This window comes from Candidatus Symbiopectobacterium sp. NZEC135, from assembly GCF_025962695.1.
The window spans coordinates 1-41,195 of record NZ_JAGFPF010000036.1 but is presented as its reverse complement, the minus strand read 5'-3'; the positions used below and the strand labels follow the sequence as shown (position 1 = coordinate 41,195).

Genomic DNA, 41,195 nt, shown 5'->3' with positions numbered 1-41,195 from the left:
AATTAGACGTTAAACAAGAAGTTCATCACATCGCCATCTTTAACGATGTACTCTTTCCCTTCTGAACGCATTTTCCCTGCTTCTTTCGCGCCTTGCTCACCTTTATAGGTGATGAAATCTTCATACGCGATGGTTTGCGCGCGGATAAAGCCTTTTTCGAAGTCGGTGTGGATTTTACCGGCGGCCTGTGGGGCCGTCGCGCCGACAGGGATGGTCCAGGCGCGCACTTCTTTTACGCCTGCGGTAAAGTAGGTTTGCAGGTTCAGTAGTTCATAACCAGCGCGGATCACGCGGTTCAGGCCCGGCTCTTCCAGTCCCAGTTCTGCCATAAATTCGTCGCGATCGGCGTCATCCAGTTCAGCAATGTCCGATTCCACTGCGGCACACACCGGAACAACGACAGAACCTTCGCTGGCAGCGATTTCACGCACCCGATCCAGGTAAGGGTTGTTTTCAAAGCCATCTTCATTGACGTTAGCGATGTACATGGTGGGCTTGAGCGTCAGGAAGCTCAGGTAACGAATGGCGGCTTTCTCTTCCGCATTCAGATCAAGCGCGCGCAGCATGCCGGCTTTTTCCAACTGTGGCAGACATTTTTCCAACGCAGCCTGTTCAATTTTTGCGTCTTTGTCGCCGCCTTTGGCTTTCTTCTGCACACGGTGCAGGGCGCGTTCGCAGGTATCGAGATCCGCCAGCGCCAGTTCGGTGTTGATGGTATCGATGTCGTCAGCCGGATCAACTTTGCCCGCAACGTGGATAATGTTGTCGTTTTCGAAGCAACGTACTACGTGGCCGATCGCTTCCGTTTCACGGATGTTAGTCAGGAATTGGTTGCCCAGGCCTTCACCTTTGGACGCTCCTTTTACCAGACCAGCGATATCAACAAATTCCATCGTGGTGGGGAGAATACGCTGCGGTTTAACGATCTCGGCCAGTTTATCCAAACGCGGATCGGGCATCGGCACCACCCCAGTGTTGGGCTCTATGGTGCAAAACGGAAAGTTGGCCGCTTCGATACCGGCTTTGGTCAATGCATTGAACAGCGTAGATTTACCCACGTTAGGCAGCCCAACGATACCGCATTTGAATCCCATACTTTTATCACCTTAAATAGCTTATCAATCAGATGGTTGTGGTTTGTCATCTGAACAAATAAATACGTTGGCACCAATTATACACGGAATGGCGTATTAACTCGAACCACCTGTGCAGGAATCTTACTTCACGCAGGTTTATAGGCGTGCAGCCGATTCATTGCTTTCACCATATCGTCTTTTAGCAGAATCTCGGTGCAGCGAATGGCTTCGTCGATCGCGCCGTCAATCAGTGTCTGTTCACTGGTGGGCGGTTTACCCAGTACAAAACCGGTAACCTTACTTTTATCGCCGGGATGGCCGATGCCAATACGCAAACGGTGAAAATTAGGGTTGTTCCCTAATTTGCTCATGATGTCTTTCAAGCCGTTGTGCCCACCGTGTCCGCCGCCCAGTTTCAGTTTGGCAACCCCCGGCAAAAGATCCAGTTCATCGTGTGCCACCAGAATTTCATCCGGTTGGATGCGGTAGAAGGTTGCCATTGCCGCCACCGCTTTACCACTGAGGTTCATAAAGGTGGTCGGCACCAGCAGGCGAACATCGTGACCAGCCAGCGAGAGACGTGCGGTATAGCCAAAGAATTTGGCCTCTTCCTTCAGCGATTGACGATGAGCCTCAGCTAACTGGTCCACGTACCAGGCACCGGCATTGTGGCGCGTGGCGGCGTATTCGGCGCCCGGATTCGCCAATCCGACGATTAATTTGATACTGCTCACGTTTAGTCCCAGATGTTGCGTCTCATGACGCTCGATAACAGAAATTCAAACGCGTAGTTTACACAGGAGTAGGGCCGTGAAAAAGCCTTCAGCAGGATGTTTGTCGCGCGTTTGACGGGAGTACGTCTGAAAATGGATGAAAGCAATTTACTTTGGTAATAATTCAAATTTGTTATTAATTATATTTACACGTGTTCAGCACTAAATGTAAAAAAACGTTTCTACACTTGCTTATCTGTGATCACCTACGCAATACCTTATTGCCTACAGCGTCTATAATTACATCAGAACAAGGACGGTTACGTAGCATTTTCATTTTTCCGATCGGTCACGTATTTTACCTGACCATTACAGGAGGTGACAGATGAAACGCAAAAATGCTGTCATGCTGGGCAACGTATTTATGGGCATTGGTATGGTGTTAATGGTTGGGGGGATCGCCTTCACCATTATCAGCCAATTACCGGAGCTGAACTTGCCAGCCTACTTTACTTATTTCGACCTGATGGCCATTTTCGCCGGTGCCATGACCTGGCTGGTTGGGGCGCGTATTGGCGGGCGTGAGGCTGTCGCCGATCGCTATTGGTGGGTGAAGCATTTCGACAAACGCTGCCGCCGTCAGCAACCCCATTCCTGATAATATCAGACGCCTGCTGTTTCGGCAGGCGTAGGGATATTTTTTCTGCTTGCAGAAAATACCTGTTTTGCGCGCTAATTATTATTCCTCTTGCGATTTAGTTGGTCTGGTAATAATTATCGTCATTGTTTGCAAACCCTATTATTGCCACGCTAAACGATATTATGTGCGGAACGTAACCGTATCCACGAGAAAATAAAAAACGCCACCCTTGGGTGGCGTTTTGTCGACAACAGAAATGGACGCTGTTGATTAATGTTCAAACATGGCAGAAATAGACTCTTCGTTGCTGATGCGACGAATAGCTTCTGCCAGCATGCCCGAAAGTGTCAATGTGCGCACGTTAGGCAGTGCTTTGATATTTTCCGATAGCGGAATGGTATCGCAGACGATCACTTCATCAATTACCGAATTCTTGATGTTGTCATACGCATTGCCGGAGAAAATCGGGTGAGTGGCATACGCAAAGACGCGTTTGGCACCGCGTTCTTTTAATGCTTCTGCCGCTTTGCACAGTGTGCCACCGGTATCGATCATGTCGTCGACCAGAATACAGTCGCGCCCAGCGACATCACCGATGATGTGCATCACTTGAGAGACGTTGGCGCGCGGACGACGTTTGTCGATGATCGCCATGTCAGTGTCGTTCAGCAGTTTAGCAATCGCACGTGCACGCACAACGCCACCGATATCTGGAGAAACCACAATCGGGTTTTCCAGATTCTGCTGCAACATGTCTTCCAGCAGAATCGGGCTGCCGAACACGTTATCGACCGGAACGTCGAAGAAGCCTTGAATCTGTTCTGCGTGCAGGTCCACGGTCAGGACACGGTCAACCCCAACGCTTGACAGAAAGTCAGCGACCACTTTGGCGGTGATCGGTACACGCGCAGAACGCACACGGCGGTCCTGACGAGCATAGCCGAAATAGGGGATAACGGCGGTAATACGTCCCGCTGACGCGCGGCGTAGAGCATCGACCATCACAACCAGCTCCATCAGGTTGTCATTGGTTGGTGCACAGGTGGACTGGATGATGAAAATGTCGCCACCACGAACGTTTTCATTGACTTGCACGCTGACTTCACCGTCGCTAAAGCGACCTACAGCGGCGTCTCCCAGGCTGGTGTATAAACGGTTGGCAATACGTTGCGCTAGTTCGGGGATAGCGTTACCAGCAAAAAGCTTCATATCAGGCACGAGAAGAACCTCAGGCTTGCGTCCAGAGAAATATTGTACCCGGTGTCTCGAGGGCGTTGCGAGACAGCAGGTAAAATATGCATACGGGTGTATGAGTTAAGCGTTGAACTTAAGGCATAAACCCGCCATACGGGGTAAAACTGTTTTCAACGCTTAACGTTGCCCGGAAAGCACACGGTGCAGCGGCGAGGTGTTAACGCCACGTGCAACAAAACCGTTTAGCCTTTCCGGGGCCTGGTCAAGCACCTGACGAGCGGCGAATTCGGTGTCGAATTCGGCAAACACACAAGCTCCCGTTCCTGTCAGGCGCGCCGGTGCGTATTCTAGCAGCCAAGAAAGTCGCTGTTCAACCTCGCGAAAACGTTTTCTTACGGTAGATTCACAATCATTGACGAAGGTCTGTTTTTGTAGCTCGTCCAATGAGCGTACCGGTGTGTTGCGCGGTAAGTCCGGATCGCCAAACACCAGCGGGGTCGGAACGGTGACGCCGGGGTGTACCACCAGATACCATTTTTCCGGCGGCGAGGCAGGCGTCAGTATCTCACCAACGCCTTCGGCGAAGGCGGCGTGCCCGCGTACAAACACCGGTACATCTGCACCGAGTCGTAATCCCAGCTGTGCCAGCGTGTCCTCATCAAGGCCACATTGCCACAGATGATTTAACGCAACCAGCACTGTAGCCGCGTTGGAGGACCCGCCCCCTAGACCACCGCCCATCGGCAGGCATTTATCGATAGCGATATCGGCACCGTTATAGGCAAGTTGGCGGCCCTGCTCATGGCAATATGCCTGTAACAAGCGTGCGGCGCGTACAGCCAGATTGGTGTCATCAGGCACGCCGGGTAAGGGCGTGAGTAGCTGGATAATACCGTCGCTGCGTAAGCGGATGTCGACCGTGTCACCATAATCCAGAAATTGGAACAGCGTTTGTAACAGGTGATACCCGTCAGCGCGCTGGCCGGTGATATACAGAAACAGGTTGAGTTTGGCCGGGGAGGGCCAGTGCGTCAGTTGTGCCGCATCGCTCATGCTTATTGCACCGTCCAGTTATTCATTTTCAGCTTGATGCGTTGCTCGCCTTGCGTCAGCTCCAGGGCGTTGGGTAGGGTGGGGGTGACGCTATCATCATAACCAAGGTATTTCACTTCCCACGTCAGGCCGTTTTGTTGCAGCGTTGCCGTACTCAGCCGCGCGTGCTCATCCAGCGTAAACTGTTGCGCCTCTCCCGGCAGGCCAATCATCCACTGGCGCAGATTGGTCAACGGAATGCGCATTCCGGTCAGTTGGGACAACATGTACTCGGCATCTTTGCCGACATAACGTTTTCCTTGCCCATTGGTGATTTGAATGCCATCGGGCTGCGCGCGCAGTTCCAGTTCCGTGCCGCCGAACGGGTTGGTCAGCAGCAGACGATAGCGTTGTGCAGAGGATTCTTGCCAGAAAAAGTTGGCCGATAATTTTTTGCTATCGGAAAGATAGGCAAATGCGCCACGTGTCTGATATTGGCTTAATTGTTGCACCTGTTGCTTATGTTGTAACCAGGCCGGAGAATCCGACGTTGCGTTAGGACCCGAGGGCTTGGTCAGTGTACAGGCAGTCAACAGTAAACTGGCTAAAGGCAGGAGACGTAAGGCGCGGGCGGTATGACTTAACATGTTGCATATATCCTATTAAGGGCAGAGAAACCCCGTCATCATGTCGAATGGATATAGTGTGCCATGCGTTGCAAGCGATGCCCAGCGGCAATGCATGACAGAGAAATAAGGAATGCGTCACACAATGTCAACTACACCAATAGAGGTACTTCGCGCCGCGTCGCTTTTCATGCTGCGCTGCATCAAGTAGAATGCCCCTACTCTAAGACCATACTAATGTCGGCATTACTCTTGACGGCATGTATTCAAGAATGACCCAATGACCCTGCTTGCGCTTGGCATCAACCACAAAACCGCTCCAGTATCACTCAGGGAACGTATCGCGTTTTCCCCTGATGCGCTGGGCGATGCTTTGCACAGCCTGCTTGCGCAGCCGCTGGTGCAGGGAGGGGTTGTGCTGTCTACCTGTAATCGTACTGAGCTGTATCTCAGTGTCGATGAGCGGGAGAATCAGCGCGAACAGGTGGTCGACTGGCTGTGCCAGTTCCACCATCTGAACCCTGATGAACTGAAAAACAGCCTCTACTGGCATCAGGATAATGCGGCGGTTAACCACCTGATGCGTGTTGCCAGCGGATTGGATTCGTTGGTGCTGGGCGAGCCGCAAATTCTTGGGCAGGTTAAAAAAGCCTTCGCCGAATCTCAACGCGGCCACTCGCTCTCCAGCGAGCTGGAACGTTTGTTCCAGCGCTCGTTCTCAGTGGCCAAACGGGTACGCACGGAGACGGATATCGGTGCCAGTGCGGTGTCGGTGGCGTTTGCCGCCTGTGCATTGGCGCGGCAGATTTTTGAATCGCTGGTGGGGGTTACCGTACTGCTGGTCGGTGCGGGAGAAACCATCGAACTGGTGGCGCGCCATTTACGCGAACATCAGGTGAAGCGCATGGTGATTGCCAACCGTACCCGCGAACGCGCGCAAGTCCTTGCCGCTGAAGTGGGCGCTGAAGTGATCACGCTGGGCGAACTGGATGACTATCTGGCACAGGCCGATATCGTGATCAGCTCCACCGCGAGCACCCTGCCGATCATTGGCAAAGGCATGATGGAACGGACGCTGAAGGCGCGTCGTAACCAGCCTATGCTGATGGTGGACATCGCCGTGCCGCGCGATATCGAACCGGAAGTGGGCAAATTACCCAACGTCTATCTGTATAGCGTGGACGATTTGCATGCCATCATTCAGCACAACATGGCGCAGCGTCAGGCCGCAGCGGTGCAGGCTGAATCCATCGTGCAGCAAGAATCTGCCGATTTTATGGCCTGGCTGCGTGCACAATCGGCGGTAGAAACCATCCGAGAATACCGTTCACAGGCAGACGCGATTCGCGCGGAGATGACGGCGAAAGCGCTTACGGCCATTCAGCAAGGCAATGACGTGGAAGCAGTGCTGGACGCGTTAACCTCACGTCTCACCAACCGTCTCATTCATGCACCTACCGCCGCGTTGCAGCAGGCTGCCCGCGACGGCGATCTTACCCGATTACATATTTTACGCGACAGCCTTGGGCTGGACTAGCACCCCTCCATTTTTAGTTGACAGGAATTAACCGCACGCATGAAGCCTTCTATTGTTGCCAAACTGGAAGCGTTACAAGAACGTCACGAGGAAGTACAAGCCCTGCTGGGTGAGCCGAGCGTTATCTCCGATATGGAGCGCTTTCGGGCATTGTCTCGCGAATATGCCCAGTTGGCGGACATCACGCGCTGTTTCCAACGCTGGCAGCAGGTGCAAGAAGACAGTGAAACCGCAGAATTGATGCTGGATGACGCGGAAATGCGTGATATGGCGCAAGAAGAGTTAAAACAGTTGAAGGTTGACAGTGAAGCGCTGGAACAGCAGCTTCAGGTGTTGTTGTTACCGAAAGATCCGGACGATGAGCGCGGCTGCTTCCTTGAAGTGCGCGCGGGCACCGGCGGTGATGAAGCGGCGCTGTTTGCCGGCGATCTGTTTCGCATGTACAGCCGTTATGCTGAATCGCGCCGTTGGCGAGTGGAAATCATGAGCGCCAGCGACGGTGAGCACGGCGGTTATAAAGAGGTGATCGCCAAAGTGAGTGGCGATGGTGTTTATGGTCAGTTGAAATTTGAGTCGGGCGGCCACCGCGTGCAGCGCGTGCCTGCCACCGAATCGCAGGGGCGTATTCACACCTCAGCCTGTACGGTCGCGGTCATGCCCGAGGTGCCTGAAGCGGAAACCCCCGATATCAATCCGGCGGATTTGCGTATTGATACCTTCCGTTCTTCCGGTGCCGGTGGTCAGCACGTTAACACCACCGACTCGGCGATTCGTATCACCCACTTACCGACCGGGATTGTGGTCGAATGTCAGGATGAGCGTTCCCAACACAAAAACAAGGCGAAGGCGATGTCGGTGCTGGTTGCGCGTATACGCGCAGCAGAAGTGCAAAAACGCCAGCAGGAAGAAGCATCGACGCGCCGTAACCTGTTGGGCAGCGGAGACCGTTCCGATCGTATCCGCACGTATAATTTCCCGCAAGGGCGCGTGACCGATCACCGTATTAACCTGACCCTTTACCGCCTGGATGAAGCAATGGAAGGCAAGATGGATATGCTTATCCAGCCGGTGGTGCAAGAGTATCAGGCCGATCAGTTGGCGGCGCTGTCCGAGCAGGAATAATGGATTACCGCACCTGGGTAGCAACGGCGCTACAGCAGTTGACCCACAGTGAAAGCCCGAAGCGTGATGCGGAAATTCTGCTGGAATACGTCACGGGAAAAGGGCGCACCTTTCTGCTGGCGTTTGGCGAAACCTTGCTCGATGACACGCAGCTTCAGCGCCTGTCGGCGCTGCTGACTCGTCGTATCAACGGTGAGCCAGTGGCTTATTTGACGGGTGAACGTGAGTTTTGGTCTTTGCCATTGGCTGTCTCACCGGCAACCTTGATCCCTCGTCCAGACACTGAGTGTCTGGTGGAACAGGCGTTGCAGTGCATGGCACTGTTCAGTGCGCCGACGGTGCTGGATTTGGGCACCGGGACCGGGGCGATCGCGCTGGCGCTGGCGAGCGAACGCCCAGACTGCAACGTGACTGGGGTTGATGTTCAGCCAGACGCGGTGGCATTGGCACAACGTAATGCGGCGACATTGCACTTGTCCAATGTGCAATTTCTGCATGGCAGCTGGTTTGCCCCCGTAGCGCCCATGCGCTTTTCCGTGATTGTCAGTAACCCGCCGTATATCGACGCCGAAGACATCCACCTACGTGAAGGGGATGTGCGCTTTGAACCGCGCAGCGCGCTGGTGGCTGCCGAAGGGGGACTGGCTGATTTGCGCTGGATTATTCAACAGGCTCCGCAATATTTAAAAAAGGCGGGCTGGTTACTGTTAGAGCACGGTTGGCAGCAAGGTGAAGCGGTGAGACAGTTGCTGCAACAGCGCGGCTTTGAGCAGGTTGCTACCTGTCGCGATTACGGTGGTAATGAGCGCGTGACGCTGGGGCAGTGGCCTGCAGTAGAGGGAGAGGCATGATGTCGTACCACGCCGTTGTTCTCACGGTGCACGTGCTTGCCGCTGCTGTGACGCTCAGCCTGTTTGTCACGCGTTTCTATTGGCTGTGCCGCCACTCTTCTGCGTTGCAACAGCGCTGGGTCAAGATGGTGCCACACATTAACGATACGCTACTGTTAGCGAGCGGTATTGCACTGATCGTTATCAATCGCTTTTATCCTTTCTCTGCGCAAGAAAGCTGGCTGACGGCGAAGCTGTTTGGCGTTATCATTTACATTTTACTGGGACACATCGCGCTGGGTCGGCGCCAACGTAGCCTGAGTCTGCGTTGGGTGGCGTTTATCCTTGCCTTGGTGTGTTTCTTTCTGATTGCACAGGCAGCAATCACTAAACTCGCATTTCTGATGGAATAACTATGAGTTCTATTGCGGATTTTGAATTCAATCAGTCGCCGTTAAGTGAAGGGGTTATTTTAGTTTCACAGAGAGTGCGAAGTGACTTCTCCGCCCTGAATGTACGTAAGAAACTGCAACAGTTGGTCGACGAAGCGCGTAAAACCATTCCCCGCGATCTGGATCAGGATCAACAACTGGATATGCTGTTGACGCTGTTTTACCGCACTTGGGGATTTGGCGGTGCCAGTGGCGTTTACCGTTTATCCGATGCGCTGTGGTTAGATAAGGTGCTGGAAACCCGTCAGGGAATGCCGGTATCGCTGGGAATTGTATTTCTGCATATCGCTCACGCCTTGGATTTGCCCATGATGCCGGTGATTTTCCCAACACAGTTGATTTTGCGCGCGGACTGGATGGATAACGAGATGTGGCTTATCAATCCGCTTAATGGCGATACCCTGAGCGAGCATGTGCTGGATGTGTGGCTTAAAGGTAACATTGGCCCGTCGACGCAACTGATGGATGAAGATCTGGATGAAGCGGAAAACGTGCTGATTGTGCGTAAATTGCTCGATACGTTAAAAGTGGCGCTGATGGAAGAGAAGCAGATGGAACTTGCGCTGCGGGCCAGCGAAGCCGTGCTGCAATTCGATCCGGAAGACCCTTATGAAATTCGCGATCGCGGCTTGATCTACGCACAATTGGACTGCGATCATATCGCCGTGTCTGATTTAAGCTACTTCGTGGAACAGTGCCCTGAGGATCCGGTCAGCGAAATGATCAAAGTGCAAATTCACTCGATAGAGCAAAAGCATATTGTATTGCACTAATGCATTTTTTTAATGTTAATCACTCCGATAAGGTAATAGCATGAAGAACAAAGTGGTCAAGGTTGGTGATATTCCTGTTGCCAACGACGCGCCGTTTGTCCTGTTTGGCGGCATGAATGTGCTTGAATCGCGCGATCTCGCCATGCGTATTTGCGAACATTACGTCGCCGTAACGCAAAAGCTGGGCATTCCCTACGTGTTCAAGGCCTCCTTCGACAAGGCTAACCGCTCCTCCATTCATTCTTATCGTGGACCGGGTCTGGAAGAGGGCATGAAAATCTTCCAGGAACTGAAACAGACCTTCGGTGTGAAGGTGATAACGGATGTGCACGAAGCACAGCAGGCGCAGGCTGTTGCCGATGTGGTGGATGTGATCCAGTTACCGGCGTTTTTGGCTCGCCAAACCGATCTGGTTGAGGCAATGGCGAAAACCGGCGCGGTGATCAACGTGAAAAAACCGCAGTTTATCAGCCCGGGACAAATCGGCAATATCGTTGACAAGTTCAAGGAAGGTGGCAACGAGCAGGTTATTTTGTGCGATCGCGGCAGCAACTTTGGTTATGACAACCTGGTTGTGGATATGTTGGGTTTCAACGTCATGAAGCAAGTGTCTGGCGGCTGCCCGGTGATTTTTGACGTGACTCACGCGTTGCAGTGTCGCGATCCGTTCGGTGCGGCTTCCGGTGGTCGTCGTGGTCAGGTCACTGAGTTGGCACGTGCAGGCATGGCGGTTGGGTTGGCAGGGTTGTTTATTGAAGCACATCCGGATCCGGCTAATGCGAAATGCGACGGCCCGTCTGCATTGCCGTTGAATAAACTGGAACCCTTCTTGCAACAAATCAAAGCGATTGATGACCTGGTCAAACAGTTCCCTGAACTGGATACCAACAACTGATTATTTGCTTTTCGTTGTCCCCTTAAAAGCAGATTCCCGCCTTGGCGGGAATCTGTCACTTCAGCAGCAAAACGCCAGCACGTCGTTATTTATACAGATCTGCGCTGATGGTCATATTGCTGCCTTTATTAAACCACTGCTTGGTAATGTGGTAGTACTTGGCACCTTTGTCGGCGGCACGTTTTGCCACCGCTTCTGACACATCCGTCGTTCCGTTGAAGTTGCCACGGAAGGTGATCGAGTCGAAAGGCGTCATCTGCGCGGCGGTGGCCTTGTTCAATTCCTGAACACTTTTGCCATCGGCCAAATTCACCGTATAGCGTCCGCCTTTAGATGATTGCGTTTCGTAGAAATTACCCACGTTACGGCTCGGGCTGCCAGACATGGCAACACCGGGGATTTCCACTTTAGCTGCGGTTTCCCCCCCTGCGGCAAGCGCTGCGCGGCCCGCGTCAGAATCAGCGGGTATCACGTCAGTGCTCTGCACCACGCGCTTGGGCGCATCGGCTTTATAGACGTAAGCGGTGATTTTCTGGTTAGTGCCGGTGCTGTTGATATCGACCTGGCGCACGATAAAGAAAGAGGCTGCATTCTTCTCTTTAGCGGCTTTAGCGATGGCGGCATTGATGTCGGGTTGGGTAGAGAAATACCCACTGACTGAGACGGTATCAAACGGTTCCAGATGGTAAGCGTCATATTGCGGCAGTTCGCGAATGCCATCAAAGGTGCGCTGTGCTGGAGTAGCATCCGCTTTCGGTGCTTCTTTATGGTACAGGTCGACATAAACCGTCTGACTGTTGCCTCGGTTTTGTTCGTTAATCGCCTGAATGTAAAACGCATCAGCGCCGGCTTTGTCAGCACGTTTTGACGCTTCTGCCACCGCGTCAAAAATGGCGTCAAAACGGCCACTAAACGAAATTCGATCGAACGGTTTTACCGCAGCAGCCTGCTCGGGTGTCAATTCCTGTGCCGCGTGGGCAGAAAAAACCGCGAGAGAGAGGAGGGTAGACGCGATAACGCGGGTCTTCAGCTTCATAAAAAATCCTTTCGCCTGACGCAGGGAAGTTGCGACATAAAACGTCATCACCTGATGACACAACGTGGTGCCGATTATGGCACGTAATCAGCGCGTTCGCCTCTGCATTTTATCTGGCGGCGGCGTATCGTCAGGGGCTAAGGCATTCGCGGCATAAAAAAGGGAATAATACCCATTAATGATAATTTGCATGCGATAAGTGAGATTTATAAGGATTGTCAGTAATAACAACCTCGTAACAAGCGAGTTTTGTGAATTACCGCTAAATACGTTTTGGAAGATAATGATAAAAACAAGGTAGATAGCGGCGGCTTTTCTCCTGAATTCGAGCCATTCGCCGAAGTTTGCTAAGCATTTGCAGGAAAGTGATTTTATATATGGATCATCGATCACATTTTCAGTAGGTTATATGTCATTGCCTTGTGATTGTTGATAACAGAACGTTGCGCAAGCATTGCTGGGCAATCGAGTTATCAGGTGGGGTGACAATAAAAACTTCGTATAAATAAGCGATAGGGAATCAGTATGCGTATTGGTATACCAAAAGAACGGTTGGCCAATGAAGCGCGTGTCGCAGCAACGCCGAAAACGGTGGAACAGTTGCTAAAACTCGGCTTCGAGGTCTCAGTAGAACGTGACGCGGGCAAATTGGCCAGTTTCGATGATGCCGCTTATGCTGCTGCGGGCGCAGCGATTGCGGAACCGGCGGATGTCTGGCAATCCGATATCATTTTCAAAGTTAACGCGCCGTTGGAGGATGAAACGGCGTTGTTGCGTGCAGGCAGCACGCTGGTGAGCTTTATTTGGCCCGCGCAGAATCCGGCATTGCTGGAAAAACTGGCAGAGCGTCAAGTCACCGTGATGGCAATGGATTCCGTGCCGCGTATTTCTCGCGCGCAGTCGTTGGATGCTTTGAGCTCCATGGCCAATATCGCCGGTTACCGCGCGATTGTGGAGGCTGCCCATGAGTTTGGCCGTTTCTTCACCGGTCAGATCACTGCTGCGGGTAAAGTACCACCTGCGAAAGTGATGGTGATCGGTGCGGGCGTTGCCGGGCTGGCCGCCGTCGGTGCAGCAGGCAGTCTGGGCGCGATTGTGCGTGCGTTCGACACCCGCCCAGAGGTCAAGGAACAGGTGCAGAGCATGGGCGCCGAATTCCTTGAGCTTGATTTTGAAGAAGAAGCGGGCAGCGGCGACGGCTATGCCAAAGTAATGTCCGAAGCCTTTATCAAAGCGGAAATGGAACTGTTCGCCGCGCAGGCGAAAGATGTCGATATTATCGTGACTACCGCGTTGATCCCCGGAAAACCAGCACCGCGCCTTATCACCAAAGAGATGGTGCTGAGCATGAAGCCGGGCAGCGTGATTGTCGATCTGGCGGCACAAACCGGTGGCAACTGTGAACTCACCGTGGCCGATAAGGTGACCGTTACCGAGAACGGCGTGAAAATTATCGGTTACACCGATTTGCCGAGCCGTTTACCGACACAATCCTCACAGCTGTATGCCACTAACCTGGTTAACTTGCTGAAACTGTTGTGCAAAGAAAAAGACGGCACCATCACCGTTGATTTCGATGACGTGGTGATCCGCGGTGTTACCGTGGTGAAAGAAGGGGATGTTACCTGGCCGGCACCGCCGATTCAGGTTTCTGCTCAGCCGCAACAGGCTAAGGCGGCCGCTGCGGCGCCGAAAGTGGCCGCCGCACCGGCATCACCCTGGAAGAAATACGCCTTTATGGCGCTGGCGATTTTGCTGTTCGGCTGGCTGGCCAATGTGGCACCGAAAGAGTTTTTATCGCATTTCACCGTGTTTGCGTTGTCGTGCGTGGTGGGCTACTACGTGGTGTGGAACGTCAGTCATGCGCTACATACGCCGCTGATGTCCGTAACCAATGCGATTTCGGGCATTATTGTGGTGGGGGCGTTGTTGCAGATCGGTCATGGCGGATGGGTGTCGTTCTTCTCCTTCATTGCCGTACTGATTGCCAGCATCAATATATTCGGTGGTTTCACCGTCACCCAGCGCATGCTGAAAATGTTCCGTAAAAACTAAGGGGTAACACATGTCTGGAGGATTGGTTACAGCTGCATACATTGTTGCCGCTATTTTGTTTATTTTCAGTCTGGCAGGGCTGTCAAAACATGAAACATCACGTCAGGGGAATATCTTTGGCGTTACCGGGATGGCGATTGCGCTGATTGCCACCATTCTCGGGCCGAATGCCGGAAACGTGGGCTGGATTATTGCCGCGATGGCGATCGGTGGTGCTGTCGGTATCTACCTGGCGCGTAAAGTCGAAATGACGGAAATGCCGGAGTTGGTTGCCATTCTGCACAGCTTCGTTGGTCTGGCTGCGGTATTGGTTGGGTTTAACAGCTTCCTGGATCACGGTGAAATCACCGATCCGGTGATGGTGAATATCCATCTGACGGAAGTGTTCCTCGGCATCTTTATCGGTGCGGTAACCTTTACCGGTTCCGTGGTGGCCTTCGGTAAACTGCGCGGCATTATTTCATCCAAGCCGCTGATGCTGCCGCATCGCCATAAGATGAACCTGGCCGCGCTGGTGGTGTCGTTCCTGCTGTTGTTGTTGTTTGTGAGCGGCGGCGTGGCAGGACAGAGCATTGCGCTGCTGTTTATGACCGCCATTGCACTGGTGTTCGGTTGGCATTTGGTGGCATCTATCGGTGGGGCCGACATGCCTGTGGTGGTGTCGATGCTGAACTCCTATTCCGGTTGGGCAGCGGCGGCGGCGGGCTTTATGCTCAGCAACGACCTGCTGATCGTTACCGGTGCGCTGGTCGGTTCTTCGGGTGCGATTCTCTCTTACATCATGTGTAAGGCGATGAACCGTTCGTTCTTCAGCGTCATTGCTGGCGGATTCGGTACTGATGGTTCTTCTACTGGCGCCAGCGAAGAAGTGGGTGAATACCGTGAAGCGTCGGCGGAAGACGTTGCTGAACTGCTGAAGAACTCCACGTCGGTGATCATTACCCCGGGATACGGTATGGCGGTGGCACAGGCGCAATATCCGGTACATGACATCACGGCCAAATTGCGTGCACGTGGCATCAAAGTGCGTTTCGGTATCCACCCGGTTGCCGGGCGTTTGCCGGGCCATATGAACGTACTGCTGGCGGAAGCCAAAGTGCCTTATGACGTGGTGCTGGAGATGGACGAGATCAATGACGATTTCACTGACACCGATACCGTGCTGGTCATTGGTGCTAACGATACGGTGAACCCGGCGGCACAGGAAGATCCGGGCAGTCCGATTGCGGGAATGCCCGTGCTGGAAGTGTGGAAAGCACAGAATGTTATTGTGTTTAAACGTTCTATGAACACCGGTTATGCCGGGGTGCAGAACCCGCTGTTCTTCAAGGAAAACACCCAAATGCTGTTTGGCGATGCCAAAGAAAGCGTGGCAGCGATCCTGAAAGCGCTATAACGGAAAGTGTATTGATTAAGGGCAGGGGAAATCCTGCCCTTTTTTATTGGCGGTGCGTTTACCAGCTCAAACCAAAACCGCGCGGAAAGGCGACCGTACCCGTGTTGGTTTCAGCGTCGTAGTCTTTCCACACCACCACCGGCAGCTTGCCTTGCGGAGAGGCGTTTCCTGTCAGAATTTTCGCTAGCGATATCATGGATTTTCCGCGCCACACGCCGTTGTCGCAGCCAAAATAAGCGTAACTGGCGACGGCAGCCTCAACGTCATTGGCATAAAGAGCGATGTCATAGGGTGCACGCAGTGACAAATGTACCCGCGTTTTGGCAAGCGACCCCGCATAGCGCAACCAGTCCAGGTAGCGCGTAGTATCGTTTTGCAGCGTGTTTTCCTGTGTTGCAATACCGTCTTTTTCTACTGGGGTAAAACGCGTGGAGAGGGTGCCGAGTAGAAATACATCACATTGTGCTATCCGCTGGCGAATCTCTCCATCGGTTAATTGCGATTCCTTGGCAACATCAACGTGAGGGTAGCCGTATTGCTCCATCATTATTTTGATGCCATCGGCCTGTTCCATCCAGGGCGTCAAGATAAAGTAGCGTAAGTTTTTATTGAGCAGCGGTAGCGTGCCCTGTTGATTAACCACTGCGGTGATGGAGCGATCGGCAATCAGGGTTTCGATATCGTCGTTGGGTGCAGCGATCGTCGGGCCACTGGCGTTGCCCAGCAGCTGGTAGCGCTGTTTCAGCGTGAGGATACGCGCTACGGATTCGTTGATTTCCGCCTCGCTGTACTCGCCCTGTTTCACTTTCTCAACCACGCGGGCAATCAGGGCTGACAGTGCGGCGCCCTGTTCCGGTGTCGTGATACTGACGGGCATCAGCGCGATATCCACACCGGCCTTAAATACGGCATCCAGTGCGTCTTGTTGCGTGAAGTGGTCAGCAATCGCGCCCATGTCCAACGCATCGGTGATGGTGACACCCTGATAATGCAGTTGTTCGCGCAGCAGGTTACTCTGTATTTCTCGTGACATGGTGGCGGGCACAATGATGCTTTCACCGTTGCAGGTCGTGATCTGACTGTTATCCAGCGCGGGGTACTGAATGTGCGCGGTCATGATCATATCGGGGGCAGACCCGTTTTCGATGGCGTGCGCGAAGGGGGCGATATCAATGGCAAAGGCGTCATGGCGCGAGCGATCAACCCGTGGCAAAGACGTATGGGAATCGGTTGAGGTATCACCATGACCGGGAAAGTGTTTATAGGCCGTCATCACGCCTTGTTGCTGCATGCCCGCTGAAATTTTTTCTGCCAGTGTGGTGACGGTCGTAACGTCATCACTAAAACTGCGCACATTAATCACCGGATTGAGCGGATTGCTGTTCACGTCAACCACCGGGGCAAAGTTGGTGTTGATGTTCAACGTTCGCAAATCGTACCCCATGCGTGCGCCCTGCGCGTAGGCCAGTTGGGTATCGCCACCGCCGGTAACGGCTGCGGCCAGCGCCATGTTGCCTGAAAACGGGGAGTACTTATCGCGCGGCAAGCGAAATACGTTCCCGCCTTCATTGTCGGTGCCGATAAACAACCGGACGCCAGAAAGGCTTTGCAGTGAGGCGTACCATGTGGTCAGTGTTTTAATTTGTGCTTTGTTTTTTAGATTGTTGGCAAAAAGAATGACGCCACCGATATTGTGGACGCGCAGCAGGTTCTCGATGACGCTGTTGGGCTCGATCATATCCTGCCGTTGCCAGAGGCGAAAATCCAGCATGATTTTCTGTCCTATCTTTTCCTCCAGCGTCATGGTGTGTAGGATTTGCTGAACTTCCATGGTCGGTCTCCTGTATCAATAGCGTGTTGACTCTTCTTACCTAAGACAAGCATAAACGAGAAAATGCGTTAAACCGTTTGGCAACATAAACGAGATGACGGCACAAGGTGTCCGGTGACGGTTGCTCGCGCATAAAAAAACGAAATCGGCCGTCAGGTCGATTTCGTCCAGAGAAGCAGATTATAACCTTGTGGCGCTAAGCTTTGGTATCCTCACCTTCGCCATCAAGGGTGACCGGGGAGACAAAATCATTGGGTTTGATGGCTAACAGGTCACATTTAAGGTGATCGATAACGTGTTCAACGGTGTTGCCGATAAAGGCCGCCGACAGTCCTGTACGTCCCAATGAGCCCAACACCACCACGCCCGCCTGTAAGTGCTCCGCCAGATCGGGGATAACATCTTCCGGTAGCCCTTTTTCGACATGCGTCAGGCGTTCGTCCAACGAAAATTTCTGGCGTAAGGATTTCATGGCAATCAAGTGCTGGCCACGAATAGCATCGTTATACACGCCGGGATCGAAATCCGGCAGTTCAATGGCAATATTGATGGGGGTAACCGGATAGGCACCGACCAGATGCACTTCGGTTTGATCGACCTGCTTGGCGAGGGCCAGCGCTTCAGACACCAGCTTAATGTTAAGCGGATCGTGGTAAGGATCTTCACTGGCGAGGTTAACGGCGACCAGTGCACGGCCATTGTCGGGCCAGGGTTGGTCTTTCACCATCCACATCGGACAGGGGCACTTACGCAGCAATTGCCAATCCAGCGGGGTAAAAATCACTGCCTCCAGCCTGTCGTGCTGGTGGGCCATTTTTAACACTAAATCGTGCTGGTGGGCGAGCACTTCCTGAATAATGGCGACATAGGGTTTATTGTGCCATACCACTTTGATATCGATAGGGATACCGGCTTCAATGTAGTAGGCACACTGTTCTGCAATCCATGCTTTTCGCTGTTCAATGACACCCTGGCGCATTTCCGTGCGTTCGTCTGGCGAGAGCACGGTGGTCATTTCGTAAGAGAAATCATAAATCGGCAGGAATGCCTTGATACGACCGCCTAACCGCTGAACCAGGTATGCTGCGCGTCGCAGCGCGGGTTGGTCATCCTGATTCGGGTCAATAGCTACCAGTAAGTTCTGATATGTTGCCATAGGTCCTCCTAACAGCTGTCACCTTACAGCCGGTAATTAAGAGTACCTCATGGGAATTGCTTTTAACAACTGGTGATGAGAGCCGGATCAATAAAATAAAAACAATGACCCGGCAATAGGTTAGGCTTTTGCGCGTGCGGTTCCGGCCAGTTCTGACAGGGCGTCAATATTCTCGATGGTGATGTATTTCCCTTTCACTGCCAGAATACCGCCTTTCTGGAAGCGGCCGAGCAAACGGCTGATGGTTTCCACGGTAAGCCCTAAGTAGTTACCGATATCGCCGCGCGTCATGGTCAGTCGGAACTCACGCGGAGAGAAACCGCGCTGGGCGAAACGGCGCGACAGGTTGTAGATAAACGCGGCCAGACGCTCTTCAGCGTTCTTTTTCGACAACAGCAGTATCATGTCTTGATCGCTACGAATTTCGCCGCTCATCAGACGCATCATCTGTTGGCGCAGATTCGGCATTTTGCCAGAAAGGTCGTCCAGCGTCTCGAAAGGGATTTCGCACACCATAGAGGTTTCCAACGCCTGCGCAAAGCTGGGATGCTGGGCATTGCCAATGGCATCAAAGCCGACCAGGTCGCCCGCCAAATGGAAACCGGTAATCTGCTCGTCACCCTGTTCGGTGATGGTGTAACTTTTGATGGTCCCAGAACGGATCGCGTAGAGTGATTTCAGTTCATCACCGGCTTTAAACAACGCTTGTCCCTTTTGGATCGGCTTCTTCCTTTCAATGATATTATCGAGCTGATCGAGCTCGTGCTCATTTAATGTAAAAGGAATGCACAGCTGGCTGATGCTGCAATCCTGACAATGGATTGCACAACCACCAGACTGAATGCGCCGAATAATTCGCTTTTCCGGGATCATAGACTTTGCTCAGTCGATAATTGATATCGGTCAATTTTAACAGCTTTTATCGGTGATGGTAAGTGTCGTCATTCGTATATCAAACGAATAAATAGGGGGCATAGCGTGTCATTAAAAGAAAAACGATAGCTGTCACACCGTTTTACGCAATATCAATGATCATGCGATATATCATAAATTACATAACGATAGCGCGCCCTGCTGTGCAATCGCTCCTTCATGTGCCAGTAGCCACGCTTTACGTTGCACTCCGCCGGCATAACCAGTCAATGCACCATTGGCACCAATAACGCGGTGGCAGGGGACGACGATACTGACAGGGTTGCTGCCATTCGCCATGCCGACTGCGCGGGATGCCGTGGGTGAGCCGAGGCGGGCCGCCAGCTCACCGTAGGTAATGGTCGTGCCACAAGGAATTTTACGCAGTTCCTGCCATACCCGCTGTTGAAACGGTGTACCGAGGCTGGCAACCGCAAGCGAATCGATCGCCTGCAAGTCCCCGGCAAAATAACGCGCGAGTGCTTGGGTTAATCCGCCTGGGTCGACCGCTTCTGTTAACTCGAAAGGATCATTTTTATAACGCCGAGCCAGCAGACGGTATAATCCCTCTTCATATTCTTTCCACTCCACCGCACGTAACCGCTGCTGTTCATCGGCGATAATCAATAAATCCCCGAGCGGTGTGGATAAGGTATCCAATAAAAAGCGTTGTGCCATGATTCAGGTCCCTCGATGCGGTATATCCCGTTGTTACCGCCATTATTGCCGACACCCTTGACGAATGAAAATAAATTGAGATCGTCATCACGTAAAACGACGGAAAAAGTGAATGACGTCACGTTTTAATGTCAGGGAAATGTGATGTAAATCACCTATAACCCGAAGCATTTGCGATAACTCTCACAACTTGGTGACATATTCCCTTTTCGCCGAATCTCCCTTTCAAAACAGCGTTTCACCCGATGAGTGCAACGCTTATGCTGACATCCATTCACTGAAACGGTCATTCAATTGGATGCGGGATGACGGCAAGATTCGGCGAGTTGGTGCAAACGCGCGGGTGCCATCAGCATGGGCAAAAAGTGCGGATAGTCGTACTGATGCTGCGCCAGCCAGTGATGCAATTTTTCAGCAAACGCTTGGGCGTCATTGCAGTGTTGTTCGCGGGCGCTGATGGTACCGCCGTAGCTTAGGGTAAAGAGCGCGTCGGCAATCAGTTGTTTTGCGTGGTCGTAGAGTTCGGTATACCACCAGGCACAATCCCAACTGGCGGCCAACCGTGCGCAGAGCGGCTCAGGTAGTAGTCTGGCGTGGTGAATTTCACGCGCGGATTGACGTAGATGATGGGCAAAGAAATGAGATTGCTGGCGTTCAAGGGCCACCAGCTCATATTGATGGCTTCCTAACTCACGGTCGTCTGTTGGGAATAGCGGTTGAAAAGCGTGAGTCCAGTTGGCGCTTCGGGTTTCTGCATGCAATAACGGAATAGCCTGTTCCAGGGTGTGGGGTAATTGACTATGGCGGTGCAACAAGCGTCCAAGGAAATACGGTGTCTTACACATCCAGTCATAGCTGTTGAAAAACAGCGATTGCACGCTATCAAGTCGTTTGCCTGCGGCATTGTTGCTGGTAACGGCGGTGGCATTGACAGCATGGTTGTCCTGCAACCAGCGTTGAAAAAGGGCCGCGGCATGAAGTTCACCGCCCTCTGCGTGGTTGATCAATTGCGCCAACCCGTACAGGTTGATTTCATTGATCGATTCCAACAGCGAACTGTTGCTGATCCACTCCCAGCTAATGCGGGCGCTGATGGCTTCCAGTTCATCGCCCGCCACGGCATGTGCCCAGCTCAAACGCCCCTGAATTTCGTCCACCAGCATACAGGGCAGCAGCGTCCAGCCGTAGTCGATGCCCCACAAATCGAATTCGATCCATTTTTTATTGCCGGGAAAAGACGTCAGTTCTGGATTATTGGCAAATCCAGGGCGGTAATCCATCGCCGTGGCTTTCATCGAGACGCGCACGTCATCCGGCAGGCTGCTCAGGGTGTTATGCAACTGGCGACGCGGCCAACTGTCATCAAGGTAATCGCGCAACACCAGTTTTTTACCGTGCAGGCGCAAAATGCGGTGCAGCACTTTCATGCTCTGTTTCCACTGCTCGGGATGAAATGTCGGGGTTTGCAGGCTGAGGATAAGCCCGCTGATGTCCGGCAGGGCGGCCAGCATCTCGTCCACGGTTTCACTGTAAAAACGCGTCAGAAACGAGGCGTTATTAGCGACAGCGTCATCGTCCAGAAAGAATTCAGGAAATTTTTGCTTGATTTTGGCGTCACCGGGAAAGGCTTCACCCTGGATCCACAGTTGAATATGGCGCGACTGGCAGTGGTGTGACACCCGTTGCAAGTAGCTTAAGGTACTTTCGCGTTCGTGATGCAGGTTTTCAATCCCGGGGTTTTTGTTATGCGCCGGCGGGCGCGCCAGTAACGCCAGGATATTTTGTTGATGCACGATCAGCCCGTTGAAGCGATAGCGGGCAATGAGGTCAATCACCTCGAGAAAATGCGGCCAGTGCCAGATCAATGGCGTGTTGACCTCCAACAAGCGTAAAGGGGGAAGCACATTCATCAGGTTACAGCGCTGTGGTTGTCATGCATGGTGCCAGCATAGCAAAGAGTCATGAAGCGTTGTCAATGAGCGCACGAGATATTGGTTAACGTGCTCGAAAAATGGCGACGGTACATTGCGTTAACGTCAGAAAAGAAGGAATGATACGAATGAAGAAAAAATATGCCGTTGTTGGCACCGGAGGGCGTGCCGGCCTTTATTTAACCTCAATCGCCAGGGATTACCAACAAACCAGCACCTTTGTCGCGTTTTGCGACACTAACCAAACGCGCATGCAGTATGCCAATAAAATGATTGGCGAGTGGGGACATGCGCCGGTGCCATGCTTCAGCGCTGACCAGTTTGAGACCATGATCGCCGAGTGCAAACCCGATATTGTGATTGTGACCTCCATCGATCGTACCCATCATCACTATATTATTCGGGCGATGGAGCTGGGCTGCGATGTGATCAGCGAAAAACCGATGACGATTGACGAAGAGAAATGTCAGGCCATCATCAACGCCATTGCCCGCACCGGACGCAAACTGCGCGTTACCTTCAACTATCGCTATGCGCCGCATCACAGCAAGATTCGTGAACTGATTGCTTCCGGTGTGATAGGCGATGTGTTCTCAGTGCACTTTGAATGGCTGCTGAATACGCAGCACGGCGCCGACTATTTCCGTCGCTGGCACCGCGACAAACGCAACAGCGGCGGGCTGTTGGTGCACAAATCTACCCACCATTTCGATCTGGTGAATTTCTGGCTGCACTCTGAACCGGAAACGGTCTATGCCCAGGGCGATTTACGCTTTTACGGCAAGGCCAACGCGGAAGCACGGGGCGTAACCGAATTCTATGCGCGTTCGCATAACAACGAAGCGGCCAAGGACGATCCGTTTGCCTTGAACATGAGTGAAAGCGCCCAACTCACGGCGTTGTATCTGGATGCCGAACATGAGGATGGCTACTACCGCGATAAGAGCGTATTTGATGACGGCATCAATATAGAAGACGTGATGGGCGTTATGGTGCGTTACAAAAATAAAGCGATCATGACCTACTCGCTCAATGCCTATCTGCCCTGGGAAGGGCTGAACGTAGTGTTCAACGGCAGCAAAGGGCGGTTGGAGATGAAGCTGGTTGAGAAATCGTATGTCAACGGCGGTGGGCAGAAAGAGGACGAAGGCGCACTGGATCAGTGTGAAATCACGGTTTATCCGATGTTTGACGCCCCCTACAAGGTGCCGGTGGTGTATCAGGCGGGTGGGCATGGCGGCGGCGATCTGGTGATGTTGAACGATCTGTTTGGCACGCCCGATCCCGATCCGCTACAGCGTGCGGCGGACTATCGCGACGGCGCGCGTTCTATCCTGACCGGGATTGCTGCTAACCGCTCGTTGCGACTGGAACAGCCGGTCAAAATTGCCGATCTTGCCGTTAAGCTGCCTGACTGACGGATACACTGGGCGGGGCGTCACCATCATGTCCTGCCCACAATAAACCTGCAAATAGTCATGGGAGGCCACCGAACACAAACTGCGAGTACCCTGCTGTCGCTTGCGAGGTGGACACACGGCCCAGCGCGACCCTACGTTTTTCGATGAAATCTATGTTTTTCGATGGAATAGAGTACCCACGATATTCTGCTGTGTGGGTGATACCAGCACAATGACTATAACTAAGGGTTCTATTATGACGAAAGTCTTGCATCGTATTCCTCGTATCCTACTGTTATGTGCCGCATTACCAATCAGCAGCGTTGCCGTTCATGCTGCCGATCCGGTTGAAGTTCGTATTTCCTGGTGGGGGGGCAATCAGCGTCATGAAGCTACCTTGGCCGCCATAAACGCCTTCCAAAAGGCGCACCCTGAGATCAAAGTGAAAGCCGAATATGCCGGTTGGGATGGTTACCTGTCGCGTCTGTCAACCCAGATGGCGGGTGGGCAAGAACCGGATGTGATCCGCATCGACTGGAACTGGTTGCCACAGTTTTCACGTAACGGTGATGGCTTTTACGATCTGTATAAACAGCGCGATGCGCTGGCGTTAACGGATTTCCCGCCCCAGTATCTGAAAACCGGTGAAGTGAAGGGCAAGCTGCAAGGAGTGCCGATTTCCATGACGTCACGTGGGTTTATCTATAACAAAGGCACGTGGGATAAAGCGGGGGTTGCCTACCCGAAAACCTGGGATGAACTGTTTGCGGCCGGGCCTGCCTTTAAAAAAGCGTTGGGTGACAATTTCTATCCCTTCGGCGTAGCACAGGGTTCTTCTGACGTGCTGGATATTCTGACGCTAGGGCGCGCCTACATGGCGCAGAAATATGGCATCGATATGATTGCCGAGAGTAAACAAAGCCTGGCTTATAATCGCGAGCAGGTGCGTGAACTGTTTGGCTTCTATAAAAAACTGGTGGATAACCATGTGATACCCGATCAGCGTTATTTCTCGTCGTTCGGTCGTACCAACGTCTATGAGATTCGTCCGTGGATCAACGGTGAAATGGGTGGCATGTATTTATGGGATTCTGCTATCTACACCTACGCCAGCAACATGCCAAAAGAGACGGTGCTGGAACCGGGGCCATACCCCATGCTGAGTAACGCCAAAGACTCAGCGATTAATACCAAGCCGTCTTCGCTGTTTGCGGTGGGTAAAAATACCAAATATCCCAAAGAATCTGCGATGCTGATCGGCTTCTTGTTGACTAACCCGGGAGGCATCAAGGCCTTAGCGTTACAAAACGGCATGCCGGCAAACCCGAAAGCGGTAACGCTGCTGGAACAAAGTGGGGTGATCACACCGACCAACCTGCTGGCGAATGCCTATAAGGCTGCGGCTGAACAACCAGCCACTCAGGTGCCCGTATCCCCTTACATGGAGAACCAGGAACTGGTGCAATTGTGGACCACCAGCGTTCAGCGCCTTGATTACGGTAAAGGGTCGCTTAATGAGGTCGCCGATGATTTCTATAGCAACGCCAACCGCATTTTGAAACGCGCTATCCGCTAAGCGCAATCTACGACACGTTTAAGGCGTTATATCAACAAACGGTATAACGCTTTTTTTATCTCACTGCATTGGTATCGATAAAATGACTCATTATCATTTATTCGATATTTAGCACTTTTAACCGTGGGTTATCTTACTTTTACCTCCATATTTATATTTACTGCGGTATTAAAAACCATAGTTCATACAAAATTAATTTAAATCATAATCTGATTGCTCTGCATTGGGTAAAACGGTTGCGTTGCTATCTGTCTTCCCAACCTGTTAATGGAATTGAAAATGAATAACCCAATGAAGGTACTGTTTACTGCTGCACTGTTTGCCTTGCCCGTTGCTGCCTTTGCTCATATCGGCGCTGATGATGGCGCCCACCATGTGACCGGTTTTATGCAGGGGTTTATCCACCCGCTTACCGGCCTCGATCACCTGTTTGCCATGACGCTGGTCGGTGTGTGGAGCGCTATGAATACCCAAAAATGGTGGCTGGCACCGATCTCGTTTGCCAGCCTATTGCTGGTGGGCGCACTGATTGGGATGGCGGGGCTGGTTGTGCCGGCCACTGAACATATTGTTGCGGCGTCGCTGCTGGTTCTGGGGCTAATGGTAGCCATGCAAATGAAGCTGTCAGCCGCCTCCGGCGCTGTGCTGGTCGGTGCTTTTGCGCTGTTTCACGGGCTGGCGCATGGCGCAGAGTTATCTCACTCATTCGCTGCCTTGTCGGGGATGGTGGTCGCGACGGCGCTGCTGCATATCGGTGGGCTGGCGTTGGGCTACGCCATGCTGGCGGCGAAACGCAGCGTGTGGTGGCCGCGCATCATCGGCGCGGGCTCTGCGCTGCTTGGCGTCGGGTTGCTGAGTGGCTTCTTTGCCTGAGTGTTTTTCTCGATGACGACACAAATTCCCACCGTCTGATGCGGTGGGATATCGGATTTTACAACGCGGGCTAACCCAGCAACTGTTATCGTGTAATTCACTGAATTCCACCGAATATCGCCATGTTGCCAACCGTGACTTCCGAATCTATCGCTCTGTTACCCCTTTATGCCCGCGATCGGCAGCCTGCTGCTTTGACGCCCGATGCAGTGATGAAGCAAACCCACCTCAGGCCGCATGAACACTTGATGTATCGTTTTCAGGATCGGTTCTTCTGGTGTGAGCATGAGGATGTCTCCTCACTGCGCAGTCGGGTGAGTTATATCAATACGCTGATTAATCATATCCGGCAGACGATGCCCAACCGGGAGCAACCGCTGACGCTGATTTCACTTGGCGCAGGAGGGTTGCTGATGGAGTCCTTTATTCATAGGCAGTTGCAAGGCTATGGGTATCAGGACATCCACTGGCGGGTTATCGATATCGAATACGGGCCTGATGGGACTCCATGTTGTCTGTCACACCGTGACAGTCTTGATGCCTTTGCCACATTAACGGCGGAAAAACTGGCTATTTACGCGTCGGATCAACGCTATTTCAATACCTTTACGGGCGGGAACGGTGGTGTTAACGACAGAGGACGCGGCGCTACTGTGCTGTTGGGTATTGATCCGCCTACCTCATCGTCACAGGCTTCAGGCATGGCGTGCTTCGATCCGAAACGCATGTCGGTCAAGGGCCGTCCCGTTGAGGATATCGCTGACGCCAATTGCCTCTACTTGATCGCCTGCGATCCTGAAGATAAAGCGCAGGTACACCATGCGATGGCGGCGCTGACACGTGGCGATCGCGTGGTAACGCTGAGTGGCATCATAAAATGCCACGTCAACAAATTCGGGCGTTGTGAGGTATTGTCGACGCAATCGCCAAGAAGCCAGATGATGAAAGCAGCCTGTGTACCGCTTCTGGAACAGGCAAAAGCCACGCAGGCGTCAACGTCGGCTTTCGAAATGACGTTATCCGATATCAAGCGTACCGTTGAGCGCTATGTCGCCGCGATGGCAGATGAAAATGATTTGTACTACGCCGTGAGCTGCGTGTCTGATTACGATGTCAGTCTGACACGACTGCGCGATTACATCATTGATAACTCGCACACATCATTATTCGCCACCATGGAGATGAACGCGACCCATATTGAAAACCACCCGTGAACGGCCTGATATGTAGATGTTGCCCCTGCTCAGCGCAGGGGCGGGGCACTTACTTTGCGCCAGAAGGGGTTGGTTTGAAAATTTGCAGAATGGCACCCAACTGTTTGCGCTGTTCGGCATCCAGTTCTCCACCGGCAGAATGCCCGGCATTTTGCAGAATCAAGGCATTCAACCCAACCAGCCAGTCATACACGTAAAATGCCGTATTATTGGTGGGAGTGAGTGACAATTTGGTTAATCGCTTGGCGGCCCCCCAACTGATGGCCTGTTTTTCCGGCTTGGCGAAGATTTTACGACCACGGTTGATGCGGCTTTCCGGGCGCTGTTCTTCGGGTATTTTCTGGAAACCTAACCAGGCGATATAATCGCCGAGCACCGTTAGGGCGCGAGAAACCTGGCTGTCAATTTCATTGTCTGTATAGGCGCTGGGGTGATCGTCCTGGTTCAGCGTTGCGTGCAGCGCCTGATTGATGCCTTGACGCAGACCGGCGGTGATGACTTCTTCCATCAGCATTTCCAACGTCGGTTTACCCAACCCGAGCAATTCGACCAGCGGTGCGTTGTCCGGCAGGTTGCGCATATGGTTTATCCAAAAGCGCAAGACCTGACTGGCAAAGGCCGCATTGGTATCCACATCACTCGGCGTTTGGGACTCATCGGCCTGTGTCACATTCAGCGGTGCGTCGCTGAATAAATCGATATCCATGCCGATGCCAAACGGATCGGCATGGGTCATGGCACTGGTATTATCCAGGGCGGGATGGGCGACATGGCTAACGCCAGATTGACGCTGCTGTTGGTAAAGGCGGCGTAACTCATCCCGCGTTGGCAACATGCGTTCCAGCAATTCACCGTGTACGCCCGGTCGCGTCTGGAGTGATTTCAACACCGATTCGGCCACTTTCTGCTTTCTCATCGCAGAAATTTCACTATCAGACTGATACCAGCCGCCGAGAATGTGCTCGAACAGTTCATTTTGCATGTCCTGCAACTGTTCTGACAGTCGTGCCAGCTTGTTTTCCCGTTTGACTTCGGTATTCAACCAGTTAGCCATACGTTTTACACCGCGATCGTCCGTTGCCAGCATGGTTCCCCAGGATTCCCCCGGATTACCCACGTAGCGTTGAACACCTTCATCGTAGTGTGTGTTGTGTATGACTCGTTGATCGAATTTGGTCACGGCCCAAATTAAGCCGGGTTTATGCTGACTGCGCTGCTGCGCGGTTTCACCTTGCGTCTGTTTCACCCAGTAGTCGAGCGCTTTGCCGACCGCTTTAACATCGGCGCGCCGATCGACCGCAGTGCAGATCATCAACAGATTGATGGCGTGCTGATCGGTGTACCGTTCCAGTAAATAGCTGGCCTTGGCTTGCAGCAGATTTTTTATCAGCACCGGGTAACGTTGCACAGCGCCGTGCTCGCGATCGCTACTGGAAGCGGCATGGACGTTGCTGAGTGGATTGAAGCCCGGAATATCCAGCAGATCGACTTGTTCAAACAGCGGCTCGCGCGTCGGTGACTGTAGCGTCACCACCAGTTCAACGGCGAGGAAAGCCAGCTCCGCCAGAGACAACTCAACCGGTTTGCTGGCCCGATTACTGATGACCGGACGCACATGCACGCTGGGATCGGAAGAAGTATTGAGATAGGCGACGGTTGACAGATTCATGATGCCATCGGTCGGCAGCAAAACGTCATCGACCAGCACGCTTAACGGTGCCAACACTTTATGGCTGTAATTCAGGCGCTGTAGCGTATGCGCAAACTGGCGATAGACTGCCGTGTACTCTTCTTTGCCTTGCCATAACACCGAGAATAGCCGCGCCCGATCGTCAATGGTCAATGCCGGGGTAAGGGCGATAGCGGCGGGCCAGAAGTGAGTTTCAAGCCATTTTTGCCGTTTACCATCGTGACGCGCCAGGCTGTCCCACAGGGCAATGACTTCGTCACTGCTGAATCCCGGGATTGTCTCTGGCTGACGATGCATCGCCAACAGCGCCATTTGCTCGATGAGTTGCTGTTCATCTTCGGCCAAGCTACGCAGAGATGGCGGTGTAACCGCCGTGGACAAATACGCCTGCGCCAGAATATTGACGATGTCCGCTTCGCTTAACAACAGCAATTGAACCGGGTAGGTGGCGTTTTTTACGCCTGGCTGACGGGTAAAGCGGGTGACCAGCCCGGCGAGCTGGCTTTCTGGATTGATATGTGCCTGATAATCCAGGGTGTGGCCGCCGAGATCGCTCTCCAATCGACCATTTTCACCCGCAGCCAACGCGGAAATCAGGTACGTTTTGCCCTCCTGCGCCTGACCGAACAGCCCAATGGCCATCTCCTTTCCTGCGCTGTCTGCCAGCCGTTGTGCTTTATTGCGATGACGACGCAGTTTGATGGTTAACGTATCGGCTTCCATCTCCAAACGCGGCGAACGGGAACGGTTAGTCTCAACCCACTCAATGGCTTGCTCAATGCCTTCTGATGCAGCAGTTAACTGCGTAGTTAACCGGGTCGAAAGTTGTTTTGGCGTCAGTGCTCTCATTTGCTGAATACGCTCCCGCTGTCGATCCAGTAGTGTGTTGCGCCACTCGCGCTGTCAGCCAGCGTGTTGAGCCGCAGCCGCAGATAGTGAAGCGGAACCTTACTGCCATCTTGCAGCGTGGCGTCGGCGATTTCGAAACGTTCTGGCGTAGGTTGCCCCGCCTCGCGCGCGACCGCCAGACGCAGATGCAGCACGCTGTCACCGGCAAGCTTGCGGGCCAGCGGCTGATCGATAATGGTCAATGTGTAAAGCGGCGTAGCGGGCCAGCGCTCGTTGTCCAATTGGCGGAAACCAAGGCCAATACCGCCGCGCACCGAGAAGTAGCCGCGTTTATCCAATTCAAAATCGGCGGCGTCCAGATCGATATCGCTGTAGTAGAGGTTATCCTGCGTTAACTGCTGGTTAGCATCGATCATGCCGAAATAGCGAATGGTGGAATAGGGTTCGAAATCCCCCGCTTTGAAATAAAAGCCCGGCAGGCGCAGGTCCAGTGCCAACAAACACAGCATGGCACCGACCGCTGCCGTGGATTTCGGGTTCTCGATGCGACCGAATTTATTAAACGGATACCAATCGCTGGTGTGGTAGCCATCCAGTGATACGATGCGGCTGATAGGCAACGGTTGAAGATAACGGAACAGTGCCTGTATGCCGGGGAAGCGCGACGGGCGGCCAGTAAGCAGCAACACATCACAATCATAGAGTGCTACCACCTCACACAGCGAACGCAAATTTTGCGTGATGCTGATGCGATTGGATAAGAACTCGCCGTGCAACTTGCTCAACCGAACGATGAGCGGCGTGTGCAGGATATCAAACGCGGCAGCCTCCTCCGGTTGCTCACGCTGGATTTCGCCGTTCAAATAGTCAAGCACCTTGCCGGTTGGGCGTTGCGGCAACAGTTCACCAAAACTGGCTTCCAGTTCGGCGCTCATGTCGAGCGGATCGAACCCTTCATAGGCTTCGAGAATGGCACGCCCAATCGGCATCAGGATTTGCAGGGTGGATTGCTGGCGCAGGGTCGATTGACCATCCATTCTGCCCGCGTTGCCAAACAGCTTGTCCATCAGGCTATCAGGCGTAGCGATCCCGGCTTTTTTCAGTGACGCGTGCAGCGCTGGCAGCACGTAGAGCTGGATCATATCCAGCAAGATATCGTCGCCCGCCACTTTGAAACCTTCGCGGAACATCAGCAACGGACTGATTTTGACGTTGCTGCCGATACTGTCATCCAGCGTGTATTGCGTCACCGCGAGATCGGTGGTGCCACCGCCGATATCAATCGATGCAACGCGCAGGGTTTGTCCCGGCTGCTCATCGGCGTCGCGCACCCGGTCTGGACGCGCCTGACTGGCAAAGAACGCTTTGGTATTACCACCAAAATTGACCTGACTTTCGTTGTAGAGATAGACCATCTGGCCGCAGGTGGCTTCATCCCATTCCATTTGCACGTCAGGTACGGGGAAGCGACTGGCGGCTTTCTCTTGTTCGGTATTGAAGCCGTCATCCGCCGGGTGCCATCCCATCGCTTTCCAGACCAGACCAATGGCTTGTTGCATGCGGCGGCGGAAAATTTCGCGCTCAGGTTTTGGCATGGCGGAGGGCAACGTCAGAATGATATTACGCAGGCGCCTGGGTGCGCTGTCATTCATCATTTTGGCGCGCTGTGCCGCGCTGTTCATCTGGCTTAATGCCTGCGCCAGTAATTCACACAGCATCAGCGTCATCAGCGAACTGCGGCTATATTGTGCGGAAAATACCGGAAGACGATCGTCGAACGGCACCGTAAACAGCGGCTGACCGTCATCATTGATCAAATGGGTGAACGGTGCGGCAATGGCGTGCGGTTCCAGCGCGGCATTGCCGACGGTTTTGCTAAACCGCCAACCGGGGGCGTAGCTCTCTTCATCCCACAGATAGCGGCGTGGGCTGGAGAGACCGCTGGCACCGTCTGTGCCGAGACGCGCCAACGCCATGCGGCTGGCTTCCCGGCCAACGCGCACGATGGAAGGCCAGAGGAAAGCGTCTTCGCGGCCACTTTCGAGCGAGAAATTGGGTTTGCCAAACTGCGCGTGCGCAAATTCAATGCGGCTTTCAAACATCTCATTGTAGATCTGATGCGGCTGTTCCAGATCGCGCAATTGCAGCTCATAGCTTTGACTGAGCCCGTTGTGCGCTTCTGGATGGTCTTCGACCAAAATGCCGCAGGTGTGTGAATTGCCCACATCCAGAATCAGATCAACGGCGATATCCGGCTCTTGTCGTGTGCCTGCAATCAGCGTGATTTCCGGGATCCGCAGTTGCTTGCCCAGCATATCCAGTAGGTTCAGATAGTGCGCCTGATACTCAAAACCTCGCAATGCGGTGCGCTGGTCAGCTTCACTGCGCTGTTCACGCTCGGTGGCATGCTGGGTAAAGACTTCACGCAGCCAGCCATCCACCCAGGTTAAATCGAGGAACTCACCCAACTCTTCACTGTGATACGCCAGCGTAAACTTCAAACCCGCAGTAATGTCGCTCTCGGTCGGGGCGAGCAGTTCGTTCTCCTCACCGTCAGGATAGACTTTGGTATCGAAAACGATGCATATACGGTGAGTATTACCGTCCTGATCCGGTCTTGGCAAAGCCACGACTTTCATGCGCGCCCAGTTATCCGGGCCACCGATAAAGGTACGCGGTGGGTTGAAGCGCATAAACGGCAGCGGCAGCCAGACATTACTCAATAGCAGCAGGGATTGGCCCAGCGAGAAGCTGGATTCTGGGCGTACCACTTCGGGCACCGCTCCCAGTGGGGCAGGCAGGAGATATTTGCCGTTCTCCTCATTAAGGATTAAGCGCAGTAGCGGGCCGTTTGCCGTCTTGCGAACGAACTTGCCCGGACCTTGCGCATCGATAGCCGGTTTAAGCGCAAAATCCAAAAATTGCAGACCGCTGTCCTGGATGAGGGTGATCTTTTGTTTATAGTCCGTAATCGTGGCCAGCATAGGGTTATTCGCTCTCACGCTTGAAAGTCAAAGGGATCAGGTTGTCGTCGTCATAACGGCCTGAGCACTCAGCCGGGCCGCTGGCCCCCTGAGAACAAACAATTTCTGGCATTTGATAGCGTGACCCATCGCTACAGCGGGCTTTCACCCGACTGTTGATAATCAGGTTGCCCGATTGCATCAAACCGGCAGTGACGTTGGCGCGGCAAGTGACGCCATCACCGTGAGTGAGGCGCACTGTACCCTGGCCATCCTTGAGTTGATAACGCAGGCTGGACGGTTTGCCAATGGTCGGGGTTTTGGTATCGGCCGTCACGCGCCAGGTGCCGTTCAGGAAATCGGTTTTTCCCAGCTTGACCGATAACAGCGGCATCACCAGCGCATTTTTGTCTACCGGTTTGGCCTCTTCCGGTTTGGCTTCTGCTACGACTGTCTCAACCGGTGGCGTGCTGGGAACTGGAGCGGGTTTCTGTGCCACCACGGGCGCGGTTTCTGGATGCGCCACCACAGGCGCTTTTTCTGCTTCTGGCGGTGTGTCAACGGCAACAGGCGGTGGCGCTATCGGTGTGGCGTTTTGTGCGACAACGTCAGCGTCTTTGGCTTTTTCTGTGGCTGGCAGCACGCGTTTTTCCGGCGTATGTGCGACCACCGGTTCGGCAGTGATTGGTTTACTGGGTACGCCAGCGCGGAATTGCCATACCAGCGCCCCCGCGAGTGCCACGCCCGGTGCAACCCACCACCAGCGACGCAATGCCGATTTCCCTTGTGGCGTCGGTGGAACGGGTGGGATTGCCACCTTGGGCACGTCATCAGCGTCGCTCTCCGGTTCAACCGGTAACGACGCCGTCTCCGCATAGACGGCGGCAGCGTTGGGTTGCGGAATAGGCGGGGCAATGGGATCAACCAGCGGTTGTGCCGTGATGACCGGCAAGGCTTCGCGCAGGCATTCTAAGGTGTCGGTTCGAGGTTTTTGGTCAAGATTAATAAAACCCCAAAAGGTGATGACGGGGCGGCCACCGACCAGATAAACGTAATTGGCGGCGGGAAATTGGAATGCCTTGGCGAGCAGGGCCCCAAATCGTTGCTGCGCCGCGCTGTCTGACGCTAATGCGCGTTCACTCAGCGCTGCAACGGTGGTCAGGCAGGTTTGCAACTGTTCCAGCGCCGCCTCCCGTTCCGCCTCGCCAGCGGCCATCCATGAGGTAACTTTTCCTTCGCCGGGAGCGTACCAATCGAGACGATCGCCCGTTTCATTAGGCTGCGGAATGGCCAGGCAGTCAGCGATCGTTTGTTGTCGCCGTAAACGCAGAGTTTCCCGCAATTGAAGAGCCGATGCATACACCGGTTGCCCATTTTCGCCCAGCGCAAAAAAATCGGCCAAACTTCCGCTGCGTAGTAATGATTTTGCCAAGAAAAAGACCTTATTAAATGGAAGGTTAAAATCTGAAATCAAATCAGTTTACTATAAAATGTACTTTAAACCGGAAATGGCGATGTCAAACGGATAAAGAAACGACAAAACCACTAAATATTTGACCTATCAACGCCGTTTCTTGGGTTTATCAGCGCATAGGGGCGGTTTTTTTCTATGGGCTATCGTTTTCCGTGTATACGGTGCCTCGCGATGCTGGCGGGAGGAGGGGCGACGTCTTCTCGGGCACAAAGGGCATCCACCACAGCGGAGGCGTCGATATTGAATGACTGTCCACCACTTCCCCCAGACGCGGGCAAAGCACCTGAATGCCGTTTTGTGTGGCCAACGGCTGACTGCGCTGTACCGGCTCGGTCCAATGGTGCAATGACAGCGTAAACATGCCCCAATGAATCGGCATAAAAGTACGTGGCGCCAGATCGCGTACCGCTTGAATGGTTTGTTCCGGTGTCATGTGGGAATCGGGCCAGCGTCGGTTGTATTGACCATTCTCGACAAAAGCCAGATCGATAGGACCAAACCGCTCTCGGATTGCCGTGAAGTGATCATCGTAGGCAGAATCTCCGCTGTAATACAGCGTTTCATGCGGGCTTTGCAGCACCCAGGAGCACCAGAGCGTGCGGTTATGATCGAAGGGGGTGCGACCGGAGGCATGACGCGCTGGCGTCGCTGTCAATGTCAGCGCCTTCCACGTGCATCCCTCATACCAATCTCGCTCAGTAATGCGTTCTGCGGCGATCCCCCATTTTTGCAGGATTTTCCCCATGCCGAGCGGGGTAAAAAAGTGGGTTTTCTTATCACGGAAAAAATCGATGGTTACGCGGTCCAGATGATCGTAATGATTGTGTGAAAGCACGATCGCATCGATGGCAGGTAACGCTTCCATCGGGACCACGGGCGGTTGAAAGCGTTTGATGCGAAAAGGAAAGGGGGCTGCGGACGCGGAAAATACCGGATCGATCAGCACCGTGACACCTGCCATGTTCAGTAACAGGCTGGAGTGACCAAACCAGATAACGCGGGTCTTACTGTCAGGCCTGAGAAACTCCCGCCAATTCGGCGTCACTTCTGGCAAACGCTGCTCCGGCATACGGGATCGTGCAGTAAACAGCAGGCGTCGGAGTACCGAAAGCCGTTCGCGCCAGCCCATATGCAGGTATACGCTGGGGCGCACGTTGTGAAAACGCTGGTCAGCCGCAGAATAGTGGGCAGGCGTGGCGTTCGATATCGCCTTTTCGGTCATGGTATCACTCCGCCTTAAGGTGAAATTGTGCTGTCTGCATAAAAAAGCTACATGACAGCGTCAAGCGTGTTTAGTATGCTAAACAAACCGTGATTAACGATGACATAACAATATCATGATTTTATCTCAGGTAAGACAGGGTGCGTTATCCAGTAATAAGTTATTGCTCATTTGTGGCACCGGCTGGCTGTTTGATGCCATGGATGTCGGGCTATTGTCCTTTGTTCTGGCGGCGCTAAAGCTGGAGTGGGGACTGTCCGCCGCGCAGTTAGGGCTGATCGGCAGTGTCAACTCCATTGGCATGGCGGTTGGCGCATTTGTTTTCGGACTTTATGCCGATCGTAAAGGACGAAAATCCGCCTTTATGATCACGCTGTTGATGTTTAGCATCGCCAGCGGATTAAGCGCTTTTGCCTGGGGGTTCGGCAGCCTGCTGGTGTTGCGCTTCTTTATCGGCATGGGTTTAGGCGGTGAACTGCCAGTGGCATCAACGCTGGTGAGTGAAAGTGTGGCCCCGGAAGTGCGAGGACGCGTGGTGGTCCTGCTTGAAAGCTTTTGGGCCGTGGGCTGGTTGCTGGCTGCGTTAATCGCCTATTTTCTTATCCCCTTGCCGAGCGTCGGCTGGCGCGGTGCCATGATCCTGTGTGCGTTGCCCGCCTTCTACGCACTGTACTTGCGTTTTCGTTTGCCGGATTCGCCGCACTATCTGCAACTGAGTCAGAAAGAGAAAAAAAGCGCTTTTCGCCACAAGATCGCCGCACTGTGGGCTCCTGAACAGCGGCGTGCCAGCGTGATGTTGTGGATTGTCTGGTTTTGCGTGGTGTTCTCCTATTACGGCATGTTCCTGTGGTTGCCGAGTGTGATGATGCTCAAAGGGTTTGATATGGTGAAAAGTTTCGGTTACGTGCTGGTGATGACGCTGGCACAGTTACCCGGTTATTTTACCGTTGCCTGGCTGATTGAACGCGCAGGGAGAAAAATCGTGCTGGTGGTCTATTTGTTGGGAACGTTGGTCAGCGCCTATTTCTTTGGCATCGCTACCAGTACGCCACAACTTCTGCTCTCTGGCTCACTGCTGTCGTTTTTTAACCTCGGGGCCTGGGGCGCGCTGTATGCCTACACGCCAGAACAATACGCGACAGCCATTCGCGCTACCGGTGCAGGAATGGCCGCGGCAGTGGGGCGTATCGGTGGCATCTTTGGTCCGTTATTGGTTGGTGCCTTGGTGGCAAGCGCAGTGCCTATTGGCGGCATTTTTGCCTTGTTTAGCCTGGCACTACTGCTGGCTGTCTTTGCTATCATGCTGCTGGGAAAAGAAACGCGACAGCGTGCACTCTAGCATCGAATAAAATGACGGGGGCCGGGCGGCTCCCGTTTTTTTATGTCTGTCTTACAGAAACGTTTCATGCAATAGGGTTAACTTTTAAGGTGACAATGTCACTTTTTAGTGCTGAAAAGAGTAATTAATCCTTGGAAATGCTATAAAACGATTAAATAACGCAATGGTTTAGCGATGATTTAATAGTAACCGCGTAATCATTAATAGAACAAATCGCCTATTTAGTGGCTTATTGTGATGTTTATTGCTGTTAATGATCGCCAAGGAGGTGAATTTTTCTATGGTATTCAATTCTGTTTCGTCAACTACTCGCCCACACTGGCTGAAATTGCTCACCGTGGGAGGGCTCGCATTGATTGTTGCCGGATGTACTACGCCGCGCTCAACGTTAGTCGATCGCGGCGATTACATCGTAGATACCACGCATCCGGCTAAAGGCCAGAATGAGCGTGTCCGATTTCTGATTTTACATTACACCGCGCTGAATGATGCGCGTTCGCTAGAGGTGTTAACCCAGGGGCAGGTCAGCGCACATTATCTGGTTGCGAAAAATCCACCGCTGCGCAATAACAAACCCGTCGTGATGCAACTGGTTCCAGAAGATATGAGAGCCTGGCATGCGGGTGTCAGTAGTTGGAATGGCCGGATAAATCTCAATGACTCTTCGGTGGGCATTGAAATTGTTAACCTCGGGTTTACCGATAACATGCTTGGCGTTCGTACCTGGTATCCTTACAATGAAATGCAAATCACCGCGCTTGCTGCGCTGACCAAAGACATTATCAAGCGTAACAACATCACGCCGGATAATGTGCTGGCGCACAGCGATATTGCACCGCTGCGCAAACAGGATCCTGGAAAATTGTTCCCCTGGAAGCGGTTTGCGGATATGGGGGTGGGGGCCTGGCCTGATGATGCTACGGTGAACAAGTATCTGGCCGGACGGCAGCCGAGTGCGCCGACGGACGTGCTGACGATTCAGAAAACATTGCGTCAATATGGTTATGATAAAATTCCACAAAACGGTGAGCTTGATAAAGAAACGCGGTTGACCATTAGCGCGTTTCAGATGCATTTCCGCCCGTCGGATATCGAAGGCAATGCTGATGCGCAAACGGAGGCCATTGCCAAAGCGCTGGTGGAAAAATACCGAACCTGAACCCCTGATTGCCCTTTCGACTGCCAAGGAATTGCCCAAACATGCTGAGTTATCGACGTCGTTTTTTTCTGCTGTGTTTGGTGTGTGGTGTGCTTGGGTGCAGTAGTAAGGGGAAAATCATTCCTCCCGCCGTGGTTGAGCCTCCCGTTCGCGTCTCTCCGGCTGCGCCGGAGAACGTAAAGGGCGTTTGGCTGACCACGCTTTCTGGCCTTGACTGGCCGACACCCGCGTCGAGTGATGAACTGTCCGATGAGCGCCGTATTGCGTTACAAAAACAGGCGCTGATCGACAAGCTGGATAATCTGGTCAACCTGGGTGTTAACACGGTCTTTTTTCAGGTAAAACCGGATGGCACAGCGCTATATCGCTCGGCGTTACTGCCGTGGTCTGATGTATTAACCGGCGTGGTGGGCAAAGATCCCGGTTACGATCCTTTAGCCTTCATGTTGGCTGAAGGACATAAACGCGGACTACGCATTCACGCCTGGCTTAATCCCTACCGTGTGACCAGTAATACCCAGCCGAAAACGGTGACCGCGCTGCGGCATACCCTTGGTGCTTCTCCTTCCAGTGTCTATGCCCTGCACCCAGAGTGGATACGGACAGCAAGCGATCGGTTTGTGTTGGATCCTGGTATTCCTGAAGTGCGTCAGTGGATCACCAATGTGGTGGTGGAATTGATCAACAACTATGCGGTGGATGGCATCCACTTTGATGATTATTTCTACTACGAAACGCCAGCTTCGCGTTTGCAAGATGATGCTACCTATCGGCAGTATGGACAGGGATTTGCCACCAAAGGGGACTGGCGGCGTAATAATACCTTGCTATTGATTGAACAAATATCGATGGCGATCAAAGCGGTTAAGCCGCAGGTTGAGTTTGGCGTTAGCCCTGCGGGCGTGTGGCGCAACGCAGAAAATGATGCCCGCGGTTCTAATACGCGCGGCGGCGCGGCCTATGATATCGCTTATGCGGACACCCGGTTGTGGGTCGAACGCGGTTTGATTGACTACATCATCCCGCAAATCTACTGGCCTTTTTCACGAGAAATCGTCCGTTATGACACACTGGTAAAATGGTGGGCGGATGTGGTAAAGCCAACAAAAACGCGTCTTTATATTGGTGTTGCATTGTATAAAGTCGGTGTGCCTGCACAAAAGGAACCTGATTGGGCGCGAGATGGCGGCGTGCCTGAGCTGCGGCGACAGTTGTCGCTCAATGAATCGCTGCCGGAAGTGAAAGGCAGCGTGCTCTTTCGTGAAGGTTTTCTCCATCAACCTCAAACGGTACCCGCGGTGGATTACCTCAGAACGCACTGGGGTAAATAACGGTTAAAACGACGTTGCGGTGAAAAGCCGCTATATTTTTTGTTGAAGAACAGACATTCCGACGCGCATTTTCAAAAAAGGATTTTACTGCGTGCGGCAGGATTTAAACGTCGTGTTACAACCCCTAAGCAGGCCACCATGAAAACACCTGTATTTTCCGATGATATGTTGCTGAACCGCATGTTGCTTCTAGCCGCATTGGCTATCGTCATGATGGGGATCCATCTGGCGGCATCCATCCTCTCCATTATCCTGCTTTCCCTGTTTTTGGCTATCGTGCTTGAGCCAGCGGTAGCACTGTTGTGTCGTACTCGCTTGCCACGCCCTCTGATCGTGGTGTTGCTGGGTGGCGTCCTGTTGATGCTGTTGGTTTACGTCCTGCTGAGGATGGTGGCGGCATTGCCCGAGTTAAATCAAATGAGTCTGCAAATGCGTAGCTTGCTGACGCGTCAGCTTACCATTGGCATGGCGCCGTTGCAGGACTTGGGGCTAACGCTATCGCCGGAAGCGGCAATGTCGCTGATTGACCCGGGGCAATTCCTTGGGCTGATCACCCGCATGCTAAGTCATGTATCCAGCTTTTTTTCATCGGCATTGGTGGTGTTTCTGACGGTTATTTTCATGCTGATTGAGGTGCCGGTATTAGTAGAGAAAATCCAGCGGTTGTTTCGCGCGGAATCGTCTGGCATGAACGCTGTGCGCCGTGGCATCGACAGTGTAACGCAGTATCTGATGCTCAAAACGCTGATGAGCGTGTTAAACGGCGTAGCAATCTGGGTATTGTTAACCATTTTGCAGGTTAAATTTGCCTTTATTTGGGCCGTATTGGCCTTTTTGTTGAATTTTATTCCCGTGCTGGGATCTATTCTGGCTGCCGTGCCGCCTATCATTCAGGCGTTTGCTTTTAACGGTATGAGTACCGGTATGGCGGCGCTAGCGGCATTTCTGGTCATCAACTTGATATTAGGCTGGGTTGTTGATCCGTATCTGTGTGGTCGGAAACTGAACATTGCCACCAGTGTGGTCTTGATTTCACTGTTGGTGTGGCAGGGATTGTTGGGGCTGATCGGTATTTTGTTGGCGGTGCCGCTAACCATGACCCTAAAGCTGATTATCGAACAGGTTGATGGCGGCGCGCGCTGGGCGCGCCTGCTGGAAGGCGGGAAGGAGCACTAACGCGGGTCAGCCATTGAGTATGGCTAATGCCTGCTGGTGAAGCTGCGGATCGCCTGACGCGACAATATTCCCACCGCCTTCAGGACGTCCGCCATCAAGGGTTGTCACGATGCCGCCTGCCTGCTCAATAATGGGGATCAGCGCGGCAATATCGTAAGGTTGCAGGCCATATTCCACGCAGATATCGATGTGACCGGCAGCCAACATGGCCATGGCATAGCACTCTCCGCCATAACGAGTCATCAGAGTGTGCTGCGTCAGTGCCTGAAAATGTACTGTAGGGTGACTCGGAATGGGTTCGGGGGATGTAGTGTGCAGGATAGCTTGTGTCAGCGGTAGATTTTTACGCGTTTGCAACGCCTGTTCACCGTAGGGACCCCGATACCATGACTGAATCCCATCGGCCCAAAAGCGCTCTTTTGTAAAAGGTTGACTCATCATTCCCATAACGGCGCGCCCGTTATGCAGTAGGCCCATCAGCGTCCCCCACACGGGAATGCCGCACAGAAAAGGGCGGGTACCGTCAACCGGGTCCAATATCCATTGAATGTCACCACCGCCAACAGCGCCAAATTCCTCGCCTAAAATCGCATGTTCAGGGTAGTGCGCGCTAATCAGTGCGCGAATGGCGCGCTCGGCTTCTCGATCGGCATCGGTCACCGGGTCGAAGCGAAAACCTTCCTTGGGTTTAGTTCCAATATGAAGATTTTGCGCTGAACGATAGCGAGGGAGGGTCTGCTCTGCAGCGGCATCGGCGAGCGTGTGAAAAAAAGCAATATCAGGTAAGTTAGGCATAACGATGTCCCTTCTAATGCGTTTCTGGTATCAGTAATCCCGCGGCTTATTCAGCAACGCGCTCTTCTGTCGGTATTCACGTTCACGCGTTTGCGCTATCCTGACACCATGAACATGGTGGTCTTCACAACGGATGCTAACAATAACGTTATCATTCAGATAAAGGAATAACATGCAGTACGTACCCATCACGCCGGACGCGGAAAGCGCCCATTTTCATTCCGGGCCTGCACACTATGATGTGATCTC

General features: G+C 53.1%; 33 protein-coding genes. 17 read left to right on the top strand and 16 right to left on the bottom strand.

What is annotated here, in order from left to right; all coding sequences use genetic code 11:
* Nucleotides 1-2: 2 nt before the first annotated feature.
* Both ychF and pth read right to left on the bottom strand, forming a co-directional pair.
* Nucleotides 3-1,094, bottom strand: coding sequence for a redox-regulated ATPase YchF (gene ychF, locus J5224_RS16540; protein WP_264626413.1), 1,092 nt, complete (start codon nt 1,092-1,094; stop codon nt 3-5).
* Nucleotides 1,095-1,222: 128 nt separating this feature from the next.
* Nucleotides 1,223-1,810, bottom strand: a complete 588-nt coding sequence (gene pth, locus J5224_RS16535; RefSeq protein WP_264626412.1) for an aminoacyl-tRNA hydrolase — start codon at nt 1,808-1,810, stop codon at nt 1,223-1,225.
* Between the two features lie 364 nt (nt 1,811-2,174).
* Between pth and ychH the strand changes: the two genes are divergently transcribed.
* Nucleotides 2,175-2,447: a stress-induced protein YchH gene (gene ychH, locus J5224_RS16530; protein WP_222160621.1), complete on the top strand. Its 273-nt coding sequence runs from the start codon at nt 2,175-2,177 to the stop codon at nt 2,445-2,447.
* A gap of 252 nt (nt 2,448-2,699) precedes the next feature.
* On the opposite strand, the gene prs is transcribed toward ychH, so the two are convergent.
* The 3 genes from prs to lolB all read right to left on the bottom strand — a co-directional run bounded on the left by prs (nt 2,700) and on the right by lolB (nt 5,302).
* Nucleotides 2,700-3,647 carry a ribose-phosphate diphosphokinase gene (gene prs / locus J5224_RS16525; protein ID WP_195313487.1) on the bottom strand — a complete coding sequence of 316 codons (948 nt, stop codon included), beginning with the start codon at nt 3,645-3,647 and terminating at the stop codon, nt 2,700-2,702.
* A gap of 153 nt (nt 3,648-3,800) precedes the next feature.
* On the bottom strand, nt 3,801-4,676 hold the full coding sequence (gene ispE / locus J5224_RS16520; protein ID WP_264626411.1) for a 4-(cytidine 5'-diphospho)-2-C-methyl-D-erythritol kinase: 876 nt from the start codon (nt 4,674-4,676) through the stop codon (nt 3,801-3,803).
* A 2-nt stretch (nt 4,677-4,678) separates the two neighbouring features.
* Nucleotides 4,679-5,302: a lipoprotein insertase outer membrane protein LolB gene (lolB, locus tag J5224_RS16515; RefSeq protein WP_264626410.1), complete on the bottom strand. Its 624-nt coding sequence runs from the start codon at nt 5,300-5,302 to the stop codon at nt 4,679-4,681.
* A 259-nt stretch (nt 5,303-5,561) separates the two neighbouring features.
* On the opposite strand from lolB, the gene hemA reads away from it, so the two are divergent.
* Genes hemA through kdsA form a run of 6 tightly spaced genes read left to right on the top strand, consistent with a single transcriptional unit; the run spans nt 5,562 to nt 10,890 of the window.
* Nucleotides 5,562-6,818, top strand: a complete 1,257-nt coding sequence (gene hemA, locus J5224_RS16510; protein ID WP_264626409.1) for a glutamyl-tRNA reductase — start codon at nt 5,562-5,564, stop codon at nt 6,816-6,818.
* A gap of 39 nt (nt 6,819-6,857) precedes the next feature.
* Nucleotides 6,858-7,940 carry a peptide chain release factor 1 gene (gene prfA, locus J5224_RS16505; RefSeq protein WP_264626408.1) on the top strand — a complete coding sequence of 361 codons (1,083 nt, stop codon included), beginning with the start codon at nt 6,858-6,860 and terminating at the stop codon, nt 7,938-7,940.
* Complete coding sequence (prmC, locus tag J5224_RS16500) at nt 7,940-8,791, top strand: peptide chain release factor N(5)-glutamine methyltransferase (protein WP_264626407.1); 852 nt, start codon at nt 7,940-7,942, stop codon at nt 8,789-8,791. Before prfA ends, prmC begins: the two co-directional genes overlap by 1 nt.
* Nucleotides 8,791-9,183, top strand: a complete 393-nt coding sequence (locus J5224_RS16495; RefSeq protein ID WP_264626415.1) for a SirB2 family protein — start codon at nt 8,791-8,793, stop codon at nt 9,181-9,183. The genes prmC and J5224_RS16495 overlap by 1 nt, the downstream gene beginning before the upstream one ends.
* 2 nt (nt 9,184-9,185) lie before the next feature.
* Nucleotides 9,186-9,995, top strand: coding sequence for an invasion regulator SirB1 (gene sirB1, locus J5224_RS16490; protein WP_264626406.1), 810 nt, complete (start codon nt 9,186-9,188; stop codon nt 9,993-9,995).
* Between the two features lie 40 nt (nt 9,996-10,035).
* The gene (gene kdsA, locus J5224_RS16485; protein WP_264626405.1) at nt 10,036-10,890 is read left to right on the top strand and encodes a 3-deoxy-8-phosphooctulonate synthase; all 855 of its coding nucleotides are present in this window, start codon (nt 10,036-10,038) and stop codon (nt 10,888-10,890) included.
* An 85-nt stretch (nt 10,891-10,975) separates the two neighbouring features.
* Here kdsA and ydgH read toward each other — a convergent pair whose 3' ends face one another.
* The gene (ydgH, locus tag J5224_RS16480; protein WP_264626404.1) at nt 10,976-11,926 is read right to left on the bottom strand and encodes a DUF1471 family protein YdgH; all 951 of its coding nucleotides are present in this window, start codon (nt 11,924-11,926) and stop codon (nt 10,976-10,978) included.
* 525 nt (nt 11,927-12,451) lie between these two features.
* Here ydgH and pntA point away from each other — a divergent pair.
* Together pntA and pntB are read left to right on the top strand one after the other, a co-directional pair.
* Complete coding sequence (gene pntA / locus J5224_RS16475) at nt 12,452-13,981, top strand: Re/Si-specific NAD(P)(+) transhydrogenase subunit alpha (RefSeq protein WP_264626403.1); 1,530 nt, start codon at nt 12,452-12,454, stop codon at nt 13,979-13,981.
* Between the two features lie 10 nt (nt 13,982-13,991).
* Complete coding sequence (gene pntB / locus J5224_RS16470) at nt 13,992-15,377, top strand: Re/Si-specific NAD(P)(+) transhydrogenase subunit beta (protein WP_264626402.1); 1,386 nt, start codon at nt 13,992-13,994, stop codon at nt 15,375-15,377.
* Nucleotides 15,378-15,435: 58 nt separating this feature from the next.
* Here pntB and J5224_RS16465 read toward each other — a convergent pair whose 3' ends face one another.
* The 5 genes from J5224_RS16465 to J5224_RS16445 all read right to left on the bottom strand — a co-directional run bounded on the left by J5224_RS16465 (nt 15,436) and on the right by J5224_RS16445 (nt 21,864).
* Entirely contained in the window at nt 15,436-17,208 is a 1,773-nt protein-coding gene (locus J5224_RS16465) for a glycoside hydrolase family 3 protein (protein ID WP_264626401.1), read from the bottom strand.
* Nucleotides 17,209-17,404: 196 nt separating this feature from the next.
* On the bottom strand, nt 17,405-18,364 hold the full coding sequence (gene uspE / locus J5224_RS16460; RefSeq protein ID WP_264626400.1) for a universal stress protein UspE: 960 nt from the start codon (nt 18,362-18,364) through the stop codon (nt 17,405-17,407).
* A gap of 120 nt (nt 18,365-18,484) precedes the next feature.
* On the bottom strand, nt 18,485-19,237 hold the full coding sequence (fnr, locus tag J5224_RS16455; RefSeq protein ID WP_264626399.1) for a fumarate/nitrate reduction transcriptional regulator Fnr: 753 nt from the start codon (nt 19,235-19,237) through the stop codon (nt 18,485-18,487).
* 171 nt (nt 19,238-19,408) lie between these two features.
* Nucleotides 19,409-19,954, bottom strand: coding sequence for a methylated-DNA--[protein]-cysteine S-methyltransferase (ogt, locus tag J5224_RS16450; RefSeq protein WP_264626398.1), 546 nt, complete (start codon nt 19,952-19,954; stop codon nt 19,409-19,411).
* A 290-nt stretch (nt 19,955-20,244) separates the two neighbouring features.
* A complete protein-coding gene (locus J5224_RS16445) occupies nt 20,245-21,864 on the bottom strand; it encodes a hypothetical protein (protein ID WP_264626397.1) in 1,620 nt (539 codons plus the stop codon).
* A 149-nt stretch (nt 21,865-22,013) separates the two neighbouring features.
* On the opposite strand from J5224_RS16445, the gene J5224_RS16440 reads away from it, so the two are divergent.
* The 4 genes from J5224_RS16440 (at nt 22,014) to J5224_RS16425 (ending at nt 26,948) form a co-directional block, all read left to right on the top strand.
* Entirely contained in the window at nt 22,014-23,303 is a 1,290-nt protein-coding gene (locus J5224_RS16440) for a Gfo/Idh/MocA family oxidoreductase (RefSeq protein WP_264626396.1), read from the top strand.
* A gap of 238 nt (nt 23,304-23,541) precedes the next feature.
* On the top strand, nt 23,542-24,861 hold the full coding sequence (locus tag J5224_RS16435) for an ABC transporter substrate-binding protein (RefSeq protein WP_264626395.1): 1,320 nt from the start codon (nt 23,542-23,544) through the stop codon (nt 24,859-24,861).
* A gap of 279 nt (nt 24,862-25,140) precedes the next feature.
* A complete protein-coding gene (locus tag J5224_RS16430) occupies nt 25,141-25,734 on the top strand; it encodes a HupE/UreJ family protein (protein ID WP_264626394.1) in 594 nt (197 codons plus the stop codon).
* Between the two features lie 122 nt (nt 25,735-25,856).
* The gene (locus tag J5224_RS16425; protein WP_264626393.1) at nt 25,857-26,948 is read left to right on the top strand and encodes a hypothetical protein; all 1,092 of its coding nucleotides are present in this window, start codon (nt 25,857-25,859) and stop codon (nt 26,946-26,948) included.
* A 49-nt stretch (nt 26,949-26,997) separates the two neighbouring features.
* On the opposite strand, the gene J5224_RS16420 is transcribed toward J5224_RS16425, so the two are convergent.
* The 4 genes from J5224_RS16420 to J5224_RS16405 form a co-directional block, all read right to left on the bottom strand.
* Complete coding sequence (locus tag J5224_RS16420; protein WP_264626392.1) at nt 26,998-29,487, bottom strand: putative virulence factor; 2,490 nt, start codon at nt 29,485-29,487, stop codon at nt 26,998-27,000.
* The gene (locus tag J5224_RS16415; protein ID WP_264626391.1) at nt 29,484-32,471 is read right to left on the bottom strand and encodes a virulence factor SrfB; all 2,988 of its coding nucleotides are present in this window, start codon (nt 32,469-32,471) and stop codon (nt 29,484-29,486) included. Before J5224_RS16415 ends, J5224_RS16420 begins: the two co-directional genes overlap by 4 nt.
* A gap of 4 nt (nt 32,472-32,475) precedes the next feature.
* Entirely contained in the window at nt 32,476-33,882 is a 1,407-nt protein-coding gene (locus tag J5224_RS16410) for an SrfA family protein (RefSeq protein WP_264626390.1), read from the bottom strand.
* A 175-nt stretch (nt 33,883-34,057) separates the two neighbouring features.
* On the bottom strand, nt 34,058-35,146 hold the full coding sequence (locus J5224_RS16405) for an MBL fold metallo-hydrolase (RefSeq protein ID WP_264626389.1): 1,089 nt from the start codon (nt 35,144-35,146) through the stop codon (nt 34,058-34,060).
* A gap of 115 nt (nt 35,147-35,261) precedes the next feature.
* Between J5224_RS16405 and J5224_RS16400 the strand changes: the two genes are divergently transcribed.
* The 4 genes from J5224_RS16400 (at nt 35,262) to J5224_RS16385 (ending at nt 40,151) form a co-directional block, all read left to right on the top strand.
* Nucleotides 35,262-36,485, top strand: coding sequence for an MFS transporter (locus J5224_RS16400; protein ID WP_264626388.1), 1,224 nt, complete (start codon nt 35,262-35,264; stop codon nt 36,483-36,485).
* Nucleotides 36,486-36,807: 322 nt separating this feature from the next.
* Nucleotides 36,808-37,644: an N-acetylmuramoyl-L-alanine amidase gene (locus tag J5224_RS16395; protein WP_264626414.1), complete on the top strand. Its 837-nt coding sequence runs from the start codon at nt 36,808-36,810 to the stop codon at nt 37,642-37,644.
* A gap of 41 nt (nt 37,645-37,685) precedes the next feature.
* Nucleotides 37,686-38,975 carry a glycoside hydrolase family 10 protein gene (locus J5224_RS16390; protein ID WP_264626387.1) on the top strand — a complete coding sequence of 430 codons (1,290 nt, stop codon included), beginning with the start codon at nt 37,686-37,688 and terminating at the stop codon, nt 38,973-38,975.
* 138 nt (nt 38,976-39,113) lie between these two features.
* Nucleotides 39,114-40,151 carry an AI-2E family transporter gene (locus J5224_RS16385; protein ID WP_264626386.1) on the top strand — a complete coding sequence of 346 codons (1,038 nt, stop codon included), beginning with the start codon at nt 39,114-39,116 and terminating at the stop codon, nt 40,149-40,151.
* A 6-nt stretch (nt 40,152-40,157) separates the two neighbouring features.
* Here the strand turns inward: J5224_RS16385 and hisN are convergent, their stop codons facing one another.
* Complete coding sequence (hisN, locus tag J5224_RS16380) at nt 40,158-40,946, bottom strand: histidinol-phosphatase (protein ID WP_264626385.1); 789 nt, start codon at nt 40,944-40,946, stop codon at nt 40,158-40,160.
* Between the last annotated feature and the right edge of the window lie 249 nt (nt 40,947-41,195).

Bases quoted from the DNA above. Each gene is read 5' to 3' on its own strand.
- ychF (WP_264626413.1), bottom strand. From the start codon at position 1,094: ATGGGATTCAAATGCGGTATCGTTGGGCTGCCTAACGTGGGTAAATCT.
- ychH (WP_222160621.1), top strand. From the start codon at position 2,175: ATGAAACGCAAAAATGCTGTCATGCTGGGCAACGTATTTATGGGCATT.
- ispE (WP_264626411.1), bottom strand. From the start codon at position 4,676: ATGAGCGATGCGGCACAACTGACGCACTGGCCCTCCCCGGCCAAACTC.
- lolB (WP_264626410.1), bottom strand. From the start codon at position 5,302: ATGTTAAGTCATACCGCCCGCGCCTTACGTCTCCTGCCTTTAGCCAGT.
- hemA (WP_264626409.1), top strand. From the start codon at position 5,562: ATGACCCTGCTTGCGCTTGGCATCAACCACAAAACCGCTCCAGTATCA.
- prfA (WP_264626408.1), top strand. From the start codon at position 6,858: ATGAAGCCTTCTATTGTTGCCAAACTGGAAGCGTTACAAGAACGTCAC.
- prmC (WP_264626407.1), top strand. From the start codon at position 7,940: ATGGATTACCGCACCTGGGTAGCAACGGCGCTACAGCAGTTGACCCAC.
- J5224_RS16495 (WP_264626415.1), top strand. From the start codon at position 8,791: ATGTCGTACCACGCCGTTGTTCTCACGGTGCACGTGCTTGCCGCTGCT.
- sirB1 (WP_264626406.1), top strand. From the start codon at position 9,186: ATGAGTTCTATTGCGGATTTTGAATTCAATCAGTCGCCGTTAAGTGAA.
- kdsA (WP_264626405.1), top strand. From the start codon at position 10,036: ATGAAGAACAAAGTGGTCAAGGTTGGTGATATTCCTGTTGCCAACGAC.
- ydgH (WP_264626404.1), bottom strand. From the start codon at position 11,926: ATGAAGCTGAAGACCCGCGTTATCGCGTCTACCCTCCTCTCTCTCGCG.
- pntA (WP_264626403.1), top strand. From the start codon at position 12,452: ATGCGTATTGGTATACCAAAAGAACGGTTGGCCAATGAAGCGCGTGTC.
- pntB (WP_264626402.1), top strand. From the start codon at position 13,992: ATGTCTGGAGGATTGGTTACAGCTGCATACATTGTTGCCGCTATTTTG.
- J5224_RS16465 (WP_264626401.1), bottom strand. From the start codon at position 17,208: ATGGAAGTTCAGCAAATCCTACACACCATGACGCTGGAGGAAAAGATA.
- uspE (WP_264626400.1), bottom strand. From the start codon at position 18,364: ATGGCAACATATCAGAACTTACTGGTAGCTATTGACCCGAATCAGGAT.
- fnr (WP_264626399.1), bottom strand. From the start codon at position 19,237: ATGATCCCGGAAAAGCGAATTATTCGGCGCATTCAGTCTGGTGGTTGT.
- ogt (WP_264626398.1), bottom strand. From the start codon at position 19,954: ATGGCACAACGCTTTTTATTGGATACCTTATCCACACCGCTCGGGGAT.
- J5224_RS16445 (WP_264626397.1), bottom strand. From the start codon at position 21,864: ATGAATGTGCTTCCCCCTTTACGCTTGTTGGAGGTCAACACGCCATTG.
- J5224_RS16440 (WP_264626396.1), top strand. From the start codon at position 22,014: ATGAAGAAAAAATATGCCGTTGTTGGCACCGGAGGGCGTGCCGGCCTT.
- J5224_RS16435 (WP_264626395.1), top strand. From the start codon at position 23,542: ATGACGAAAGTCTTGCATCGTATTCCTCGTATCCTACTGTTATGTGCC.
- J5224_RS16430 (WP_264626394.1), top strand. From the start codon at position 25,141: ATGAATAACCCAATGAAGGTACTGTTTACTGCTGCACTGTTTGCCTTG.
- J5224_RS16425 (WP_264626393.1), top strand. From the start codon at position 25,857: ATGTTGCCAACCGTGACTTCCGAATCTATCGCTCTGTTACCCCTTTAT.
- J5224_RS16420 (WP_264626392.1), bottom strand. From the start codon at position 29,487: ATGAGAGCACTGACGCCAAAACAACTTTCGACCCGGTTAACTACGCAG.
- J5224_RS16415 (WP_264626391.1), bottom strand. From the start codon at position 32,471: ATGCTGGCCACGATTACGGACTATAAACAAAAGATCACCCTCATCCAG.
- J5224_RS16405 (WP_264626389.1), bottom strand. From the start codon at position 35,146: ATGACCGAAAAGGCGATATCGAACGCCACGCCTGCCCACTATTCTGCG.
- J5224_RS16400 (WP_264626388.1), top strand. From the start codon at position 35,262: ATGATTTTATCTCAGGTAAGACAGGGTGCGTTATCCAGTAATAAGTTA.
- J5224_RS16390 (WP_264626387.1), top strand. From the start codon at position 37,686: ATGCTGAGTTATCGACGTCGTTTTTTTCTGCTGTGTTTGGTGTGTGGT.
- J5224_RS16385 (WP_264626386.1), top strand. From the start codon at position 39,114: ATGAAAACACCTGTATTTTCCGATGATATGTTGCTGAACCGCATGTTG.
- hisN (WP_264626385.1), bottom strand. From the start codon at position 40,946: ATGCCTAACTTACCTGATATTGCTTTTTTTCACACGCTCGCCGATGCC.